Origin of the sequence: Pseudomonas sp. B1-22, from assembly GCF_050474425.1 — a bacterium.
In the GTDB taxonomy this organism is placed as follows: Bacteria; Pseudomonadota; Gammaproteobacteria; order Pseudomonadales; family Pseudomonadaceae; genus Pseudomonas.
The window spans coordinates 567146-622077 of record NZ_JBCHVH010000005.1 but is presented as its reverse complement, the minus strand read 5'-3'; the positions used below and the strand labels follow the sequence as shown (position 1 = coordinate 622077).

General features: G+C 65.5%; 53 protein-coding genes and 1 pseudogene (2 of these 54 running past the window's edge). 31 read left to right on the top strand and 23 right to left on the bottom strand.

Features of this window, described 5'->3' with window-relative positions:
- Positions 1-372 carry the 3' portion of a CynX/NimT family MFS transporter gene (locus ACQ5BL_RS21715; RefSeq protein ID WP_243809362.1) on the top strand. It extends 834 nt beyond the left edge of the window, so only the last 372 of its 1206 coding nucleotides appear in the window; the start codon falls outside the window, past its left edge; the stop codon is at positions 370-372.
- A 1131-nt stretch (positions 373-1503) separates the two neighbouring features.
- On the opposite strand, the gene ACQ5BL_RS21710 is transcribed toward ACQ5BL_RS21715, so the two are convergent.
- The 6 genes from ACQ5BL_RS21710 to ACQ5BL_RS21685 all read right to left on the bottom strand — a co-directional run bounded on the left by ACQ5BL_RS21710 (position 1504) and on the right by ACQ5BL_RS21685 (position 9363).
- Complete coding sequence (locus tag ACQ5BL_RS21710) at positions 1504-1671, bottom strand: hypothetical protein (RefSeq protein ID WP_178119515.1); 168 nt, start codon at positions 1669-1671, stop codon at positions 1504-1506.
- 130 nt (positions 1672-1801) lie between these two features.
- Positions 1802-2017, bottom strand: a complete 216-nt coding sequence (locus tag ACQ5BL_RS21705; protein WP_243807050.1) for a hypothetical protein — start codon at positions 2015-2017, stop codon at positions 1802-1804.
- A 231-nt stretch (positions 2018-2248) separates the two neighbouring features.
- Complete coding sequence (locus ACQ5BL_RS21700; RefSeq protein ID WP_207887103.1) at positions 2249-3646, bottom strand: efflux transporter outer membrane subunit; 1398 nt, start codon at positions 3644-3646, stop codon at positions 2249-2251.
- Positions 3643-6840 (bottom strand): efflux RND transporter permease subunit, encoded by a 3198-nt coding sequence (locus ACQ5BL_RS21695; protein ID WP_243807049.1) that lies wholly within the window; start codon positions 6838-6840, stop codon positions 3643-3645. Before ACQ5BL_RS21695 ends, ACQ5BL_RS21700 begins: the two co-directional genes overlap by 4 nt.
- Positions 6841-6948: 108 nt before the next feature.
- Positions 6949-8187: a multidrug efflux RND transporter periplasmic adaptor subunit MexE gene (gene mexE, locus ACQ5BL_RS21690; RefSeq protein ID WP_243807048.1), complete on the bottom strand. Its 1239-nt coding sequence runs from the start codon at positions 8185-8187 to the stop codon at positions 6949-6951.
- Positions 8188-8448: 261 nt separating this feature from the next.
- Positions 8449-9363, bottom strand: a complete 915-nt coding sequence (locus tag ACQ5BL_RS21685) for a LysR family transcriptional regulator (protein ID WP_243434774.1) — start codon at positions 9361-9363, stop codon at positions 8449-8451.
- A 314-nt stretch (positions 9364-9677) separates the two neighbouring features.
- On the opposite strand from ACQ5BL_RS21685, the gene ACQ5BL_RS21680 reads away from it, so the two are divergent.
- A complete protein-coding gene (locus ACQ5BL_RS21680) occupies positions 9678-10697 on the top strand; it encodes a zinc-dependent alcohol dehydrogenase family protein (protein ID WP_243807047.1) in 1020 nt (339 codons plus the stop codon).
- 620 nt (positions 10698-11317) lie between these two features.
- Here the strand turns inward: ACQ5BL_RS21680 and ACQ5BL_RS21675 are convergent.
- Entirely contained in the window at positions 11318-11665 is a 348-nt protein-coding gene (locus tag ACQ5BL_RS21675) for a GFA family protein (RefSeq protein ID WP_243807046.1), read from the bottom strand.
- Between the two features lie 101 nt (positions 11666-11766).
- Between ACQ5BL_RS21675 and ACQ5BL_RS21670 the strand changes: the two genes are divergently transcribed.
- Positions 11767-12045, top strand: coding sequence for a hypothetical protein (locus ACQ5BL_RS21670; protein WP_207887108.1), 279 nt, complete (start codon positions 11767-11769; stop codon positions 12043-12045).
- A 228-nt stretch (positions 12046-12273) separates the two neighbouring features.
- Positions 12274-12882 carry a flavin reductase family protein gene (locus ACQ5BL_RS21665; protein ID WP_243807045.1) on the top strand — a complete coding sequence of 203 codons (609 nt, stop codon included), beginning with the start codon at positions 12274-12276 and terminating at the stop codon, positions 12880-12882.
- 3 nt (positions 12883-12885) lie between these two features.
- On the opposite strand, the gene ACQ5BL_RS21660 is transcribed toward ACQ5BL_RS21665, so the two are convergent.
- Positions 12886-13260 (bottom strand): hypothetical protein, encoded by a 375-nt coding sequence (locus ACQ5BL_RS21660; protein ID WP_243807044.1) that lies wholly within the window; start codon positions 13258-13260, stop codon positions 12886-12888.
- 268 nt (positions 13261-13528) lie between these two features.
- On the opposite strand from ACQ5BL_RS21660, the pseudogene ACQ5BL_RS21655 reads away from it, so the two are divergent.
- Both ACQ5BL_RS21655 and ACQ5BL_RS21650 read left to right on the top strand, forming a co-directional pair.
- Positions 13529-14626: pseudogene (locus ACQ5BL_RS21655) on the top strand (HAMP domain-containing protein); the annotation flags it as partial.
- Entirely contained in the window at positions 14603-15484 is an 882-nt protein-coding gene (locus ACQ5BL_RS21650) for a methyl-accepting chemotaxis protein (protein ID WP_430293268.1), read from the top strand. The pseudogene ACQ5BL_RS21655 and the gene ACQ5BL_RS21650, both read left to right, overlap by 24 nt.
- Here the strand turns inward: ACQ5BL_RS21650 and ACQ5BL_RS21645 are convergent.
- On the bottom strand, positions 15452-17200 hold the full coding sequence (locus ACQ5BL_RS21645) for a SulP family inorganic anion transporter (RefSeq protein ID WP_243807042.1): 1749 nt from the start codon (positions 17198-17200) through the stop codon (positions 15452-15454). The two genes, ACQ5BL_RS21650 and ACQ5BL_RS21645, sit on opposite strands and share 33 nt — an antisense overlap.
- Positions 17201-17438: 238 nt before the next feature.
- A complete protein-coding gene (locus ACQ5BL_RS21640; protein WP_243807041.1) occupies positions 17439-18443 on the bottom strand; it encodes an NADP-dependent oxidoreductase in 1005 nt (334 codons plus the stop codon).
- A gap of 227 nt (positions 18444-18670) precedes the next feature.
- Between ACQ5BL_RS21640 and ACQ5BL_RS21635 the strand changes: the two genes are divergently transcribed.
- The 7 genes from ACQ5BL_RS21635 (at position 18671) to ACQ5BL_RS21605 (ending at position 27720) form a co-directional block, all read left to right on the top strand.
- Positions 18671-19432, top strand: coding sequence for an SDR family oxidoreductase (locus ACQ5BL_RS21635; protein WP_207887114.1), 762 nt, complete (start codon positions 18671-18673; stop codon positions 19430-19432).
- Between the two features lie 370 nt (positions 19433-19802).
- Positions 19803-20693 (top strand): bile acid:sodium symporter family protein, encoded by an 891-nt coding sequence (locus ACQ5BL_RS21630; RefSeq protein ID WP_243807040.1) that lies wholly within the window; start codon positions 19803-19805, stop codon positions 20691-20693.
- 423 nt (positions 20694-21116) lie between these two features.
- Positions 21117-21656, top strand: coding sequence for a fimbrial protein (locus ACQ5BL_RS21625; protein WP_243807039.1), 540 nt, complete (start codon positions 21117-21119; stop codon positions 21654-21656).
- A 91-nt stretch (positions 21657-21747) separates the two neighbouring features.
- A complete protein-coding gene (locus ACQ5BL_RS21620) occupies positions 21748-22497 on the top strand; it encodes a fimbrial biogenesis chaperone (RefSeq protein ID WP_243807038.1) in 750 nt (249 codons plus the stop codon).
- Between the two features lie 502 nt (positions 22498-22999).
- Positions 23000-25540, top strand: coding sequence for a fimbria/pilus outer membrane usher protein (locus ACQ5BL_RS21615; protein ID WP_243807037.1), 2541 nt, complete (start codon positions 23000-23002; stop codon positions 25538-25540).
- Between the two features lie 160 nt (positions 25541-25700).
- Positions 25701-26678, top strand: coding sequence for a fimbrial protein (locus ACQ5BL_RS21610; protein WP_243807036.1), 978 nt, complete (start codon positions 25701-25703; stop codon positions 26676-26678).
- Positions 26679-27420: 742 nt separating this feature from the next.
- Entirely contained in the window at positions 27421-27720 is a 300-nt protein-coding gene (locus tag ACQ5BL_RS21605; RefSeq protein ID WP_243807035.1) for a LasR-specific antiactivator QslA, read from the top strand.
- A gap of 306 nt (positions 27721-28026) precedes the next feature.
- On the opposite strand, the gene ACQ5BL_RS21600 is transcribed toward ACQ5BL_RS21605, so the two are convergent.
- Positions 28027-29226, bottom strand: coding sequence for a benzoate/H(+) symporter BenE family transporter (locus ACQ5BL_RS21600; RefSeq protein WP_243807034.1), 1200 nt, complete (start codon positions 29224-29226; stop codon positions 28027-28029).
- Between the two features lie 13 nt (positions 29227-29239).
- Positions 29240-29842, bottom strand: coding sequence for a LysE family translocator (locus ACQ5BL_RS21595; RefSeq protein ID WP_243807033.1), 603 nt, complete (start codon positions 29840-29842; stop codon positions 29240-29242).
- Between the two features lie 173 nt (positions 29843-30015).
- Here ACQ5BL_RS21595 and ACQ5BL_RS21590 point away from each other — a divergent pair, with 173 nt between their 5' ends.
- A complete protein-coding gene (locus tag ACQ5BL_RS21590; RefSeq protein WP_243807032.1) occupies positions 30016-30657 on the top strand; it encodes a hypothetical protein in 642 nt (213 codons plus the stop codon).
- On the opposite strand, the gene ACQ5BL_RS21585 is transcribed toward ACQ5BL_RS21590, so the two are convergent.
- Complete coding sequence (locus ACQ5BL_RS21585) at positions 30654-31097, bottom strand: MarR family winged helix-turn-helix transcriptional regulator (protein WP_207887120.1); 444 nt, start codon at positions 31095-31097, stop codon at positions 30654-30656. The two genes, ACQ5BL_RS21590 and ACQ5BL_RS21585, sit on opposite strands and share 4 nt — an antisense overlap.
- Positions 31098-31179: 82 nt before the next feature.
- Between ACQ5BL_RS21585 and ACQ5BL_RS21580 the strand changes: the two genes are divergently transcribed.
- The 4 genes from ACQ5BL_RS21580 to ACQ5BL_RS21565 all read left to right on the top strand — a co-directional run bounded on the left by ACQ5BL_RS21580 (position 31180) and on the right by ACQ5BL_RS21565 (position 34669).
- Positions 31180-32346, top strand: coding sequence for a PLP-dependent aminotransferase family protein (locus tag ACQ5BL_RS21580; RefSeq protein ID WP_243807031.1), 1167 nt, complete (start codon positions 31180-31182; stop codon positions 32344-32346).
- Between the two features lie 9 nt (positions 32347-32355).
- A complete protein-coding gene (locus tag ACQ5BL_RS21575; protein WP_243807030.1) occupies positions 32356-32958 on the top strand; it encodes a glutathione S-transferase family protein in 603 nt (200 codons plus the stop codon).
- Between the two features lie 301 nt (positions 32959-33259).
- The gene (locus ACQ5BL_RS21570; RefSeq protein WP_243807029.1) at positions 33260-33721 is read left to right on the top strand and encodes a bacteriohemerythrin; all 462 of its coding nucleotides are present in this window, start codon (positions 33260-33262) and stop codon (positions 33719-33721) included.
- 99 nt (positions 33722-33820) lie between these two features.
- Positions 33821-34669: a cache domain-containing protein gene (locus ACQ5BL_RS21565; protein ID WP_243807028.1), complete on the top strand. Its 849-nt coding sequence runs from the start codon at positions 33821-33823 to the stop codon at positions 34667-34669.
- A gap of 57 nt (positions 34670-34726) precedes the next feature.
- On the opposite strand, the gene folE is transcribed toward ACQ5BL_RS21565, so the two are convergent.
- From folE to ACQ5BL_RS21545, 4 genes are all read right to left on the bottom strand, one after another.
- A complete protein-coding gene (gene folE / locus ACQ5BL_RS21560; protein ID WP_024765420.1) occupies positions 34727-35272 on the bottom strand; it encodes a GTP cyclohydrolase I FolE in 546 nt (181 codons plus the stop codon).
- Between the two features lie 132 nt (positions 35273-35404).
- The gene (locus ACQ5BL_RS21555) at positions 35405-35962 is read right to left on the bottom strand and encodes a Smr/MutS family protein (RefSeq protein ID WP_207887125.1); all 558 of its coding nucleotides are present in this window, start codon (positions 35960-35962) and stop codon (positions 35405-35407) included.
- 78 nt (positions 35963-36040) lie between these two features.
- Positions 36041-36361: a hypothetical protein gene (locus ACQ5BL_RS21550; protein ID WP_207887126.1), complete on the bottom strand. Its 321-nt coding sequence runs from the start codon at positions 36359-36361 to the stop codon at positions 36041-36043.
- Positions 36362-36531: 170 nt separating this feature from the next.
- Entirely contained in the window at positions 36532-37128 is a 597-nt protein-coding gene (locus tag ACQ5BL_RS21545; protein ID WP_207887127.1) for a cysteine hydrolase family protein, read from the bottom strand.
- A 178-nt stretch (positions 37129-37306) separates the two neighbouring features.
- Here ACQ5BL_RS21545 and prmB point away from each other — a divergent pair, with 178 nt between their 5' ends.
- A complete protein-coding gene (gene prmB, locus ACQ5BL_RS21540; protein WP_207887128.1) occupies positions 37307-38221 on the top strand; it encodes a 50S ribosomal protein L3 N(5)-glutamine methyltransferase in 915 nt (304 codons plus the stop codon).
- Positions 38222-38347: 126 nt separating this feature from the next.
- On the opposite strand, the gene ACQ5BL_RS21535 is transcribed toward prmB, so the two are convergent.
- Both ACQ5BL_RS21535 and ACQ5BL_RS21530 read right to left on the bottom strand, forming a co-directional pair.
- Complete coding sequence (locus ACQ5BL_RS21535; RefSeq protein ID WP_243807020.1) at positions 38348-39133, bottom strand: hypothetical protein; 786 nt, start codon at positions 39131-39133, stop codon at positions 38348-38350.
- A 46-nt stretch (positions 39134-39179) separates the two neighbouring features.
- On the bottom strand, positions 39180-40211 hold the full coding sequence (locus ACQ5BL_RS21530; RefSeq protein ID WP_243807019.1) for an alpha/beta hydrolase: 1032 nt from the start codon (positions 40209-40211) through the stop codon (positions 39180-39182).
- 121 nt (positions 40212-40332) lie between these two features.
- Here ACQ5BL_RS21530 and aroC point away from each other — a divergent pair, with 121 nt between their 5' ends.
- The 6 genes from aroC (at position 40333) to ACQ5BL_RS21500 (ending at position 45089) form a co-directional block, all read left to right on the top strand.
- Positions 40333-41424, top strand: coding sequence for a chorismate synthase (gene aroC, locus ACQ5BL_RS21525; RefSeq protein ID WP_243807018.1), 1092 nt, complete (start codon positions 40333-40335; stop codon positions 41422-41424).
- 64 nt (positions 41425-41488) lie between these two features.
- A complete protein-coding gene (locus tag ACQ5BL_RS21520; RefSeq protein ID WP_243807017.1) occupies positions 41489-42700 on the top strand; it encodes an MFS transporter in 1212 nt (403 codons plus the stop codon).
- 75 nt (positions 42701-42775) lie between these two features.
- Positions 42776-43402 carry a methylthioribulose 1-phosphate dehydratase gene (locus tag ACQ5BL_RS21515; RefSeq protein WP_243807016.1) on the top strand — a complete coding sequence of 209 codons (627 nt, stop codon included), beginning with the start codon at positions 42776-42778 and terminating at the stop codon, positions 43400-43402.
- A gap of 28 nt (positions 43403-43430) precedes the next feature.
- Positions 43431-43976 carry a 1,2-dihydroxy-3-keto-5-methylthiopentene dioxygenase gene (locus ACQ5BL_RS21510; RefSeq protein ID WP_243807015.1) on the top strand — a complete coding sequence of 182 codons (546 nt, stop codon included), beginning with the start codon at positions 43431-43433 and terminating at the stop codon, positions 43974-43976.
- A gap of 167 nt (positions 43977-44143) precedes the next feature.
- Positions 44144-44827, top strand: a complete 684-nt coding sequence (mtnC, locus tag ACQ5BL_RS21505) for an acireductone synthase (protein ID WP_243807014.1) — start codon at positions 44144-44146, stop codon at positions 44825-44827.
- Positions 44828-44900: 73 nt separating this feature from the next.
- Positions 44901-45089, top strand: coding sequence for a PLD nuclease N-terminal domain-containing protein (locus tag ACQ5BL_RS21500; RefSeq protein WP_207887189.1), 189 nt, complete (start codon positions 44901-44903; stop codon positions 45087-45089).
- A 573-nt stretch (positions 45090-45662) separates the two neighbouring features.
- On the opposite strand, the gene ACQ5BL_RS21495 is transcribed toward ACQ5BL_RS21500, so the two are convergent.
- Positions 45663-46190: a dihydrofolate reductase family protein gene (locus tag ACQ5BL_RS21495; RefSeq protein ID WP_243807013.1), complete on the bottom strand. Its 528-nt coding sequence runs from the start codon at positions 46188-46190 to the stop codon at positions 45663-45665.
- Positions 46191-46257: 67 nt separating this feature from the next.
- Here ACQ5BL_RS21495 and ACQ5BL_RS21490 point away from each other — a divergent pair, with 67 nt between their 5' ends.
- On the top strand, positions 46258-46836 hold the full coding sequence (locus ACQ5BL_RS21490; protein ID WP_243807012.1) for a helix-turn-helix domain-containing protein: 579 nt from the start codon (positions 46258-46260) through the stop codon (positions 46834-46836).
- A 24-nt stretch (positions 46837-46860) separates the two neighbouring features.
- Complete coding sequence (locus ACQ5BL_RS21485) at positions 46861-47394, top strand: methylated-DNA--[protein]-cysteine S-methyltransferase (protein ID WP_243807011.1); 534 nt, start codon at positions 46861-46863, stop codon at positions 47392-47394.
- On the opposite strand, the gene ACQ5BL_RS21480 is transcribed toward ACQ5BL_RS21485, so the two are convergent.
- Together ACQ5BL_RS21480 and ACQ5BL_RS21475 are read right to left on the bottom strand one after the other, a co-directional pair.
- A complete protein-coding gene (locus ACQ5BL_RS21480) occupies positions 47391-47867 on the bottom strand; it encodes a methylated-DNA--[protein]-cysteine S-methyltransferase (protein ID WP_243807010.1) in 477 nt (158 codons plus the stop codon). The genes ACQ5BL_RS21485 and ACQ5BL_RS21480 overlap by 4 nt on opposite strands.
- A 2-nt stretch (positions 47868-47869) precedes the next feature.
- The gene (locus ACQ5BL_RS21475; RefSeq protein WP_243807009.1) at positions 47870-48775 is read right to left on the bottom strand and encodes a DNA-3-methyladenine glycosylase family protein; all 906 of its coding nucleotides are present in this window, start codon (positions 48773-48775) and stop codon (positions 47870-47872) included.
- Positions 48776-48957: 182 nt separating this feature from the next.
- Here ACQ5BL_RS21475 and speE point away from each other — a divergent pair, with 182 nt between their 5' ends.
- The 3 genes from speE to ACQ5BL_RS21460 all read left to right on the top strand — a co-directional run bounded on the left by speE (position 48958) and on the right by ACQ5BL_RS21460 (position 53327).
- Positions 48958-49818: a polyamine aminopropyltransferase gene (gene speE / locus ACQ5BL_RS21470; protein WP_243807008.1), complete on the top strand. Its 861-nt coding sequence runs from the start codon at positions 48958-48960 to the stop codon at positions 49816-49818.
- A gap of 327 nt (positions 49819-50145) precedes the next feature.
- The gene (locus tag ACQ5BL_RS21465; protein ID WP_243807007.1) at positions 50146-52221 is read left to right on the top strand and encodes an LTA synthase family protein; all 2076 of its coding nucleotides are present in this window, start codon (positions 50146-50148) and stop codon (positions 52219-52221) included.
- A 320-nt stretch (positions 52222-52541) separates the two neighbouring features.
- Complete coding sequence (locus ACQ5BL_RS21460; RefSeq protein ID WP_243807006.1) at positions 52542-53327, top strand: sulfite exporter TauE/SafE family protein; 786 nt, start codon at positions 52542-52544, stop codon at positions 53325-53327.
- Positions 53328-53336: 9 nt separating this feature from the next.
- Here the strand turns inward: ACQ5BL_RS21460 and ACQ5BL_RS21455 are convergent, their stop codons facing one another.
- Positions 53337-54353: an AraC family transcriptional regulator gene (locus ACQ5BL_RS21455; RefSeq protein ID WP_243807005.1), complete on the bottom strand. Its 1017-nt coding sequence runs from the start codon at positions 54351-54353 to the stop codon at positions 53337-53339.
- A 130-nt stretch (positions 54354-54483) separates the two neighbouring features.
- Here ACQ5BL_RS21455 and ACQ5BL_RS21450 point away from each other — a divergent pair, with 130 nt between their 5' ends.
- Positions 54484-54932: the 5' end (the start) of a flavin-containing monooxygenase gene (locus ACQ5BL_RS21450; RefSeq protein ID WP_243807004.1), read on the top strand. 1027 nt of this gene lie beyond the right edge of the window; only the first 449 of its 1476 coding nucleotides appear in the window; the start codon lies at positions 54484-54486; its stop codon lies off the right edge, out of view.

The window sequence follows — 54932 nt, the reverse complement described above, 5'->3', positions numbered from 1 at the left end:
CGTCGCGGCTGGCTGAGCCTGTGCCTGCTGGTCCAGCTCGCCGGCTTCGCCGGGCTGATCGCATCGCCCCTGCATCTCTCTGGCATCTGGGTGGCGCTGATCGGCTACGGGCTGGGTTCGTGCTTCGCCCTGAGCCTGACGCTGACCCTGGATCATCTGTCCGATCCCGGCGCGGCGGGGCGCCTGGCGGCCTTCGTGCAGGGCATCGGCTTCATCGTCACCGGGATCATTCCCTATGTGACCGGCTGGCTGCGTGACAGCACCGGCAGTTTCCAGGCTTCCTGGATTCTGTTGGCGGTGTCGGTGGTGGCGATGCTGGGGGTGACATTGCGCTTCTCGCCCAAGGGGTATGCGCGGGCGATGGGCAAGTAAGCGATCGGGTATTTCCCGGGGCGCCCGTTGGGCGCCATTCGCGGGCATGGCCCGCTCCTACAGGGAGCACCGCTTTCGTAGGAGGGATGGGGGCGCCTAGCCCCTATCCGCGAAATCCATCGCGGATGCATTCGTTTCAACAGGGGAATACCTGCGTATCGCGCCTACGTAGGAGCGGACTCCGTCCGCGATGCTTTCTCGTTTGGGTGTGTATGCGCCGCATCGGCGTGTACTGAGAGATTTTGTTTCGCCCCCTCGGGCGAGTTACTTTCTCAAACGACAGAAAGTAACCAAAGGTCTTTGCCCCATCATCCGGGTCCCGCTTCGCGGGACTTCCCTCGCTCCATCGAAGTTTCAGGGGCCCGCCGCGAAGGGCCATCCCTGGCCCATCGCGGCTCTCGCGGCATCCATGCCGCTCAACCCCTGAAACTCCGATTCCACTCGGCCTCCTGAAGGGGCGCTCCGGCGCGTGCGGATATCTCTCTGGAAATCGTTAAATCCAGAGCCAGAGCGGTGCGCGTGCTCCCGTAGGAGAGACGGGGGCGCCTAGCCCTTGTCCGCGAAGGCCCACCACTGCACCCACGTTGCAGGGTGAACACCTGTAGGGCGAATAACGCGCAGCGTTATCCGCCTTTTGTAGGAGCGAGCTTGCTCGCGAACCGCTTAACGCCGATGCGGCCGGGTAATTCTGTTCGCGAGCAAGCTCGCTCCTACGAAAAGCAATCCAGCATGAAGCAGCCAAAGTCCCAGGCGCGCGCAGAGTCCCGTCAGGAGGCCGAGTGGAGGTATTGCGCAGAGGGGCGAGCGGCATGGATGCCGCGAGAGGCTTGAAGGGCCATGGATGGCCCTTACGAGCCGACCCTCGGAGCGATACTGGAGCGAGGGGACCCCGGCGAAGCCGGGGCCGGATGTCGGGACGAGACTTTTGCCTACTTTGCGTCGTTTGGCAAAGTAGGTCGCCCGAGGGGGCGAAACAAAATCTCTCAGCACACGCCGATGCGGCGCATATACACCCAAACACCACAACGCCAGAGGCGTTATCCGCCTACAAAAAGCATCGCGGACGGAGTCCGCTCCTACGGTAGGGAACCGGAGCCAGGTCCACAGACCGCGGAGCGGAGCAGTCCCAGGCTACACCGAGGTAGCGAGATAGATCCGGTAGGTGATGACCGACAGCATGCTCAGCACGCCGATCCACATCAGCAGGACGCCAACGCCCCGTTCGCGGATGGTGAAGCCGATCCCCAGCATGAACATGCCAAAGACGATGATGGCGATGGTGACGAGGATAGAGTCCATGGCGTGTCCTTGTCGCAGTATTCCGATAAATGAAGTCTAGGCCAGCGGACACTCGAATTTGCATGATCCATGAGAGCCGGGCGGGCGGATGATAGCGGCCTGGAATCGATTGCCCAAGCCGTAATGTCGATCAGGCTGGCTTTGCCTCCCGGCGGACCAGCCGGTAAGCCTTCAGCGTCAGGTGCAGGCCGCAGGTGCGTCGTTCCAGATAGCCCAGGTGGATGAGCAGGTCACTCAGGCCGGGATGGATCGCTGCGCCACGGCGTACGCCGACAAGCACCTTGCGCAGCTCGGCGTCTGAGTGGGAGGACGAGCTTCCTCTGCCGCCTCTTCGTTCGTGGCTCATGGGGCCTGTCCCTGTTTCCATTTCCAATAGTCTGCGGCTAAGGGCAGCTCGGTGCATTTCCTATTGCTATCGGAAAATACTGATCAGCACATCAGCATCTGACAGATTCCAGAACCCCATCATGTTCTGTTTGTGGGAGCGGCGCGGAGCGCCCATAAAAAAGCCCCACGGTCAGGAGCGCAGACCGCAGGGCAGGAAGGGTCGAGGTCGACTCGACCAGGAGAGGAACGATCAGGCCGAGGGCTGCCAGCCGCCACCCAGCGCCTTGTAGATGGCGACGATGCCGCGATAGACATCCACTTCCGCCAGCGCCTGGGCATCTTCGGCGGCCAGCTGCTCGCGCTCGGCGTCCAGCAGGTTGAGAAAGTCCACGGTGCCTTCGCGGTACTGCTGGCCGGCCTGCTGCGCCGCATTGCGGCTGGCCTCGGACTGGCGCACCAGCGATACCAGGCGCTGCTGGCGCTTGCCGTAGTCGCTGAAGGCATTGGACGACTCCTCCAGTGCCAGCAGGACCTGCTGCTCATAGGTTGCCAGCGCGCCGTCGGCGTCGGCCTTGGAGGCGCGCAGGCGGGCGCGCACGCTGCCCAGGTCGAAGGCTGCCCAGGTGATGCTCGGCGCGACGCTCCAGGCATTGGCGGCGGACGAGCCGATCTGCGAACCACGGCCGGCGGTGAAACCGAGGAAGCCGCCAAGGCTGACTTTCGGGAACAGGTCGGCGGTGGCCACGCCCACGTCCGCGGTGGCGGAGGCCAGTCGGCGCTCGGCGGCGGCAACGTCTGGCCGACGGCGCAGCAACTCACCCGGATCGCCAATCGGCAGGGCCTTGGCGATGGCCGGCAGCTGCTTGGGCGACAGGTCCACGGTCAGCGCGTCCGGGCGCTGGCCGAGGAGGGTGGCGATGCGGTTCTTCTGCCTGACTTCTTCGGCCTGCAACTGCGGCACGCTGGCTTCGGTGGCGGCCAGGCGCGCTTCGGCGCGCTGCACGTCCAGCTCGTTGCCAACGCCCGCGTCGCGCAACTGGATGGTCAAGTCGCGGGATTCGCGCTGGTTCTCCAGGTTGCTTCGGGCGATGCCTTCGCGCAGCTGAGCACCACGAAGCTGGCCGTAGGCGTCGGCCAGCTCGGCGATCAGGCTGACCTGCAATTGCTGCAGGTCGGCCACGGTCGCCTCGCTCAAGGCATCAGTGGATTCCAGCTCGCGGCGCACGCGGCCGAACAGGTCGACTTCCCAGATCATGTCCAGGCCCAGGTCGTAACGTTCCTGGTTGACCCGGTCATCGGTCTGCCCGGGAATCTGGCCCTTGCCGATCTGCGCCGAGGCGCTGCTGGTGACGGTGGGGAAACGGTCGTTGGCCACGTCGTCACGGATTGCCCGCGAGGCCAGCACGCGGGCATAGGCCACGCGCAGCTCGCGGTTTTCCTTCAGCGCCTGGTCGACCAGCTGGCTCAGCACCGGGTCGTCGAACTGTTTCCACCAGGCGTCTTCGTAACGCGTGCGGTCGTAGTCCTTCACCTGGGCGTTGCTGTCCAGTCGAGCCGGCGCGGTGTCCGGCTTCTGGTAGTCGGGGCCGACCATGCAGGCGCTGAGGGCCAGCGCGAGCAGGGCGGGGGCAAAGAGTTTCACGTTCATGCAGTGTGGCCCTCGCTATTGGCCGGGTGGCTCAGACGCTGTTGTTTCTTCGCTTCGCGGGCTTCCATGAAGCGGCGGATCAGCACATAGAAGACCGGGGTCAGCAGCAGGCCGAAGAAGGTCACGCCGAGCATCCCGGAGAACACCGCGACACCCATGGCATGGCGCATTTCGGCGCCGGCGCCGGACGACAGCACCAGCGGCACCACGCCCATGATGAAGGCGATGGAGGTCATCAGGATCGGCCGCAGACGCAGGCGGCAGGCTTCCAGTACCGCGCTCAGGCGGTCCATGCCTTCATCCTGTTTGTCCTTGGCGAACTCGACGATCAGGATCGCGTTCTTGCACGCCAGGCCCACCAGTACGATCAGGCCGATCTGGGTGAAGATGTTGTTGTCGCCACCGGACAGGATCACCCCGGTGATGGCCGACAGCAGGGTCATCGGCACGATCAGGATCACCGCCAGCGGCAGGCCCCAGCTCTCGTACAGCGCGGCCAGCACCAGGAAGGCGAGGAGCACGCAGAGCGGGAAGACGAACACCGCGGTGTTGCCGGCGAGGATCTGCTGGTAGGTCAGGTCGGTCCACTCGTAGGTCATGCCATTGGGCAGTTCCTGCTTCAGCAGCTTCTCGATCGCCGCCTCCGCCTGGCCGGAGCTGTAGCCCGGAGCGGCGGCGCCGTTGATCTCGGCGGTGATGAAGCCGTTGTAGTGCATCACCCGGTCGGGACCGGCGGTGTCGCTGATCTTGATGAAGGTGGCGAGCGGGACCATCTCGCCCTGGTTGTTGCGCACCTTCAGCTGGCCGATCTGCTCGGGCTCCAGGCGGAATTTCTGGTCAGCCTGGACGTTGACCTGGTAGGTGCGGCCGAAGCGGTTGAAGTCGTTGGTGTACAGCGAGCCCAGGTAGACCTGCAGGGTGTCGAAGATGTCGCTGATCGCCACCCCGTGGGTCTTGGCCTTCTCGCGGTCGATGGCGGCATCCACCTGCGGCACGTTCACCTGATAGCTGGTGAACACCGACATCGGGTTCAGTTCCGGCAGCGCGCGGGCCTTGTTGAGGATGTTCTGGGTCTGGTTGTAGAGCTCCTCGTAACCCAGGTTGCCACGGTCCTCCACCTGCAGGCGGAAGCCGCCGATGGTGCCCAGCCCCTGTACCGGCGGCGGCGGGAAGATGGCGATGTAGGCGTCCTGGATATCCGCGAACTGTTTGTTCAGCTCGGCGGCGATCTCATTGGCGGACATGCCCGGACCCTTGCGCTGGTCGAAGTCCTTCAGCGGGGTGAAGACGATGCCGCTGTTGGGGCTGTTGGTGAAGCCGTTGATCGACAGGCCCGGGAAAGACACGGTGTGCTCGATTCCCGGGTGCTTGTTGGCGATGTCGGACATGCGCTTGATCACCGCCTCGGTGCGGTCCAGCGTGGCCGCGTCGGGCAACTGGGCGAAGGCCACCAGGTACTGCTTGTCCTGTTGCGGCACGAAGCCGCTCGGGGTGCTGGAGAAGCCCAGGTAGGTCAGGCCGATCAGCCCCGCGTAGAGGATCAGCGCAATGGAGCTGCCACGTAGCACGCGGGTGACGGTGCCGACGTAGCCGTGGCTGGCGCGGTCGAAGAAGCGGTTGAACGGACGGAACAGCCAGCTACCCAGCAGGGTGTCGAGCAGCACCGAGAAGCGGTCCTTCGGTTCGTGGTGCCCCTTGAGCAGCACGGCGGCCAATGCGGGGGACAGGGTCAGCGAGTTGAACGCGGAGATCACCGTGGAAATGGCGATGGTCAGCGCGAACTGCCGGTAGAACTGCCCGGTGAGGCCGGAGATGAAGGCGGTCGGCACGAACACGGCGCACAGCACCAGGGCGGTGGCGATGATCGGCCCGGTCACCTCGCGCATGGCGCGCTTGGTGGCCTCGATGGGCGTGAGCCCCAGCCCGATGTTCCGCTCGACGTTCTCCACCACCACGATGGCGTCGTCCACCACGATGCCGATGGCCAGCACCAGGCCGAACAGCGACAGCGCGTTGAGCGAGAAACCGAAGAAGTGCATCACCGCGAAGGTGCCGATCAGCGACACCGGCACGGCGGCCAGCGGAATGATCGAGGCGCGCCAGGTCTGCAGGAACAGCACGACCACCAGCACCACCAGGATCAGGGCTTCGAACAGGGTGTGCACCACCGCTTCGATGGAGCCGCGGACGAAGATGGTCGGGTCATAGACGATGGAGTAGTCCACGCCCTGGGGGAAGTTCTTCTTCAGCTCGGCCATCTTCTCGCGCACCTCGTTGGAGATGGCGATGGCGTTGGAGCCGGGACGCTGGAAGATCGGGATGGCGACTGCCGGCTGGTTGTCCAGCAGCGAGCGCAGGGCGTACTGGCTGGAGCCGAGCTCGACGCGGGCGATGTCCTTCAGGCGGGTGATCTCGCCGTCCGGGCCGCTGCGGATGATGATGTTCTCGAACTCTTCCTCGCTGACCAGGCGACCCTGGGTATTGATCGACAGCTGGAAGCTGGTGGCATTCGGCGCGGGCGGCGCGCCGAGGGAGCCGGCGGCGACCTGGCGGTTCTGCTCGCGAATGGCCGTAACCACGTCACTGGCGGTCAGGTTGCGCGAGGCGATCTTGTTCGGATCGAGCCACACGCGCAGGGAGTAGTCGCCCATGCCGAACAGTTGCACGTCGCCCACACCGTCCAGGCGCGCCAGCTCGTCCTTGATGTTGAGGATGGCGTAGTTGGACAGGTAGAGCATGTCGTAGCGGTTATCCGGCGAGGTCAGGTGCACGACCATGGTCAGGTCGGGCGAGGCCTTGTCGACGGTGATGCCGATGCGGGTGACTTCCTCCGGCAGCTTGGGCTCGGTGCGGGTCACGCGGTTCTGCACCTGCACCTGCGCGTTGTCCAGGTCGGTGCCCAGGGCGAAGGTGATGGTCAGGGTCATCTTGCCGTCGGCGGTGGACTGCGAGGACATGTAGAGCATGTTCTCGACGCCGGTGATGGCCTGCTCCAGCGGCGCGGCCACGGTCTCGCCGATCACCTTGGGGTTGGCGCCGGGGAAGTTGGCGCGCACCACCACGGTGGGCGGCACCACTTCGGGGTATTCGCTGATCGGCAGCTGGAACAGCGAGATGGCCCCGCCGATCAGGATGATCAGCGAAAGCACGGCGGCGAAGATCGGCCGCTGGATGAAGAATTGCGAAAAGTTCATGGCTGGTTCCTGTCGCGAACGCATCGTTCGCCAAACCCGGGACAAAGGTCACCCAAGGCCCTGGTGGGACAGGGCCTGGTACATCAGTTCATGGATTGCGGGTTGCGATCAGCCGCGCGGTGCGCTCGCCTTCGCGGAGGATTTCTCGGCGACCTTCGGCGCTTCGCTCTGGGCCAGGGCCTGGCGCTGGTGGGCAAGGGTGGCGAGGGTGGTCTGGCTGGCCATCTCGACGCTCTGCGCATCGACCTGGGCGCCGGGGCGGACCCGCTGCAGGCCGTTGACCACGATGCGGTCACCCTTGGCCAGGCCATTGCGGACGATGCGCAGGCCTTCCAGCTTCGGACCGAGCTCGATACTGCGGTATTGCACCTTGCTGTCCTTGTCCATCACCAGCACGAACTTCTTGCCCAGGTCAGTACCGACCGCCTCGTCCTTGATCAGCGCGGCGGGGTAGGTGCCGCTGCCGACCAGCTTGATGCGGGCATACAGACCGGGGGTGAACTGATTGCCGTCGTTGTCGAACACGGCGCGGCCACGGATGGTGCCGGTCTTGGGGTTCACCTGGTTGTCCAGGAAGTCCAGCTTGCCTTCATGGGGGAAGCCGTCCTCGCCGGTCAGGCCCAGGTACACCGGGCTGCTGCCACGGGCGTCGGGGCCGCCCTTGCGGGCCAGGTCGACGTATTTCAGGTAGACGCGCTCGTCGGCGTCGAAGTAGGCGTAGACCTTGTCGGTGGAGACCAGGGTGGTGAGCAGGGTCTGGCCGCTGTTCACCAGGTTGCCGGCGGTCACTTCGGCGCGGGAAACGCGGCCGTCGATGGGCGCGGTGATCTGGGTGAACGACAGGTTCAGGCGGGCGTTGTCCAGTTCCGCCTGGGTCGCCGCGACCACGGCTTTCGCCTCGGTGGCGGCGGCGCTGCGGGCGTCGGCCAACTCGGCGGAGATGGCGTTGGTGGCGCGCAGGCGCTCGCCACGGGCGGCTTCGTTGACGGTGCGGGTCTGGTTGGCGCGGGCCTGTTGCAGCTGGGCTTCCAGGCGATGCACCTCGGCCTCGAAGGGGCGCGGGTCGATCTGGAACAGCAGGTCGCCTTTCTTCACCAGCGTGCCTTCGCGGAAGGCCACGCGGTCGATGTAGCCGGAGACGCGCGGACGCAGCTCGACGGACTCCGGAGCCTCCAGGCGGCCGGTGAATTCGTCCCATTCGTTGATCGGTTGCTCGATGACTTCCGCCACGCTGACCTTGGGTGCGGGCATGTTCTGCGCCGCATCCTGGCCTTTGCCGCAGGCGCTGAGTACCAGCGCAGCGGCGAGCGCCAACGGAATACGCAAGGTTTTGAGATTTCGCTCCATGGAAAAGACTCCACCGTTCTAATTGGTTTTGGGACTTCTGATGGAGCGGAGTCTGCGTTCGGGGGCGCCCGGGAACTAATCGAACGAGCGAATTTTGATTATCACGTGGAGTGATAAATGCCTTTGCACTATGCGCACGAATAGATAGAAGAAGTGGGCACGGGATTTGCCCGGAGGGATCGTGGCTTCCGTTGTAGGAGCGGGCCATGCCCGCGATCGCGCGCATGGCGCGCTCCTACAGGTCGAATCTGAAGTTGCCGGTCAGAGACTGTCCGGATCACCCACGAACATGGTGATGCGCGAGCGCAGCCAGCGTTCGGCCGGGTCGTTGTCCTGGGCGCCGCGCCAGACCATCGACAGGTCGGCCAGGCGGGTGGGGAAGGGCGGCTCGTCTGCGCGCAGGCCGCCGCTGGCGGTCAGCGCCGCCGCAACGTACTCGGGCACCGTGGCGAGGATGTCGGTGCCGGCCAGCAACTGGGCGAGGCCGACGAACTGCGGCACCGCCAGCACCACCTGGCGCTTGCGGTCCATCTCGGCGAGGGTCTGGTCGACGAAGCCGTCCAGGTCGCCGGCATAGGACACCAGCGCATGCGGGCGCGCGCAATAATCGTCGAGGGTCAGGACGCCGGGGATCGAGTCTGCACGCAGCACCCTCCAGGTGCTGCGGCGCAGGGTCTTGCGCTTGGCGTTGGCCGGCAGCTCGTCGGTGTAGCTCACGCCTACGGAGATTTCCCCGGAGGCCAGCAGTTGCGGCATCAGCAGGTAGTTGGCGCGGCGTACCACCAGGGTGATGCCCGGCGCCTCGGAGCGCAGGCGGCGCAGCAGCGGCGGCAGCAGGCCGAACTCCACGTCATCGGACAGGCCGATACGGAACACCGCCTTGCTGGTGGCCGGATCGAAGTCGGCGGCGCGGCTCAGGGCGGTGGAGATGGAGTCCAGCGCCGGCGAGAGGTGGCCGAAGATTTCCTGCGCCCGCGCGGTGGGTTCCATGCTGCGCCCGGTGCGGACGAACAGCGGATCGTCGAACAGACTGCGCAGGCGCGCCAGGGCCGCGCTGATCGCCGGCTGGCCGAGGAACAGCTTCTCGGCGGCGCGAGTCACGCTGCGCTCATGCATCAGCGTCTCGAAAACGATCAACAGGTTGAGGTCAACCTTGCGGAGGTCGTTGCGGTTCATGGGAACTCCCTGACGATGGGGGAAAAGTGAAGCCCGACGCGACCTGCGTCAAGTCTGACAGATAAGTCCTTGATCAATTTCCTCTTTTTTACCGAGAATCGTACACCGCTCCGGTACTCCCGATCGAGCCGCAACAATGCCCGGCGTGTCCAGGCAAACACCCGTCGCAGAGCCTCTGGGCCGCGCCGGGCCTGCGTTGGCACCGGTGCCGAATCATCGCTGTTTATGTCCATTATCAACGGTGAACGGTGGTATCGCCCCCAAAGCCCGGATAGAGTCCGTGGCTATAGAGATATTAAAAGGCGAGGTATGTGATGTCCCGCATGATCCGTTTCCACCAGTTCGGTGACGCCTCGGTCCTGAAGATCGAGGAAATGCCGACCCCGCAACCGGGGCCGGGTGAAGTGCTGGTCCGTACCCAGGCACTGGGCGTCAGTTGGCGCGACGTGCTCTGGCGGCAGAACCTCGCCCCGGATCAGGCCAAGCTGCCGGCGGGCATCGGTTATGAACTCTCCGGCATCGTCGAAGCCGTGGGCGAAGGGGTCGATGACCTCGAACCCGGCACCCCGGTGGCCAGCTTCCCGGCCAACTCGCCGAACCAGTACCCGGCCTGGGGCGACCACGTCGTCCTGCCGCGCACGTCGCTGACGCGCTATCCCGAGGTGCTGACCCCGGTCGAAGCCGCCGTGCACTACACCGGCCTGCTGTATTCCTACTTCGCGCTGGTGGAACTGGCGCAGATCAAGCCCGGCCAGCGCGTGCTGATCACCGAGGCCGGCCACTGCCTGGCTCCGCAAGCCGTGCAGCTGGCCAAGGCGCTCGGCGCCCAGGTGATCGCCACCACCAGCCACGAGGACAGCCGTGCGTTCCTCAAGGCACTGGGTGCGGACAAGATCATCTATACCGAGGAACAGGACCTGGTGCTGGAAGTCGAGCGCTTCACCAAGGGTGAAGGCGTGGAGATCGTCCTCGACCAGTGCGCCGGCCCGCAGATGAAGCTGCTGGGTGATGTGGCTGCACAGCGCGGCAAGCTGATTCTCTACGGCATCAACGGCGGCAACGACGCAGCCTTCCCGGCCTGTGCGGCATTCAAGAAGCACCTGCAGTTCTACCGTCACTGTGTGCTGGACTTCACCGGGCAACCGGAGATCGGCCTGACCCGCAACGACGAAGCCGTGCAACGGGCGCTGACCGCGATCAACCAGATGACCGCCGACCAGCTGCTCAAGCCGAGCATCGACCGGGTGTTCGACTTCGCCCAGTACCGCGACGCGAACTACTACATGGAAACCTGCCCGGGCGGCGGCCGTGTGGTGATCAAGATGCCGGAGTGATCCGTCATCGCTGAGGTGAAAAAGCCACTCTTCGGAGTGGCTTTTTTGTGGCTGATGTTCCGGCCTGAGGGCCGACGGGCTTGCGCCCGTGATCGCGGATAAGATCCGCTTCTACGAGAGCCGCCTCGGCGCTAACCGGTAAACCGTAGGAGCGGACTCCGTCCGCGATGCTCTTTCTTTCCGTAGGGTGAATAACGCCTAAAGCGTTATCCGCCGATATTGGGGTTGGGTGTTTCTGCGCCGCTTCGGCGTGTGCTGAGAGATTTTGTTTCGCCCCCTCGGGCGAGTCCCTTTTGTCAAACGACACAAAAGGAACCAAAAGGTCTTGCCCCATCATCCGGCCCCGGCTTCGCCGGGGTTCCCTCGCTCCATCGAAGTTTCAGGGGCACGCGTCGACGGGCCATCCTTGGCCCGACGACGCTCTCGCGGCATCCATGCCGCTCAACCCCTGAAACTCCGATTCCACTCGGCCTCCTGAAGGGGCGCTCCGGCGCGTGCGGACATTTCTCTGGAAGTCTTCAAAAGCAAAACAAATGCAGGGGTCCGAGCTGGCTCTGCTTTCGTAGGAGCGGAGCTTCTCCGCGATAAGCGCCTGCAAGGCGCTCCTCATGTCCTGCCCGCTACACACTCTTGCCATCGTATTCCCGAACCTTCAGCCCACTCACATCCACGTCCGGCAGGCACCGCACATTGATAGCGGCAATCGGCGTACCGTCGGGCATCGCCCCATACGCCAGCGGCGCGCAGCCGCAGGTGGGGCAGAAGTGGTGCTTGATGCGGTGGGTATTGAAGGTATAGGTGCTCATGGCGCTTTCCGGCGTGGTCAGGCGCAGCTTGTCCCGCGGCACGAACCACAGCAGCGAGCCCCGCCGGCTGCAGATCGAACAGTTGCACTGGGTGACTTCGCCGATCTCGCCTTCGACGTCGAAGGCGATGCCGCCGCAGTGGCAGCTTCCGTGATACAGCATGATCATGCTCCTCGTGGAATGGACGAACAGGCAGTGTAGTCCGGCGCGAGCGGCCGGGGCCGTCTAAGCTGGAAGGCGCCTGCACAACCAAGGAGGTCGTCATGAAGGCTCTGTACGCTGTACTCGCCGCCAGCCTGCTGCTGGTCGGCTGCTCGGGCACCACGGTCAATCGCGAAAGCTGCGCCACCGAACTGAACGCGGCCTGGAAGGAGTTGGACCTGGCCAAGGCCGAGGGCTTTGCCGGCACCGTGAGTTACTCCAAGGCGTTCACCCTGATCACCGCCGCCAAGACCGAGCAACAGGTCGAGTCCTACGGTGGCTGCCTCGACAAGGCCAGCAAGGCGCGTTACTACATCAAGGAATCCCGCGCCGGACGATAGGTTCTGTACGGAAAGTGTCTGCGCATCGGTGATGCTTCGTTAAAAATCGGTTCGGACTGCTCATTAACGGCATGTTAACTCCGCATCCTCACCGATTTTTGCCTCGCCTGACCTTCGCTCGACAACTTTCGTACAGAACCCCGTCTCGGGTGCCTGGAGGCCCTGGCGCGGGCATAATCGCCGGGCGGACGGACACACCGATCCGTCCGGCAGTCAGGGGAACCTTGCATGCAACTCGACTTCACCACCCTTGCGCCCGCCGACGCCTACCGTTGGCTGGCTTCCACCGTCACTCCGCGTCCGATCGCCTGGGTTTCCACATTGTCCGCCGAGGGCAAGAGCAACCTCGCGCCGTTCAGTTTCTTCCAGGTCATCAGCGACGAGCCGCCGACCCTGATGGTCAACACCAGCGTGCGTGACGACGGCAGCGTGAAGGACACCCTGCGCAACGTTCGTGAAACCGGCGAACTGGTCATCCATCTGGTCAGCGCCGCCCAGGCCGAGGCGATGAACGCCACTGCCGCGTGGCTGCCCCACGGTGTCAGCGAGATCGAGCACGCCGGCATTGCCACGGTGCCCAGCGAGCGCGTGAAAGCGCCGCGCGTGGCCGCAGCGCCAGTGGCCTTCGAGTGCCAACTGGCCGAGATCATTCCCTATCCGGCGGACAATCCCAGCGCCTACCTGATCTTCGCCCGTGTCCTGCTGGCGCATGTCGACGACGAGGTGATGCGCGACGAGCGCCATGTCGATCCGGCGAAGCTGGACCTGGTGGGGCGTCTGGGCGGGACCCAGTACAGCTACACCCGCGACACCTTCAGCATGGTTCGCCCCAAGTAACGCTCAGGCGAATTCCAGCGCCAGGCCGAGGTGCCAGCGGTTCCCGCTGAGCCTCGCCGCATCCAGCCGTTCGCCCAGGGCGAACAGTTCGCGCAGCAGGGCGGGGCGGTTGGTGAATTCCAGCGCCGTGTCCTGGACCAGCCCGAGGATCGCCTGCGCCAGGCGCCGGCCCCTGTCGGCGTCGAACCAGCAGTCGAGCCGCTCACCCTTGTCGTCGTCGCACTCGAGTGGGCAGAGGAAGTGCGCGATCGGTGGAATCCTCCGCTGTTTCAGCAAGGGGTCGATCCGTTGCTGTTCGCGGTACAGCTCCGGCAGCTGCAGCTCGGCGGCGAATCCGGCAAGCGGACGCTGCAGGATGAGTCGATAGCAGGCCCTCATTCGCACACCCCGTTTCAAGTCAGAGGTGTGGGAATTTGCCCCTGGGCCCCAGTGCGACGCTGTCAGCGTCGTCTGCAGGTTGTGTCTGAAATCTCCTGTCAGTGTTCTGGATACGACCTGCACGTATCTCTCCGCAGCATCACGGTGCCATCACCGCCCCGGACTCTATCCAGCGTCCGACGGCGCTCCTAATGTTCCTCGGAAAAATGACGACAACGAACAGGAGACCTTCGCATCGAAGGATCGCCTGCACGCGGGGGGGGATGCCATGGTTGCGTTCGTGCAACGACGTCTGGCCGACATGGGAACGGCGAAAAAACTGGCCATCGGATTCGGCCTGGTGCTGTTGTTGACGGCGCTGGTGGCGGCGATCGGCGTCGCGTCGCTGCGTTCGATTTCGCAGCGCTTCGAACTGCTCAACGATCTGTCGGCGATCAACCGCTCGGTACTGGAGATGCGCCTGCGCGAAAAGGACTTCGTGCTCGATGGCGACCCCAAGGCCGCGGAGGACCTGCGCAAGCATGCCGCGCAACTGGGCGAGCGAGTGGCACGGCTCAAGGCGCTGCCCGAACAGGCGGCGACCATGACCCAGGTGGAGCAGGGCATCGCCGACTACCTGGCCGCCTTCGACCGCTTCGAGCAGTCCAGCAAGAGCCGGCGCCTGTCGCTGGACGCCGCGAGCTGGTCGGTGAGCGGCGCATCCAACAGCCTGGACATCCTGCAATCGAGCCTCGCCGACGACGGCGCCTACGAACTCAAGGAGTCCCAGGGGCAGAAAGGCGAGGAGCTGTTGCAGCAGGCCGGGCAGGTCAGCCAGCTGTCCCGCCTGGTGCTGCAGGGGCTCAACGAAGCTCGCTCGCGCCTGGAAGCCGGTGGCGAGGAGAAGCCCGCCGATGGACGCATCAAGTCCGCCGCCGAGGCGCTGGAGCTGTCCAGCAAATTGCAGGCGAGCATCACCGATCCGACCTATGTCTCGGTGCTCAAGGACGTGGTCACCAATATCAATGCCTTCGTCGAGAAGCTCGACGAATACACCGCCGCCCTGCAGCAGGAAAAACAGGTACACGCGCAGATGCGCGAACGCTCGGAGCAGGTCATGCAGCGGGTGGATGATGCCTACGCCGCGCAGCAATCGGCCATGCTCGCCGGGCTGCGTACCAACGCCGGGCTGATCCTCGGTTCGGCGGCGCTGGCGCTGCTGGTGGGGGCGCTGGCGGCGCTGCTGATCACCTGGATGATCGTGCGACCGCTGCGCCAGGTGATCGCCATGGCCAGCCGCATCGCCGAGGGCGACCTGAGCGCCAGCATCGAGGTGCGGCGCAAGGACGAGGTGGGGCAACTGATGCTGGCCGTGGCGAGCATGGCCGACAGCCTGCGCGGCATCGTCAGCCGCCTGCGTGATGGCGTCGGGCAGATCACCGCGTCGGCGCAGGCACTGTCCGGCGTCACCGAACGCACCCAGCTCGGGGTGAACACGCAGAAGGCCGAGACCGACCAGGTGGCCACCGCGATGAACCAGATGGCCGCCACCGTGCACGACGTGGCGCGTAACGCCGAAGAGGCCGCCAGCTCCGCCGAACAGGCCGACGGCAAGGTGGCCAGCGGGCAGGAAGTGGTGCGACAGACCCTCGGCCGCATCGAGCAGTTGGCCGAGGCGGTGCGTACCGCCACCCAGAGCATCGAGCAGCTCGGCCGCGAGAGCCAGAGCATCGGCAGCGTGCTGGACGTGATCAAGAGCGTTGCCGAGCAGACCAACCTGCTGGCCCTCAACGCCGCCATCGAGGCGGCGCGGGCAGGGGAGCAGGGGCGCGGTTTCGCCGTGGTCGCCGATGAAGTGCGCGCCCTGGCGCGGCGTACCCAGCAGTCCACGTCCGAGATCGAAAGCCTGATCACGTCCCTGCAGAGCGACGCCGCCACCTCGGTGCAGCGCATGCAGCGCAGCCACGCGCTGGTGGAAATGACTGTCGGCGATGCGGTGCAGACCGAGGCGGCGCTGGGCACCATCGCCTCGGCCGTGGCGGTGATCCACCAGATGAACCAGCAGATCGCCGCCGCCTCCGAGCAGCAGAGTGCGGTGGCCGAGGAGATCAGCCGCAGCGTCACCAGCATCCGCGGCATCGCCGACGAGTCGGCTCAGGCCATGGAGTCCACCGCGTCCTCCAGCGTCGAGCTGGCGCAGCTCAGCCGCGAGCTACAGGGCCTGGTCGGGCAGTTCCGGCTGTGATGCCTCGGCCGCCGCCCGCTCGGCGGCCTGCTCGCGTTTGCGCTGCTGGTGCCAGCGCCGGTAGGCCTTGACCCCGGCGCGCACCGAGCTGAACACCAGCGGCGGCTTCACCTCGCCCAAGGCGCCGGAGCGCTTGAGCATCGCCAGGGTTTCGCCGGTGACCCGCGCCAGGGACAGGTGCACGCCCTGGGCGTCGAGCGTCTGCTGCACTTCGCGCAGCGTCGTCAGGCCGCTGATGTCCAGGTTGAGAATGCCCTCTGCATTGAGCAGCACCGCGCGCGGGTGGGTGGACTGGGCGACGACTTCGAGGAGGCGCTGCTTGAAGTAGTCGGCATTGAAGAACAGCAGCGGCGCATCGAAGCGATAGATCACCAGGCCTGGCAGGGTGTGTGCGTTGGGGTACTGCTCCAGCTCCACCTGGCCGTCGATGCCGTGCACCCAGCCCATCACCGCGTCGTGCGGGCGGTAGGTGAGGTAGAGCAGGCGCAGCAGGGCGAGCATGATGGCGACGAAGATGCCCGGCAGCACGCCGACGCTCAGTACGCCGACCGTGGTCAGCACGCACAGGGCGAATTCGAACCGGCTCAGGTTCCAGAAACCGCGCAGGGCCTTGAAGTCGATCAGGCCCCAGCCCGCCATCAGCAGCACCGCGCCCAGCGCCGGCACCGGCACCCAGCCCAGCGGCTTGCTGAACAGCAGCAGGATCAGGCCGATCACCAGGGCGGCGACCACCCCGACCATCTGGCTCTTGCCGCCGACCATGTCGTTCACCGCGGTGCGCGAGTCGGCACCGCTGATCACGAAGCCCTGGGAAATCCCCGCGCCGATATTGGCCATGCCCAGCGCCATGAACTCGTGGTTGGCGTCGACGCTGTAGCCGTGGCGGGCGGCGAAGCTGCGTGCGGTGAGCATGGCACTGCAGAAACTGATGATGGTGATGCCCATGGCATCGCGGAACAGGCTGCCCATTTCCTCGATGGTGGTGTGCGGCAGGCTCAGCGTGGGCAGGCCCTGGGGGACCTCGCCGAGCAACTTGATGCCGTACTGGTCGAGCCCCAGCAGCGCCGCCGCCAGGGTGGCGAACAGCACGCCGACCAGGGCGCCGGGGATCTTCGGGTAGAAGCGCGGCAGGACGATCATCAGCAGCAGCGTGGCACTGCCCAGCGCCAGCGTCGGCAGGTGGGTGGATTCCAGGTTGCGCAGCAGCGCGATCAGGCCCCGGAGAAAGCCGCTGGTCTCGCTGTGGTAACCCAGCAGCTTGCCGAGCTGGCCGGCGATCAGGCTCAGGCCGATGCCGTTGAGGTAACCCACCAGGGTGGGCCGCGAAAGGAAGCTGGCGACGAAGCCGGCCCGAGCGAAACCGGCGGCGATGGATAGCGCGCCGACCATCACCGCGACGATCATCGACAGCTGCAACAGGCGTTGCGGATCGCCGGCCGCCAGCGGGGTGATGGCGGCGGCGACCATGGCGGCGGTGGCGGCGTCCGGGCCGACCATCAACTGCCGCGAACTGCCCACCAGGGCGTAGATCAGCATTGGCAGGATGCAGGCGTAGAGCCCGACCTGGGCGGGGAAGCCGATGATCTGCGCGTAGGCGATGGCGGTGGGGATCTGCACCGCGGCGACCGAAAGGCCGGCCTGGATATCGCGGGTCAGCCAGTCACGGCGGTAGTGCAACAGGCTGTTCAGACCGGGCAGCCATTGGGCGAGGGGCATTCGGGGGGATCTTCCTTGGAGTCGACCAAGGGAAATCCTAGCTGGAAAGGCCTGTTAGAGCTTGTCGGAAATCATCGAGTTAACGCGGGGGAAAGCGTGCAGAAGGCAAAGGGGTGTTCTGTGTAGGGGAGGGGCCCGCGAATCGTAGGAGCGGACTCTGTCCGCGATAGTTTCCGGCGCGATGCGGACCTATCGCGGACGGAGTCCGCTCCTACGAATATCGCCATGGCAGCGTTGGTCAGACCTTCAGCACCAGCTTGCCGAAGTTCTCCCCGCTGAACAGCTTCGCCAAGGTCTCGGGGAAGGTTTCCAGCCCTTCGACGATGTCTTCCCTGGACTTCAGCTTGCCCTCGGCGATCCAGCCGGCCATGTCCTTGAAGCCTTCCGGGAAGCGGCTGGCGTAGTCCATCACCACCATGCCCTCCATGCGCGCGCGGTTGACCAGCAGCGACAGGTAGTTGGCCGGGCCGCGCACGGCCTCCTTGTTGTTGTACTGGCTGATCGCGCCGCAGATCACCACCCGCGCCTTGGGTGCCAGGCGAGCCAGCACGGCATCGAGGATGTCGCCGCCGACGTTGTCGAAGAACACGTTCACGCCTTTCGGGCACTCGCGCTTGAGGCCAGCGTTGACATCCTCGGCCTTGTAGTCGATGGCGCCGTCGAAGCCCAGTTCGTCCACCAGGTAGCGGCACTTGTCCGCTCCACCAGCGATGCCCACCACGCGGCAGCCTTTGATTTTCGCGATCTGCCCGACCACGCTGCCCACCGCGCCGGCGGCGCCGGAGACCACCACGGTGTCGCCGGCCTTTGGCTGGCCGACGTCGAGGAAGCCGAAGTAGGCGGTCATGCCGGTCATGCCCAGCGCCGACAGGTACAGCGGCAGCGGCGCGCGCTGGCTGTCCACCTTGTAGAAGCCCTTGGGCTCGCCAAGGAAGTAGTCCTGTACGCCGAGGGCACCGTTCACCTCGTCACCGACCTTGAAGTCCGGGTGCTGCGAGGCGATCACCTTGCCCACGCCCAGGGCGCGCATCACATCGCCAATGGCCACCGGGGCGATGTAGGACTTGGCGTCGTTCATCCAGCCGCGCATGGCCGGGTCCAGCGACAGGTACTGGTTCTGCACCAGGATCTGCCCTGGGCCGGGCTCGCCGACTGGGGTTTCCACGTAAGCGAAGGTGTCGCGGGTGGCGGCGCCGACCGGGCGCTGGGCGAGCTGGAACTGGCGGTTGATCTGGGCGGTCATGGCAGTGAACTCGGTCAGGGGAAAGTCTTAGGTGATAGTCCGCGCGGCGGGTGGCGGCAAGTTTCGTCCGCCGGGGGAATATCCACCCATCGGCGACAGTGATCCTCGCTTGCAGCAACCATCATCGCGATGGATGCAATGACGTCGTCCCGCCTGATAGTGCTTCGCCTCTGCGGGCGGCTGACTAGACTGCGACGGTTCTCCCCATTTCGCATCGAGGTTCGCTCATGAGTCAGCTGCTTTCCGGCCAGGTCGCCCTGGTCACCGGCGCCGGCAACGGCATTGGCCGTGCCACCGCCCAGGCATTCGCCCAGGAGGGCGTGAAGGTCGTGGTTTCCGACGTCGACGCCAAGGGCGGTGAGGCCACCGTCGAGCTGATCCGCGCGGCGGGCGGCGAGGCGACCTTCATCCGCTGCGACGTGACCCGAGATGCCGAGGTCAAGGCACTGGTCGAGGGCACCGTGGCCGCCTACGGGCGCCTGGACTACGCCTTCAACAACGCCGGCATCGAGATCGAGAAGGGCCGGCTGGCCGAGGGCGAGGAAAGCGAGTTCGACGCCATCATGGGCGTCAACGTGAAGGGCGTCTGGCTGTGCATGAAGCACCAGATTCCGGTGATGCTCGCCCAGGGCGGCGGCGCCATCGTCAACACCGCCTCGGTGGCCGGCCTGGGCGCCGCGCCGAAGATGAGCATCTACGCCGCCTCCAAGCACGCGGTGATCGGCCTGACCAAGTCCGCCGCCATCGAGTACGCGAAGAAGAAGGTGCGCATCAATGCGGTATGCCCGGCGGTGATCGACACCGATATGTTCCGCCGCGCCTACGAGGCCGATCCGAAGAAGGCCGAGTTCGCCGCCGCCATGCACCCGGTGGGCCGGGTTGGCCGTGTCGAGGAGATCGCCTCCGCCGTGCTCTACCTGTGCAGCGACAACGCAGGCTTCACCACCGGCATTGCATTGCCGGTCGATGGCGGGGCGACGGCGATCTGATCGTGCGGGGGGCTCTGATGCTCAGCATTTCGTAGGGCGCATAACGCGCCGGCGTTATCCGCCGCGTACTTCATGGCGCATAACCTGTTCCAGGTTATGCGCCCTGCAATGCTGCCCCTCATCCTTGCACCACTACTGCCATGAGACGCGTACAGATGTGTATGCGTCTGGAGTTTCCTGTAGGAGCGGGCCATGCCCGCGATCGCGCGCATGGCGCGCTCCTACAGGGAGCCCTTCAGCATGACCCTGCTCCGTTCGTCACAAAACGCCGCATTCTGTTACAGAGAGGAATGGTTCTCGCCCTCAACGCCAGCTACAAACGCTGTAACGGCCGAAGGAATCGGCCGACATCAGTTGGAGAATAACGACAATGACCGACAGCCCCTTGCTGACACTCTTCTTGCCCATTTCCCTGGGCATCATCATGCTCGGCCTTGGTCTGTCCCTGACGATCGCCGATTTCGTCCGCGTCGTGCGCTATCCCAAACCGGTCATCATCGGGCTGGTCTGCCAGATCATCCTGCTGCCGCTGGCCTGCTTCCTCATCACCCTCGGCTTCGCCCTGGAAGCCGCGCTGGCCGTGGGCATGATGCTGCTCGCCGCGGCGCCCGGCGGTACCACCGCCAACCTCTACAGCCACCTGGCCCACGGTGACGTGGCGCTGAACATCACGCTGACCGCGGTGAACTCGGTGATTGCCATCCTCACCATGCCGCTGATCGTCAACCTGTCGCTGCTGTACTTCATGAATGACGGCCAGACCATCCCGCTGCAATTCGGCAAGGTAGTGCAGGTATTCATCATCGTCCTCGGCCCGGTGGCCATCGGCATGCTCATCCGCCGCCAACTGCCGAGCCTGGCGGCGGCGCTGCAGAAACCGGTGAAGATTCTTTCCGCGCTGTTGCTGCTGGTGATCATCGTTCTGGCGGTGGCCAAGGACTGGTCGACCTTCGTCGCGTACGCCCCGATCGTTGGCGCGGCAGCGCTGTGCTTCAACCTGCTCAGCCTCGCCGTCGGCTACTGGGTGCCGCGCCTGCTCAAGCTGCCCAAGCCACAGGCGGTGGCCATCGGCATGGAGATCGGCATCCACAACGGCACCCTGGCCATCGCCCTGGCGCTCAGCCCCATGCTGCTGAACAACAAGACCATGGCGATCCCGGCGGCGATCTACGGCGTGCTGATGTTCTTCACCGCCGCGGCCTTCGGCTGGTGGGTGAGCCGTGGCGTGGTCAGGACTGTGCCGGAAGAGGCGACGGCCTGAGGTTTCCCCCTCTTCCTCAGGGAGAGGGAGCAGTCCGAGCCGGCTGACGCCAAGGTTGCATCCTGCGCCGAACAGTACCCTCTCCCCCGGGGAGAGGGTTAGGGTGAGGGCCAACCCGAGCGCAGATATATCTTGTAGGAGCGGACTAGCGGACTCTGTCCGCGATGCGCCCAACGCCACAGCTTCCGGAGAATCCGCCGGCGGATAACGCTTCGGATTTATCGCCCTACATGTACTTCACTCAACTACCTCGGAAAAGCGCAGCTATTCGTGCATGAACAAGTGGGTCTTCAACAGGATTTTTCCTACGCAGTGACAGGGGAATTACGGTAGGGCGAGTGAGCGGGGGAACCCAGAATCTAGCCATCTCCTCCACCCACGACGGTGGTTGGGTTCCCCTGACTCATGTAGGAAACCTGGCAAATGAAAAAGTCCCTGATCTCCCTCGCTACCTTGGTTGCCCTGGTCGCTGTTGCCCATCAGGCCCAGGCTTCCGACGGCACCATCAACTTCAACGGCAAGGTGCAGGACGTTACCTGCACCATCAAGATCAACGGCGCCGGCACCGGCGATGGCACCGTCACCCTGCCGACCGTTTCCAAGACTTCCCTGGCCGGCGTCGGCACCACCGGTGGTGACACCCAGTTCACCATCGACCTCTCCGGTTGCACCGGCAGCGAAGTCAGCGGCAACCCCGGCGTGGCGGTCTTCTTCGAGCCTGGCGCCAACGTCACCTCCCAGGGCCGCCTGAAGAACACCGGCAGCGGCGCCCCGGAAGTGGACCTGGTGGTCTTCCGCAACGGCTCGGCCCTGCAACTGGGCGCTGCACCGGCTTCGGCATTCACTAATATCTCGGGTGCCGGCGCCAGCATGCCCTTCACCGTGAAGTACTACTCCAACTCGGCGACCCCGAGTGCGGGCGAAGTGAAGTCCAGCGTGACCTACTCCATCGTTTACCCCTAATAACGGCGCAATACCGGCAGTGCAGCGCGAGGGCGATCGCAACGATCGGCCCTCGCGTAGTCTGGATCGTCACGTTCAACACGAGGTGCACATGAAACGTACTCTGCTCGGTAGTCGTGCCTGGGGGCTGCTGATGGCGGCGTGCCTGATGATTGGCCAGGCGCAGGCCTCCATCGTGATTACCGGAACCCGCGTGGTGTACGACGCGGCCCAGCGGGAAGTGACGGTCAAGCTGAGCAACGACGGCCAGTCGCCCATGCTGGTGCAGTCTTGGATCGATGAAGGCAACGTCCAGGCGACGCCGGATACCTCCGCCGCGCCCTTCATGCTCACCCCGCCCATCGCGCGGATTGACCCAAGCAAGGGGCAGGCGCTGCGCGTCCGCTACACCGGGCAGAAGAGTCTGCCGCAAGACAAGGAATCCCTGTTCTGGCTCAACGTGTTGGAGGTTCCCCCGTCGTCGGCCGAAGGGCAGAACAAGCTGAAGATCGCCTTCCGCAGCCGCCTGAAACTCTTCTATCGCCCCGCGGGATTGCCGGGCAACCCCACGGTCGCAGCCGAGCAACTGCAATGGCGCCTGCAGCAGAAGGGTGCCGAGTGGGCACTGGAATGCCGCAATGACAGCCCGTACTACATCTCCCTGGGCAAGGTCAGCGTGAGTGGAGGCGGGCAGACCGTCAGCCCGACCCTCGACATCAACTCCAGCATGCTCGCCCCCGGCGAACGCAAGGTGCTGCCGCTCAAGAGTGCCGCCGCCCTCGCTTCGGGCGCCAAGGTGGATTACACGAGCATCAGCGACCTGGGCGCCATGATCGAGCATTCCCAGTCCCTCAGGCCCTGAACCTTCCCGCAGTCGCTCCTCCTCGGGCCAGTGCCAGCCACTGGCTCCGGACCTTCCCTCCACATCCCCCAAAAACACGTACCTAGGCTGCGCGGGCCGTCCTTCGTCCAGGTGGACAGCAGGGTAATGGTTAGGAGAATTCCTACATGTGTGTTGGGAAAGTACGGTAGGGCGATTCGTGCGTCAGGCGGAAACTGAACCCATCGCTTCCGCACTGGCCCGCCAGGCGGAGACCACTTCGAACCTGGGTTCAAGCCATGGAAAAGCTGCTGATCACCGTTCCTGAAGACGCCGTGTCACAGGCGTCATCCCGCCTCCGGGTACCGGGGCCGCGTCGACGGCCCACCGGGCACATCCGGGCCACGGCGCCCTGATCCGAGCGGCCAGCTCCGCTCAAACCGCTTCCGACAAGGCTCCGTCCAGACACCCGCCAACGCGCCGGGAGGAGCCCGTTTATGCCCGAGAACAAGGGGCGTCCGCTGGACACCCACGAGGCTCAATCATGAACAGCACATGTCATGTACCGTCACCCAAGCTCATGGCCTTCCCGCTCAAACCGCTGGCGCTGGCCGTTTGCCTGCTGAGCGGTCTTTGCTGCGGCCTGGCATTGGCGGGGCCGGATGACGGTGAAGTGGCCAACTTCGAGAGCGACATGCTCTGGGGGCAGGGTGCACGTTCGATGAACCTGTCGCGCTTTCGTGAGAGCAACCTGGTCGAGCCGGGCGTCTACAACCTGGCCGTGCAGCTCAACGGAACGCCGCTCGGCTCCCAGGACATCCGTTTCGTCGCCGGCGACCAGCCCGGCCATGGCAAAGCCTGCTTCTCGCGCCTCCAACTGGAGCAGTTCGGCGTCAAGCTCGACCAACTGCCGCAGGACAAACTGACCGGCAACTGCCTCGACCTTGCCAGCCTCATCGAGGGCGCCAGCGCCAGCGTCGATGTCGGCGAGCAGCGGCTGGACCTGAGCATTCCCCAGGCCATGCTGCGCCGCAACCCGCGCGGCTACGTCAGCCCCGAGCGCTGGGACCGTGGCGTCAACGCTGGCTTCCTGGACTACAACCTCAACGGTTACCAGAGCACCAGCCAGGGTAGCGATCAGCGGACCGCCTATGCCAGCCTCAACGGCGGCCTCAACCTGGGCGACTGGCGTCTGCGCCAGCGCTCGTCGCTCAACTGGGGGCAGGACGGCAAAAACCTGCAGAACCTTGCCACCTTCGCCCAGCGCGACGTCGACTCGCTCCGTTCCCAGCTCACCCTGGGCGACGCCTATACCGATGGCGACCTGTTCGACTCGGTCCCCCTGCGCGGCATACGCCTGAACAGCGACGAGCGCATGCTGCCCGACTCCCAACGCGGCTACGCGCCGGTGGTTCGCGGCATCGCCGCCACCAACGCCCGCGTCACCATTCGCCAGAACGGCTACATCATCCACGAGGAAACCGTTGCCCCTGGCGCCTTCGAGATCAGCGACCTCAATCCTACCAGCGACAACGGCGATCTCGACGTCACCGTGACCGAAGCCAGCGGCCAGGAAAGTCATTTCACCGTGCCGTTCTCCTCGGTGGCCCGCTCCCTGCGCCCCGGCATCTCGCGCTATACCGCAAGCGTCGGCCAGGTGCGGGACCTCTCCTATGGTTACAGCCCCTACGTCGCCCAGGCCACCTACCAGCGCGGCGTCACCAACAGCGTCACCGCCTACACCGGCAGCTCGCTTTCCGACGGCTACACCTCCCTGTTGCTCGGCGGCGTACTCAATACCGAATACGGCGCTTTCGGCGCGGACCTGACCCAGGCCACCACCGACCTGGAGAGCCAGCAGTACAGCGGCCGTTCGCTGCGCGTCAGCTACAACAAGCTTCTCCAGAGCACCGGCACCAACTTCACCGTGGCCTCGTACCGCTATTCCACCGATGGCTATTTCGGCCTCAACGATGCCCTGAACGCCCGCGACCAGCTCCAGCAGTTCGGTAACGAAAAGGGTGGCGCCGATGCCATTCGCCGTGCCCGTAGCCGCAGCGAAATCAACGTCAGCCAGAACATCGGGCGGGGCTACCTGTTCGTCAGCGGTTCGGTACAGAACTACTGGAACGACACGGGCTCCGACACCCAGTTCCAGTCCGGCTACAACCACAGCTGGAACTGGGGCAGCACCTCCGTCAGCGCCTCCCGGACCCAGGACGCCTTCGGTGGCTCCGAGAACCAGGTTTTGCTCAGCGTCTCCCTGCCCATCGGCACCACCGGTAGCAATCGCCCATACCTCACCAGTAGCGTCAGCCGCAGCAGCAGCGGTGCCAGCAACCTGCAGAGCACCCTGAGCGGCACCGCCGGCCAGGACGGCCAGATCAACTACGGCATCACCAGCGCCTACGACAATCCGGCCGATGGCCAGGGCGCCGCCAGTCTCGGTGGCAACGCCCAGTACCGCGACTCCTACGGCATCCTCAACGGCTCCGTGAGCCAGGGCCGTGACTACCGCCAGCTATCCGCCGGGATCGCCGGCTCCGTGGTTGCCCACCCCAAGGGCATCACCTTCGGCCAGACCCTGGGCGACAGCATCGCCGTCATCGACGCCCCCGGCGCTGCCGGTGCCCAGGTCAGCAGCGCCAGCAACGTCAAGCTCGATGGCCAGGGCCAGGCCGTGGTGCCGTACCTGACGGCCTACCGGGTGAATACCCTGGAGCTGGATCCCAAGGGCTTGTCCGACGATGTCGAACTCAAGAGCACCACGCAGGATGTGGTCCCTCGCAGCGGCTCGGTCATGCTGGTCAAGTTCGAATCGGTCACCGGCCACGCGCTGCTGGTCCAGAGCCGCCAGGCCGATGGCAGCCCGCTGCCGTTCGGGGCCAGTGTTTATAACGAGAAGGGACAGGAAGTCGGTGTGGTCGGGCAGGGCGGCAAGATATTTGCCCGCGTCGAAAGCGATCACGGCAAATTGAGCGTTGCCCTGAGTGCAGAGCAACGCTGCCAGATCACTTACAACGTGCCGTCCCGCAAAACTGCCAGCGCCGGACTGGAAACCCTGGATGCGCCCTGTGCCCTCTGAGGTGAGGAGGAAGAAAGTGCGCGCTTGCGGTTCGGCGGGCGCTCCCAGCGTTGGCTGGTGAGGAGAATGGGTGGCTGCGCTTTCCGGTGTCTATGGTAGACGGGAGGGTTTGACGATGAGGGGACTTCCAGTGTTTTCACCCATGATGAGGGGGAGCCGCATGTGGCGTTGTTGTTCGTTGCGTTTGATCGCGCAGGCGCTCTGTCTGTTCCTTGTCCTGCCGGGTGCGGCGCAAGCGCTCTGTACGCGGAGTGCCGTACTGGGTTCGTTCGCCTTGTCGATGGGGAGCGCGATCACGGTGCCGGTCGACGCTCCCGTTGGGACGATCCTGCGCAGCACGACATTCAGGGTGCCGGGCGTTAATGCAGGAGCGCAGTACGCCACGTGTGACGGTGGCGGAGGAAACATCTATTGGGCGTACAAGGCAGGGCCTGTCGTTACCAATCGAATGGTATTCACCTCCTCCAGCGGTATCGGCTATCACGCGACACTGACCGACTTCGGTCCGCTGGATGCGCGGCAGGTTAAGGGGGCCAATGCCAAACCCACCTTCGCGGCCGATCAGTATGTGACCGTGGACCTGGTCAAGACTGGTCCGATCTCTCCGGGTACCTACCGTTTTCAGAACAATGGCGTGGTTGGAATTTTCTTCGTGGGTGACGCTTCGCTGGAGTATTTCAGGGTGACGGGGAGTGATTTTACGGTCCAGAGTACATCGTGCCTGGTGAACACCAAATCGGTGGACGTCGATATGGGTACTGTCACTCCCACGGAGTTGCCCAGCGTGAACAGTGTTTCATCAAGGGTGAGCAACTTCTTGCTGGACCTCAGTTGCCAGTCAGGATCGAACGTCTATGTGACGTTCACTGACAACCAGAACCCCACCAACTCATCGGATCGTCTGGGGCTGGCGAGCGGCTCCAGTGCTGCCGGCGTGGCCATCCAGATTCTCAAGGACGGCACGCCTGTCCGCTTTGGGCCGGATGCCAGCGCGCCCGGAACCTTGAACCAGATACCGCTGGGTGCCGCGCCGGACGGGAAGCTCACGGTGCCGTTGGCGGCCCGTTACATTCGCACCGGCACCCTGGTGCCGGGGAGCGTACACGGCGTTGCTACTTTCACCTTCAGTTATCAGTAGCAAGGATGAATGACCTGTTGCGCTATCCGCGGCAACGGCGATGGCGGATAGCCCGATCCGGGTTATGCGCCCTGCAAGGCGTACCGCACTTTGCGGGATTCCTGTAGGAGCGGGCCATGCCCGCGAACCGCCCAGCGCTGGCGGATGACGGTGGGTATCGCTACGCCCCACCCATCCTACGCAAATGCGACAGGATACTGGGGAAGTGTCCTGCACAAGCATCGGAAGAGCCTGTAGCATCGCGCATTGCTGCGCCTGCAAGGCCGCCGGTAAGGTTTCCGGGTCGCGACGGTTGTCGTGACCTGGGCGTGGAAACCCGGTGTTGTCTTACGTAGGCGCGGTAGCGCCATGGCAGTTCGGCTGGCGCTTTTTTGTGCCCGTCGATTGCTGTCTATGGCGGGCCGTGCGAGGCGGGCTTCGGCCCGGCCGGGTCCTACGTAGCCGGTATTTCCACCCTTGCACGGTCCCGCCACCCTTCCGTGGAAAGATAGGTGCGTGGGTTCCTCAATCACTACGTAGGAATTCAATGCAGATGCGCTACCGCGCTTTTACCCCCGGGCTCCGCCCGCGAACCTCCCTCGACATCCTTCTACTCGGCAGTCCTGCTCGCCGGCCCCCAGCGGCGCTCGCGCCCGCCTGAGGTATGCGGCAGATCGCCGGGCGCCGTTTGCCCGGCGATCGTTTGGCATTCCGGTCATTCAGTGGCCGCGCCGGTCGGGCGTGGCAGACAAGGAGTCCGTCAATGGATCGTAATTCACCCGAAACTTCCCAGGCCTTCTGGGCCAACGTGCCGTCCGCTGACGGCCAGCCCGGCGTGAGCCTGGACTGGCCGGAAGACTGCCAGGGCGCCATGGACGACGCCGTTCAGCGTGTCGAACGCTGGTTCTGCGAACACCATAAGTCCAGCCTGTGGATCGCTCTGTTCATCGGACGCGACAAGCAGGAGGGAGGCTGCCAGCGGGTCGCCTATGAAACGGCTTTCCTCTGGCGGTTGCAGCAGCGCTTGATGGCCAGCACTGCCGGAATCGCCCCGGAGGCTTGACCGCAGGCCTGTGGCTTCAGCACTGCTGGCTTATCGCGGACGAAGTCCGCTCCTACGGGGCGAGTCGTACGGGGGCAATGGAGTCGCAGCGCAGTGCGGTGTATCTGCGTACGACCGCCCCACGTTGCCGATCCATGTCCGCGAAGGCTCCCCGTTGCACCCGCGTTGCAGGATAAACACCTGTAGGAGCGAGGGGGACGCCATCGTTCTTGCTCGCGAACCCGCCCAACTCCAGAGTCGCCGGGAGGCTCTGTTCGCGAGCAAGCTCGCTCCTACGAAGAGCACGCCGCCGGGCGACGCGCCCGGTCAGGGCGCGCGGCGCCAGTTCAGCACCAGTTGGGTCAGCAGCCCCGCAACCAGCCCCCAGAAGGCCGAACCCACGGAGAACAGGGTGAAGCCCGAGGCGGTGACCAGGAAGGTGACCATCGCCGCTTCGCGCTGGCGGGCGTCGGCCATGGCGTTGGTCAGGCCGTTGGTGATCGAGCCGAGCAGGGCCAGTGCCGCGATGGACAGCACCAGCGCCTTGGGCAACGCGGTAAACAGCGCCGCCAGGGTGGCGCCGAAGATGCCGGCGACGCCGTAGAACAGCCCGCACCAGAGCGCGGCGGTATAGCGCTTGTGCGGATTCTCGTGGGCTTCCGGGCCGGTGCAGATGGCCGCGCTGATGGCCGCCAGGTTGATGCCGTGGGAGCCGAAGGGGGCGAGCAGCAACGAGGCGATGCCGGTCACCGAAATCAACGGCGAGGCGGGCACCTGGTAGCCGTCGGCGCGCAGCACGGCCAGCCCCGGCATGTTCTGCGAGGCCATCGCCACGATGAACAGCGGGATGCCAATGCTGATGGTGGCGGCCAGCGAGAAGCTCGGCATGGTCCATACCGGTCGGGCGATTTCCAGCTGGAAGTGGCTGAAGTCGAGCAGCCCGAGGAAGCCGGCGAGGGCGACGCCCACCAGCAGCGCAGCGAATACCGCGTAGCGTGGCGACAGGCGCTTGGCCACCAGGTAGCTGAGGAACATCGCCACCACCAGCAGGGTTTGCTGTTCGGCGGCATGGAGGATTTCCACGCAGATGCGGAACAGCACGCCGGCCAGCAGGGCGGCGGCCAGCGCGCCGGGCACCTGGCGCATCAGGCGGTCGAAGCTGCCGGTGACACCGCACAGGGTGATCAACCCGGCGCAGACGATGAAGGCGCCGATGGCTTCGCCATAGGGCACGCCGGGCAGGCTGCTGATCAGCAGTGCGGCGCCGGGGGTGGACCAGGCGATGACGATGGGCGTGCGGTAACGCAGGGTCAGGCCGATGGTGGTCAGCGCCATGCCGATGGACAGCGCCCAGATCCACGAGGAAATCTGCGCGGTGGTCAGCCCCGCTGCCTGGCCGGCCTGGAACATCAGCACCAGCGAGCTGGTGTAGCCGGTGAGCATGGCGACGAACCCGGCGACGATGGCGGCGGGGGAGGAGTCTGCCAGCGGGCGCAGCGGCGCGGAGGCGGGAGTGGTGTCAGTCATGCACGAACTTCCATCAGGTGCGGGTGAACAGAGGGTAGAGCGAAGCGACCAGCAGCGCCGCCATGCCGACGTTGAACAGGCGAAGTCGCAGCGGGTCTTCCAGCCAGCGCCGCAGCAGGCTGCCGAGCACCGTCCAGACGCCCACGCTGGGCAGGTTGACCACGGCGAACAGGGTGGCGATCAGCACCACGTTGCCGATCCAGCTGTTGGCTGGCAGGTAGGTGGCGATGGCGCCCACGGCCATCACCCAGGCCTTGGGGTTGACCCACTGGAAGGCGGCAGCCTGGAGGAATGTCATCGGCCTGGCGCTGTGCTCGCCCTTGGCCTCGGGCGCGCCGGAGCGGGCGATCTTCCACGCCAGGTACAGCAGGTAGGCGCCGCCAGCGTAGCGCAGCGCGGTATAGGTGGCCGGGAAACGCTCGAACAGCTGGTGCAGGCCCAGGCCGACGGCGACCACCAGCAGCAGGAAGCCGATGCTGATGCCGAGCATGTGCGGAATGGTGCGGCGCACGCCGAAGTTCACGCCCGAGGCCAGCAACATCATGTTGTTGGGGCCGGGGGTGATGGAGGTGACGAAGGCGAACAGCACGAAGGCGCCGAGGAGTTCGATGGGCATGGCTCAGTACCGGTCTTGTTCTTCTGTGGGATGACTGTGCTTGCAGACTACTGCCGGTGGTGGGGGCTGTCCCGTAACAGCCAGTGGCCGAGTGGGCCGTACAGTCGCGCTGGGCAAGCACCGCCCCGGCGAAGTATGTTGCTTCTGCAACCTCAGCCTGGAGCCAATGTCCCTTGGACGAGAACCCTTACGCCGCGCCGAAGGTGGAGCTGGTGGACGCGCGTGCGCCGGAGCCTTTCCTGCATGGGCGCTGGAGCGCCGGCGGTTTGCGGCTGCTCGCGGGGTTGAGCCTGGCCATGCTGCTGACCGAGCTGGCCCTGCTCGGGCTGTCGGTCGTCAATCGCCTGCCCGGTGCCTCGGCCGTCGTCCAGTTGGAGGTGTGGATGAGTGTGCTGAGCGTATTGCTCGGCTGCTTCCTGACCTGGCGCTGCACCCGCTTCCTCGAGGATCGCTTCGCTGCTCGTGGCTTGCGCTGGCCAATGGCGATCTCGATCACCATGGCGGTGCTGATGCAGGTCCACAGCATGGTGTTCGACGTCGAGTTCAACGAGGTGCACAGTGCCGCGACGCTGGCGTTCCTGCTGATGTTCCTGCCCAGTGGCATCGCCCAGCTGTGGTACGGCATCCGCGTGCTGAAGATCCCGCTGCCATACCCCACGGTGAAGGTGATGGGCTGGTTCGACGTGATGGTCGGCGGGTGCCTGGCGACGGTCATCCTGTTCGTGCCCGGCACCCTGCTGGCGATGGCCAGCACCGTCCCGCTGGCGCTGATGTTCCTGCGGGGTGCGCGGGAGCTGGAGAGCGCGTCGGGTTAATCGTGCTCCTGCGGGTGGGCGATGGCCTGGTTCACCGCCATCCAGCCTTTCACCGCATCCTCGCCGGCCTCGCTGAAGGCGCGCTGCAGCAGGCGGTCCTGCTCGCGGCGCAGGGCCTTTTCCAGTTTGCTGCCTTCGGCGGTCAGCTCCAGCAGGCGCTTGCGCTTGTCGCTGTCGGCCGCTTCGCTGCGGATCAGGCTCATTTCCAGCAGTTGCCGCAGCGGGGTGTTCAGCGCCTGCTTGGTCACGCCCAGGGCGGCCAGCAACTGGCTGACGCTCAGGCCCGGATTGCGCGCGATGAAGAACAGGATGCGGTGGTGGACGCGGCTCAGCCCACGGCGGGCGAGCATCTCGTCGGGCTTCGCGGTGAAGGCTCGGTAGCTGTAGAAGAAGGCTTCGATGGCCTGGAGTTGAAGTTCGCTTTTTATTAGGTCAGGCATATTGACGTATCCGTCGTGGGCGTCGTAGCTTCGGTCAAGCAGTTTGACTTATTTTTCCGTGCTCCCGCTACCGGTGACCCCCATGGCCTTCTCCGAACGCATTGCCCGTCTGAAAAGCTCCCTGATCCGTGAAATCCTGGCTGCGGCGCAGCGTCCGGAAGTGATGTCCTTCGCCGGCGGCCTGCCCGCCGAGCCGATGCTGCCGAAGGTCGAATGGGCCGAGATGCCCAGGAGCATGGGCCAGTACGGCATGAGCGAGGGCGAGCCGGCGCTGCGCGAGGCGATTGCCGCCGAGGCGCGCGCCCTGGGCGTGCCCTGCGAGGCGAGCCAGGTGCTGATCGTCAGCGGTTCGCAGCAGACCCTGGACCTGGCCAGCAAGCTGTTCATCGATCCGGGCACCGAAGTGCTGCTCGAAGCGCCGACCTACCTGGCCGCGCTGCAGGCCTTCCAGCTGTTCGGGGCAAACTGCCTGACCGTGCCGCTGGGCGCCGAAGGTCCGGACGTCGCGGCCCTGCGCCAGCGCCTGGAGACCAGCAAGCCGTCCTTCGCTTACCTGATCCCGACCTTCCAGAATCCGTCCGGCGTGCGCTACAGCGAGCAGCGCCGCGATGAGGTCGCCGCCCTGCTCGACGAGTTCGGCGTGCCCCTGATCGAGGACGAACCCTACCGCGAGCTGGTGTTCGACGATGGCGCCGCGACCCCGCTGGTCAGTCGCCTGAAGAAGGCCAGCTGGATCTACACCGGCACCGTCTCCAAGACGCTGCTGCCGGGCCTGCGCGTCGGCTTCCTGATCGCCACCCCGGACCTGTTCCCGCACCTGCTGCGCCTGAAGCAGTCCGCCGACCTGCACACCAACCGCGTCGGCCAGTGGCAGGCGCTGCAGTGGTTCGGCACCGAGGCCTATCGTGGCCACCTGGCCGAGCTGCGCGACTTCTACCGCATCCGCTGCGACGCCATGCAGGCGCAGCTGGAGGAGCATTTCGCCGAGCTGGCCGAGTGGAACGTGCCGCAGGGCGGCCTGTTCTTCTGGCTGAAGCTCAAGCAGCCGCTGGATACCCGCACGCTGCTCGACGCGGCCCTGGCGCAGAACGTAGCCTTCATGCCCGGCGAACCCTTCTTCACCCAGCCGGATGCCAACCCCGGCTACCTGCGGCTGAACTTCAGCCACGTGGCGCCGGAGCGTGCGGGCGAGGGCCTGCGCCGCCTGGCCGCGGTGATCCGCGACGCGCAAGCGGCCAAGGCCAACTAAGGAGTGAGCATGTACACCGTCTACGGCGATCGACTCTCCGGCAACTGCTACAAGGTCAAGCTGGCCCTGCACCTGCTCGGCCTGCCTTACCAGTGGCGCGACATCGATATCCTCAAGGGCGAGACCCAGACCCCCGAATTCCTGGCGAAGAACCCCAACGGCAAGGTGCCGGTGCTGGAGCTGGAAGACGGCACCTGCTTGTGGGAATCCAACGCCATCCTCAATTTCCTCGCCGACGGCAGCGAGCTGCTGCCCAGCGAACCGCGCCTGCGCACCCAGGTGCTGCAATGGCAGTTCTTCGAGCAGTACAGCCACGAGCCCTACGTGGCGGTGGCGCGCTTCATCGAGCTCTACCTCGGCCTGCCCGAGGAGCGCCGCGAGGAGTACCTCGCCTGCCACAAGGGCGGCTACAAGGCGCTGAAGGTGATGGAGAAGCAACTGGAGCAGACACCGTACCTGGTGGGCGACAGCTACTCCATTGCCGACATCACCCTGTACGCCTACACCCACGTGGCGCACCAGGGCAGTTTCGATCTGTCGGACTTCCCGGCGATCAACGCGTGGCTGGCGCGGGTGGCCGACCATCCCCGGCATGTGACCATGCAGGGCTGAGCGTTCCGCTCCTGAAAACGCCGCTTCCCGTGAAGCGGCGTTTTTGTTCATGTCGACATGCCCCCTGTAGGAGCGCCCCATGGGCGCGATCACGGGCATGGCCCGCTCCTACAGGGATGGGCTTCATGCGACTTTCGTCTAAAAAGCGCCAAATATCATGGCCTTAGGATAATTTCACTTGACCCGCATCATGATGGCTTCGCTTCGCCCTCTCTAACCTTGCCCGGCTGCATGCGGTCGATCTGATGTGGCCGGGTGCGAGTGGCAGGCAGTGTCGTGGCCCGGCGGGTGAGGGGGAAAGATGGCCTATCTGGTCTGGCAGGACGATCTCGATACCGGGATTCAGGTAATCGATACGCAGCACAAGCGCATCGTCGAAATGATCAACCAGCTGCACGACGCACAGGCCCAGCACGACCGGGCGCTGCTGGGCAGCGTGATCGAGGAGCTGGTCGACTACACCCTGTCGCATTTCGCCTTCGAGGAGACCCTGCTGGAGGATTCCGGCTACCTGTTCACCCGCGCCCACAAGAAGGTGCACGAGCTGTTCATCAAGCGGGTCTCCGATTACCGCATGCGCTTCGAGTCCGGCGAGGATGTGGCCGATGAACTCAAGGGGCTGCTGGGCCGCTGGCTGTTCAACCACATCCGCAGCGACGACGCCAACTACGTGGAGTCGGTGAAGTCCAGCATGCAGGAACTGACCCGCGACCAGAGCCAGGGAGGCTGGCTGTCGCGTTCGATGAAGCGCTTCTTCGGCTGAATCATCAGGGATATCGGCCTATTCGCGACGCGAACCCCCAAAGGCTATCTATGCTCAGTGCTACATAACGACGAGATAGGCCATTGGGGGTTCATCGGTATGAAAACGCTGTTGAAATCGCTTTTGCTGGTTTCCCTGTTGACGTCTTCCTTCTCCCTGTTCGCCGCCCAGGCCTCCGCGCCGAGCGAGGCCAAGCGCGCCCAGGCCTTGCTGGCCAAGGCGGTGAACTACTACAAGAAGGAAGGAGACAAGGCCTTTGCGGCGTTCAGCCGCCAGGGCGAGTTCGTCGATGGTGATCTCTACGTCTTCGTGGTGGACAGCAAGGGCACCATGCTCGCCAGCGGCGGGCCCTCGGTGGTGCTGATCGGCCGCGACGTATCGACGACGCTCGATCCCGCCCTGCGCGAACAGTTCGCCAAAACGCTCGCCCAGCCGGCGACCGGCAAGGTGCAGCAGGCGGACTACCGCTGGAAGAACTGGGCCGATGGCCGCGTCGAGCGCAAGCATGTGTACTACGAGCGGGTGGGTGACCGTTTCATCGCCACCGGCTACTACCTGCCGCGCGCCACACCGGAGCGGGCAGTGGCGATGCTGGACAAGGCGGTGAAAGCCATCGAGGCTGATCCGGATGGCACATTCCGCAAGATCAACGCGCTCGATAGCAACTTCATCGAGGACGATCTCTACGTGTTCGCCGTCGATCTCGATACTTCGAAGTTCGTCGCCCACGGCTTCAACAGCCGTATGGTCGGCACCGACTTCGCCTCGCTGAAGGATCCGGGCGGCAACCCCGTCGGCCCCGCCATGCTGGATCTGGCGAAGGTCAAGGGGGAGGGGGAATTCGAATACCAGTGGCGCAACCCGGTGACCACCCAGGTGGAGCACAAGCACGCCTTCCTGCGCAAGGTCGGTCACTACATGGTTGCGGTGGGTTACTACACGCGCTGATCGACTGGCACAAAAAAACCGGCCCGAGGGCCGGTTTTTTCATGGCGGCGGTTCGCCTCAGCGGATCAGGCTGAGGAACTCGCTGCGGGTAGCGGCGTTCTCGCGGAACTCGCCGAGCATCACCGAGGTGACCATCGAGGAGTTCTGCTTCTCAACGCCGCGCATCATCATGCACATGTGCTTGGCCTCGATCACCACGGCCACGCCCAGCGCGCCGGTGACCTGCTGCACGGCCTCGGCGATCTGCCGCGACATGTTTTCCTGGATCTGCAGGCGACGGGCGTACATGTCGACGATGCGCGCGACCTTGGACAGGCCCAGCACCTTGCCGTTGGGGATGTAGGCGACGTGGGCCTTGCCGATGAAGGGCAGCAGGTGGTGCTCGCACAGCGAGTAGAGCTCGATGTCCTTGACCAGCACCATTTCGCTGTTGTCGGAGCTGAACAGGGCGCCGTTGACGATCTCCTCCAGCGTCTGCTGGTAGCCACGGCAGAGGTACTGCATGGCTTTGGCGGCACGCTTGGGCGTGTCGACCAGACCTTCGCGGGTGACGTCCTCACCGAGCTGGCTGAGGATCGCGGAGTAGTTTTGTTCCAGGGACATGGATCTACCTGTGGCAATGACAAATATGAGAACCGTGGCGCAGGGTAGGGCGCGCGGCCTTGGCTGGCAAGGGTGGAGTGCCGGTTGGCGCGTTATGCCTGCCCGGCTGGCGCCCATCGCTGTCCGGCCGGATTACTCGTCGCGGCCTTCGAGCATGGTGCGCCGCAGCATGACGTAGATGGCGCCGGTGCCGCCGTGGCGCGGCAGGCAGGAGGCGAAGCCGAGCACCTGCGGGTGCTGGCGCAGCCAGGTGTTCACGTGGCTCTTCATCATCGGGCTCTTGCCGTCGATGCGCGCGGCCTTGCCATGGGTGACGCGGACGCAGCGGACCTCGAAGCGGGTGGCTTCGGCGATGAAGTCCCAGAGGGTTTCGCGGGCCTTTTCGATCTTCATGCCGTGCAGGTCGAGGCTGCCTTCGAAGCCGATCTGGCCGGCCTTGAGCTTGCGCATCTGGCCTTCCTGGACGCCGTCGCGGGCCCAGTAGAGTTCGTCCTCGGGGCCGACATCGATGACGAACTGGTCGGAGAGGCCGTCCACCCGGATGTTCTCGACGCGCACGGTCGCGTTCTGCCGCAGCTCCTTGAGCTGCTTGCGGTCGGCCTTGGGCTTGCCGGTATCGGCCTGGTCCACGGTGATGCGCTTGACGCCGCGCATCTCGCGGGCGAATTGGGAAAAGTCGTCGTCTTGCATGCGCACCTCCTCGAAGAGCCGCGCAGTGTAGCGGATCGGGTCCGTCCTACGGAAATTCGCGCGCCGCTGCGCGGGTGCTCAGTCGCGCTTCTTCATCAGCCGTGGCGACAGGCTCAGGCCCTCGCGGCCCCGAGCCCGGCGGCGGGCGGCGCGCCAGAACATCACGCCCAGCCACAGGCCGAGCAGGCCGATGACCAGCAGGACGGCGCCGGCGCCCGGTTCGATGTGCAGCACGCCCACGGCGGGCTGGCGACGCAACAGCGCGGCGACCCCGGCCATCGTCGAAAGAATGCCGAGGGTGGCGATCACCGCGGCCAGGGCGGCGGCGAAGCGCCAGCGCCAGCGTCCCGGTCGCTTGGGACGCAGGGAGCGCGAATTGAAACTATCGGACAACTTCATCCCGACTTCCTCATCTGCTGAACGAGGCTATGACCGGTCAGGGTTGGAGGGGTTCCAACCCCGGGTGCGGGAAGCGCGGCGGGCCCGGCTTCCGCCGGGCCACGGGCTCTGCGCCTTAGCTGAGCCTAACCGCTGAGCGTTGTGGCTGCCGCCCGTCGGGACGGACGGTGTCAGACCAGTGCCTGGGCCTGCGACACCACCGCCGCGAAGTTGTCGCCCAGGGCGGCGATCTCAGCGCGATGCAGGTCGCGGGCGGCCAGCACGCCGCCTTCCGGGGTGGGGATGTCGCGAGTGGCGCAGGCGGCGTCCACCAGGGTGCAGCGGTAACCGTAGTCCTTGGCGGCACGCACGGTGGTGCTGATGCTCGAATGGGTCATGAAACCGCAGACGATCACGTCGAGACGGCCGTTGGCCTGCAGACGGTCATGCAGATCGGTGCCGGCGAAGGCGTTCGGCAGGCGCTTGTCCACCACCACTTCGCCCGGCAGCGGGGCGAGCTCGGGGAGGAACTGGCCACGCGGGCCTTGCGGGTCGAGCACGCCGCCACGCACGCCCAGGTGATGCACATGGACGATCGGGGTGCCCATGGCCCGGGCCGTCTCCAGCAGCAGGCGGATCTGCGCCACCGCCGCATCCAGGTCCGGCAGGGCCAGTACGCCGCTGCGGTACTCTTCCTGGGCATCGATGATCAACAGGGTGCTCTGGCGCAGCGCGGCCGGCGGATACCCGCGTCCACTGATCTGCAGCATGCTGAGCGGATGGGACATGTCTCAACTCCTGAATTTCCACGTGCCACCATTGTGGGCTGTAACGCGCCCCCTGTGAATCTTTGCGAACTCGCTCCAAAGTGGTATTGGCAAGAACAACGATAGCTGGTCGGGGCGCGCCAGCGGGTCGCTGTTCCGGTAGAATGCGCCCCTTTTTGCGAGCTGCGAGGACTGCGCCGTGACAGAATCCCGTTTGCTGACCCTGCGTGACCACATCCGCTGGGCGGTCAGCCGTTTCCACGCCGAGGAGCTGTTCTTCGGGCATGGCACCGACAACGCCTGGGACGAGGCCCGTCAACTCGTGCTGGGCGCGCTGCATCTGCCATGGGAAGTGGCCGATGCCTACCTGGATTGCCGCCTGGAGGACGAGGAACGCGAGTACCTGATGCACCTGCTGCGCCGGCGCATCGAAGAGCGCGTACCCACCGCCTACCTGCTGGGCGAGGCCTGGTTCTGCGGGTTGCCGTTCGTGATCGACGAGCGCGTGCTGGTGCCGCGCTCACCCATCGCCGAACTGATCGAGCGCCGCTTCGAGCCCTGGCTGGCGGATGATCCGGCGCGCATCCTCGACCTCTGCACCGGTTCGGGCTGCATCGGCATCGCCTGCGCCAGCGCCTTCCCCGATGCCGAGGTGGTGCTGGGCGACCTGTCCTTCGATGCCCTGGAAGTGGCGAACATCAATATCGAGCGCCACGAGCTGGGTGAGCGCGTCTACACCGTGCAGGGCGACGGCTTCTCCGGCCTGCCGGGGCAGCGCTTCGACCTGATCGTGTCCAACCCGCCCTATGTCGATGCCGAAGACTTCGCCGACATGCCGGCCGAATACCACCACGAGCCGGCGCTGGGCCTGGCCTGCGGCGACGATGGCCTGGACCTGGTACGGCGCATGCTGGCCGAGGCGGCGGACCACCTGACCGAGCGCGGCAGCCTGATCGTCGAGGTGGGCAACAGCCAGGTGCATGTGGCGGCGCTCTATCCGGAGGTGGACTTCACCTGGCTTGAGTTCGAGTACGGCGGGCATGGAGTGTTCCTGTTGTCGGCGCAGCAGTGCCGGGAGCATCAGGCGCTATTCAAGTCCCGCGTCAAAGCCTGAGTCCGAGCGGGCTTCAGCCAATCGCGGACGAAGTCCGCTCCTATGCGAGGGTGAGCTTTGGGTAGGAGCGGACTTCGTCCGCGATTGTTCGCCGGCCCCTCCGGCAGGTCGGCAGGGCGTTACGCCTCAATGCGTGGCAATCCAGATCAACAGCCCCGCCTGGAACACCGCGAACACCGTCAGGCAGCCGATGGTGAAGCGCAGGCTGGTGTCGTCGCGGCGGAAGGTTTCGATGCGCTGCTCCAGGCGACGGATTTCATTGGCCTGGGTGGCGAGGTTCTGGTCGGCCTGTTCGAGCATCGCGGCGGCATCCAGCAGCGGCAGGATCTGCACCTTCTCCTTGTGCCAATCGTCGTACAGCTCGCTGACCCGGCCGGCGTGATAGCGCGCCTTGAGCAGTCGCGAATCCTCGTAGATCACGTCGAAGCCCTGGGCGCGGAGGAAGTGGTCGCGGCGCTGACGGGCCTCTTCGTTCATGGCGTCCTTCATCGCCAGCGCACCACCCTCGACCCGGTAGTGCGCCCATTTCTTCTTTGCCCAGGCCACGCCCTGGGCCAGCAGGAAGCGGCCCAGGCCCCGGTTCATCGGTTCGGTGGCGAAGCCTGAGTCGGCGCCGAAGCGGATTTCCTTGTTGCGGTGGTCCGCCCAGACCTCCAGCAGGTTCACTTCCTTGCGCAGCACCTGGCCGGGCACCTGCACGGTCAGGCGCAGCAGGCTCTGCTCGGCGTTGTGGCGTTCGACCCGTCCGAGCTGGACGAAACGCAGCGGGCGCGCGCCGGTAGTGCGGTCGGTAGGCAGCGGCGCCAGGCGCAGCAGGCGGTAGTGCTCCGGGCCCAGTTCCGCCCACGGATGATGGCGGGCAGCGCTCTGGGCGGCACTTTCGTCGACGGAAGTGGATTCGGCTTGGCTCATGGGGCGATCCTCGAGCCCGGAGGGCGTGGCCGGGCTGTACCGAGAGTTATCGACGGATCGCGGCGTTTCTTGAGACGTCCGCTCCAGATGATGCGAGGGTGGCGTCGGGGAGGGTGCGGGTGGTCTTCACGAAGGCGACGATGCGCTGCACCAGTTCCCGCGCCAAGGGCAGGTTGGGGTTGTTGTAGGAGGCCAGTTGCTGTGGGCCGCTGGCCGGGACGATGCGCAGGATGTGGTTCATGCCGTCGATCAGGTACAGCTGGCTGTCGGGCTTTGCCTGCTTGAGCGCCAGGGCGTCTTCCTCGCCGACCTGGATGTCGTGGCGGCCCTGGAGGATCAGCGTCGGCATCTTCAGCGCGGCGAAGGCGCGGGCCGGGTCCTGGCGGAACAGCGAAATCAGGTAGGGCTGCACGCTGGGGCGGAACAGCGCGAGCAACGGCTGCGGCACCCGCGGTTGCAATTGGCCGGCGTTGAGACCGTCGATCAGCTGGCTGGCCTGGGCCAGCAGAAGCGGCGGCAGACGGCCCTGCAACTGCTCGCGCAGCACCTCGCCGATGGGGCGGGAACTGCCGGAAATCGACACCAGTTCGTCGGCATGGGACGCCGGGGCGGCCAGGCTGGCGATCAACGCGCCTTCGCTGTGGCCGATCAGTACCTGGCGGCCGAAACGCGGGTCGCGCGCCAGCCTGTCGCTCCAGGCGACCACGTCGGCGACGTAGCCTTCGACGCTGAGTTCTTCCTCCCGTGGCGCTGCCGGCAAGCTGCGGGCCACGCCGCGCTTGTCGTAGCGCACGCTGGCGATGCCGTTTTCCGCCAGCGCCTCGGCCAGCTTGCGCAGGTAGGCGTTCTGGCCGCCCTCGGGGTTGTTGCCGTCGCGGTCGGTGGGGCCGGAGCCGGCGATCAGCAGGGCGAGCGGCGGCGGGGTGGCGCTCTGCGGCAACAGCAGGGTGCCGCGCAGTACGCCGTGGCCGGTGTCCAGGTCATAGGGGCGCTGCAGGATGCTGCTGGGTGTGGCGTGGACGGTCGAACCGAGGAGGCCGGCGAACAGGCAGAGACAGAGGAGGGCGAGACGGCGCATCGAAGACTTCAGGCGGGGGTGATGGCGCTTTGACTCTCCCTGTCGCGGAAGGTTCGCAGGGCGGATTGACGCAGGTATACTGCTCGGCCTTTTCGATCCCCTGTCTTCCGCGGAGCCTCGCATGTCCGGCAACACCTACGGCAAGCTGTTCACCGTCACCACCGCTGGCGAAAGCCACGGCCCGGCGCTGGTCGCCATCGTCGACGGCTGCCCGCCCGGCCTGGAGATTTCCCTGGAAGACCTGCAGCGCGACCTGGACCGCCGCAAGCCCGGCACCAGCCGCCACACCACCCAGCGCCAGGAAGCCGACGAGGTGGAAATCCTCTCCGGCGTGTTCGAGGGCAAGACCACCGGCACCCCGATCGGCCTGCTGATCCGCAATACCGACCAGAAGTCCAAGGACTACTCGGCGATCAAGGACCTGTTCCGCCCGGCCCACGCCGACTACACCTACCACCACAAGTACGGCATCCGCGACTACCGTGGCGGCGGTCGTTCCTCGGCGCGCGAGACCGCCATGCGCGTGGCCGCCGGCGCCATCGCCAAGAAGGTGCTGGCGGGCATGGGCATCAGCGTGCGCGGCTACATGAGCCAGCTCGGCCCGATCGAAATCCCCTTCAAGACCTGGGACAGCGTCGAAGACAACGCCTTCTTCAGTCCCGACCCGGACAAGGTGCCGGAGCTGGAGGCCTACATGGACCAGCTGCGCCGTGACCAGGATTCGGTCGGCGCGAAGATCACCGTGGTCGCCGAAGGCGTACCGCCGGGCCTGGGCGAGCCGATCTTCGACCGCCTGGACGCCGAACTGGCCCACGCGCTGATGAGCATCAACGCGGTGAAGGGCGTGGAAATCGGCGCCGGCTTCGCCAGCGTCGCCCAGCGCGGCACCGAGCACCGCGACGAGCTGACCCCGGAAGGCTTCCTGTCCAACAATGCCGGCGGCATTCTTGGCGGCATTTCCAGCGGCCAGCCGATCATCGCCCACCTGGCGCTCAAGCCGACCTCCAGCATCACCACTCCCGGCCGTTCCATCGACGTCGACGGCAACCCGGTGGACGTGATCACCAAGGGCCGCCACGACCCGTGCGTGGGCATCCGCGCCACCCCCATCGCCGAGGCGATGATGGCCATCGTGCTGCTCGACCACCTGCTGCGTCACCGCGCGCAGAACGCCGACGTGAAGGTCAATACGCCGATTCTCGGCCAGCTTTGAGCCACAAGCTGCAAGCCTCAAGCCGGAGCTCCGGCTTTTGCTTGCAGCTTTAAGCTTGCCGCTTATGGCTGCTCTTCCGTACTGGCGTCTGTCCAGTTTCTACTTCTTCTACTTCTGCCTGCTGGGCGGGACGGCGCCGTTCCTCGCGCTGTATTTCCATCACCTGGGCTTCTCCAGCGCGCGCATCGGTGAGCTGGTCGCCATTCCCATGCTGATGCGCTGCGTGGCGCCGAACCTGTGGGGCTGGCTGGGTGATCGCAGCGGCCAGCGGCTGGCCATCGTGCGCTTCGGCGCGGTGTGCACGGCGGTGTGTTTCGCCGGCATCTTCCTCGGCCACAGCTACGCCTGGCTGGCACTGGTGATGGCCGGGCATGCGTTCTTCTGGCATGCGGTGCTGCCGCAGTTCGAAGTGATCACCCTGGCGCACCTGAGCGGGCGCACCGAAAGCTACAGCCGCATCCGCCTGTGGGGCTCCATCGGCTTCATCTGCACCGTGGTCGGCCTGGGCTGGCTGTTCGAGCGCGCCAGCCTGGATACCTACCCGCTGGCGCTCCTGGCGATCATGCTCGGCATCATTGGCGCGAGTTGCTGGGTGCCGAATGCTCAACCCCCGGCGCGCCACGACGAGGCCAGCGCCGGCGGTTTTCTCCAGCAACTGCTCAAGCCCGGTGTGCTCGCCTTCTATCTATGCGTGTGCCTGATGCAGTTGTCCCATGGCCCGTACTACACCTTCCTGACCCTGCACCTGGAAGCGCTCGGTTACGCGCGCGGGCTGATCGGCCAGCTCTGGGCGCTCGGCGTGGTGGCCGAGGTGCTGCTGTTCCTGGTCATGCCGCGCCTGCTCCAGCGCTTTTCCCTGCGCCAGGTGCTGGCGGCGAGTTTCCTGCTGGCGGCCTTGCGCTGGCTGCTGCTGGGCACGCTGGCCGGGCATCTGCCGGTGCTGCTGTTCGCCCAGTTGTTGCACGCCGCCACCTTCGGCAGCTTCCACGCCGCCGCTATTCATTTCGTCCAGCGCAGCTTCCAGGCGCGCCAGCAGGGACAAGGCCAGGCGCTCTATGCCGCACTGGCCGGCACCGGCGGCGCGCTCGGCGCGCTTTACTCCGGCTACAGCTGGGGTAGCCTTGGCCCGGCCTGGACTTTCGCCATTGCGAGCGTGGCCGCGCTGGCCGCCGCCTTCATCATCTGGACCCGTCTGAAAGCCTGTTCAGGATCTCGCGAGCTAGAGCAGAGCAAGGCAAAAACAGGCGAGAAAGCGCAGTTTACAGTTGGTAAATGAGCATTTTGAGCTTGTTTTTAACGCAGCTCTGCCGACGCGCAGCAGATCGTTAACAGGCTTTGAACGAGGACCCGCATGAACGACACCCGCGAACAATTGACCCTGCAGATCATCGAAGCCGGGCGCTTCCTCTATGGCCGCGGCTGGTCGCCGGCCACCAGCAGCAACTACTCGGCGCGCCTGGCCGCCGACCGCGCGCTGCTCACCGTTTCCGGCAAGCACAAGGGCCAGTTGGGCGTCGATGACGTGCTGGAAACCGATCTCGCCGGCAACAGCCTGGAGCCGGGCAAGAAGCCTTCGGCGGAAACCCTGCTGCATACTCAGCTCTACGCCTGGCGCCCGGAGATCGGCGCGGTGCTGCACACCCATTCGGTCAACGCCACCGTGTTGTCGCGCCTGACCGTCGGCGACCGCCTGGAGCTGGAAGACTACGAACTGCAGAAGGCCTTCGCCGGCGTCACCACCCATGAAGGCCGCGTGACGGTGCCGATCTTCGACAACGACCAGGACATCGCCCGCCTGGCCGCCAAGGTGCAGCCCTGGCTGGATGCCCATCCGGACTGCCCCGGTTACCTGATCCGCGGCCACGGCCTGTACACTTGGGGGCCACGCATGGCCGATGCCCTGCGCCAGATCGAAGCCTTCGAATTCCTCTTCGAATGCGAACTGAAAGTATTGAGCCTTCGCGGCGGCACGCGCTGAGCGAATCCGACGACCTGAGGAAGCGACCATGAGCAGCCTGACCGTCTACCACGAGTCCAATCCCGAGCAGCCCCTGAAGCTGCTGACCCATGCCGAGGATATCGCCTCGACCCTGAATGAAGTTGGCGTGCGCTTCCAGCGCTGGGCGGCCAACGCGCCCATCGCCCCCGGCGCCAGCCAGGAAGAGGTGATCGCCGCCTACCAGCATGAGATTCGCCGGCTGCAGGACGAGGAGGGCTACGTCACCGTGGACGTGGTCAGCCTGAATGCCGATCACCCGCAGAAGGACGAACTTCGCGCCAAGTTCCTCGACGAACACCGCCATGGCGAGGACGAAGTACGCTTCTTCGTCGCCGGGCGCGGCCTGTTCACCCTGCACATCGAGGATCATGTCTACGCCGTGCTGTGCGAGAAGAACGACCTGATCTCGGTGCCCGCCGGCACCCGCCACTGGTTCGACATGGGTGAGCGGCCGCACTTCGTGGCCATCCGCCTGTTCAACAATGCCGAGGGTTGGGTCGCCAAGTTCACCGGCGACGAGATCGCCAAGCGGTTTCCGTTGCTGGAAGACTGAAGCGCAGTAGCCACTGCTTTGCAGGGAGTTCGTTGCTTTTCGTAGGGCCGAGGGGGACGCCTAGTCCTTGCTCGCGAACGACCCCCGCTACGGAATCTGTTCGCGAGCAAGCTCGCTCCTACAGCCACATCCCCCGCCTGTACTAGGGGCGGACCCTTGGAGTTTCCATGCCCATCAAAGCCATCCTCACCGACATCGAAGGCACCACCAGCGCGGTCAGCTTCGTCTTCGACGTGCTCTTCCCCTATGCCGCCGCGCATCTGCCGGACTTCGTCCGCGAGCACGCCAGCGAGCCCTCCGTGGCCGAGCAACTGGCCGCCGTGCGCGTCGACAGCGGCGAGGCGAGCGCCGACACCGAGCGCTGCATCGAAATCCTCCTGGGCTGGATCGCCGAAGACCGCAAGGCCACGCCGCTCAAGGCGTTGCAGGGCATGGTCTGGGAGCAGGGCTACCGCGCCGGCCAGCTCAAGGGCCACGTCTACCCGGACGCCGTGGACGCGCTGCGCCGCTGGCACGCCGAGGGCTACCAGCTGTACGTCTATTCCTCCGGCTCGATCCAGGCGCAGAAGCTGATCTTCGGCTGCTCCGAAGCGGGCGACCTGACGCCGCTGTTCTCCGGCTACTTCGACACCACCAGCGGGCCCAAGCGCGAGGCCGAGTCCTACCGCCGCATCGCCGCCGCCATCGGCCTGCCGGGCGAGGAAATCCTCTTCCTCTCCGACGTGGTGCAGGAACTGGATGCCGCGCAGCAGGCGGGCATGCAGACCACCGGCCTGGCCCGCGAGGGTGGTGTGCTGGAAGGCCATGAAACGGTCGCGAGTTTCGCGCTGATCGACCCTGCGCGAGCCTGAACCGGCTCTCGCGCTGCGGGGGCGCGGGACGCTATCATATTCGGACCAACTTTCTCATAGAGGGATCTTGAATATGGGCTTCCTGCGCGACCTGATCGCCCTGGTCATCTTCGTCGTGGACATCTGGGCCATTCTCAATGTGGCGCGAAGCAATGCTGAGATTCCGAAGAAGATCATCTGGATTCTGGTGGTCGCCGTGCTGCCGGTGCTGGGGTTGATCGTCTGGGCGTTCGCCGGGCCACGGAGTCAGGCGCGGAGCTGAGTTTCACTTGTTTGTCCGGGCACGCGGACATGCAAATGCCGCGCTCCCCGTAGGAGCGGACTTCGTCCGCGATGCTCTTGCTCTTGGTAGGGCGAATAACGTCTAAGGCGTTATCCGCCGTTTTGGGGTTGGGTGTTTTCTGCGCCGCTTCGGCGTGTGCTGATCGCTTTTGTTTCGCCCCCTCGGGCGAGTTACTTTCTCAAACGCCAGAAAGTAACCAAAGGTCTTTGCCCCATCATCCGGCCCCGGCTTCGCCGGGGTTCCCTCGCTCCATCGAAGTTTCAGGGGCCCGCGTCGACGGGCCATCCATGGCCCAACGACGCTCTCGCGGCATCCATGCCGCTCAACCCCTGAAACTCCGATTCCACTCGGCCTCCTGAAGGGGCGCTCGGAGTGCGCGGATGTTTCACTGGAAGTCTTCAGAGCAAAACCCAAAGCCGGAGATATGGGCTCTTCGTAGGAGCGAGCTTGCTCGCGAACCGCACGGCACGGCATTCCCCGTAGGAGAGACGGGGGCGCCTAGCCCTTGTCCGCGAAATCCCTCCACCCACTCCGTAACAACCGGCTACCCCCTCAACCAAACCGATAATGCAACCGCACGCACCCGGGCTCGATGGTCTTCGCCGAGACCAGCGTCGGCGACACCCGCAACCCCGTGGCAGGGAAGAGCGGCACGCCGCCGCCGATGATCTCCGGCATCACATAGATTTCCAGCTCATCCAGTGCCCCGCGCTCCAGGAAGGCCATCTGCAACTGACCGCCGCCGAGCATCCACACGTCCCCGTCCTCCAGCGCTCGCAACTCCGCCACCAGCGCGTCGATATCGCTGCGGGTTTCCAGGGGGCCTTTCGGGTTCTCGATGGGACGTGAGGTCACTACCAGCACCCGCTGTTCCCCATAGGCCCAGGGGCTGGGGTCGGCTTCGAGAAAGTCATAGGTACCGCGCCCCATGACCAGAGTGCGGATGCGTTGGATGAACAGGTCGTAGTGGTGCTCGCCCAGTTCCAGCTTGTCGTGCTTGAACAACCAGTCCAGCCCGTGCTCCGGGGTGGCAATGTAGCCGTCGAGACTGCTGGCGATGTAGCCGAGAATCCTGGCCATGATGAATCTCCTCCGATAAGATTCGCCCAAATATATAAATGAATGTTCATTTATAAAAGAGGCTTGCATGGCACGAACCAAGACAGTCAGCGACGAAGCGATACTCGACGCCGCCATGGCGCTGATGGTGCGCGAAGGCCCGGAGGCGGTGACATTCGCTGCCGTGGGACGCGAAGTCGGGCTGTCCGCCGCGACTCTGGTGCAGCGCCACGCCACCAAGGCCGAGTTCCTGCGTGCGGTGTTGCTGCGGGCGTGGGACCAGCTCGATGCGCAGACCGCTCAGCTCGACGAGACTGCGGAGCTGAGCCCGGAAGGCGCGGTGCAGATGCTGGTGGCGATGTTCCCGGTGGGCGAGGGCGAGACCGATTACGCGGAAGGCCTGCTGATCCTGCGCGAGGACATGCGCGATCCGCTGCTGCGCGAGCGCGGCGCGCAGTGGGGCGCGGCGTTGGCCAAGGCGCTGGGGCGGCGATTGAGCGATGATCCGCACAGGCAGCCGATACTCGGCCGGCTGATGGCCAGCCAGTGGCAGGGCGCGCAGTTGTGGTGGGCCTTCGAGCGCAAGGGCGACCCCGCCAGCGCCATCGGCGCCGAGTTGCGCCGTTGGTGCGAGGTCATGCTGGCCGGCGAAAGGCTTGCGGGATAGGGCGCGGCGGCGGAGACTCGACCGATGCATTACTGCCTGATCGAAACAGACCTCGGCTGGTTCGGGCTCGCCTGGAGCCCGCAGGGGATCGTGCGCACCTATCTGCCGGGTGACTCCGTGCACTCCCTGCGCGAACGCTTCGACAAACTCGGAACCGAGACCGCCCACTGGCCGGCGTTCATCGACGAAGCGCGCCAGTTGATCCTGGGCTACGCGCGGGGCGAAGCGGTGTCCTTCGAAAACCTGCCGCTGGACCTGTCGGCGGTGAGTGATTTCCACCGCCGCGTCTATGACGACATTCTTCAACTCGGTCGCGGTGATACCACGACCTACGGCGAGATCGCCCGCCGCCTGGGCGACGTCGGCCTGGCCCGCGCGGTGGGGCAGGCGATGGGCAGCAATCCGATTCCGTTGATCATTCCGTGCCACCGCGTGCTGGCCAGCGGCGGCAGGACCGGTGGCTTCTCCGCGCCGGGCGGCAGCACTTCGAAGCTGCGCATGCTCGCGCTGGAAGGCTTCGAGGATCCGCAGTCGGCGCAGACCGCCTTCGACTTCTAGCCCTTCTCGATGGCGCCCTCCAGGCGCAGCAGCAGTTCCTTGCGCGGCAGGCCGCCGGCGTAACCGGTAAGGCTGCCGTTGCTGCCGATCACCCGGTGGCAGGGCACGATGATGCTGATGGGATTGGCGCCGTTGGCCGCGCCCACCGCGCGGATTGCCTTGGGCCGGCCGATGCGTCGCGCCAGTTCCGCGTAGACGGTGGTATAGCCGTAGGGAATCTCCAGCAGCGCCTGCCAGACCTGGCGCTGGAACTCGGTGCCGCCGGTGTTCAGGCGAACCTCGAAGCGCTGGCGCTTACCGGCGAAGTACTGGTCAAGCTGTCGGGCCACCTCGTCCAGCAGCGGGCTGCCTTGTTGCCAGTCCGACTCGGGGTAGTGGCGGGTTTCCAGGTCCATATAGAGCATTCGCAGGCCGCTTTCGTCGCCGGCCAGCAGCAGGCGGCCGGTGGGGCTGTCGTGGTAGCGGTAGTGCATGGTCATCCTCCGGTGCGGCCACCCTGGGAGTAGGCGTGCCACAGATAGACGGCGGCGTAGGCGCGCCATGGCCGCCAGGCTTCGGCGCGACGCTGCAGGTCGCGCGCGGTGATGCCCTCGGCGCCCCAGACCGGCGACTTGAGCAGGCCCAGGTCGGCGGTGGGGAAGGCGTCCGGATCGCCGAAGGCGCGCAGGGCGACGTACTCGGCGGTCCAGGGGCCGATGCCGGGGAGGGCGCAGAGGCGCTTCACCAGGTCCTCGGCGCCATCCTCCACGTGCAGCGCCAGGGTGCCGCTGGCGCAGGCGGCGGCGAAGCGTTGCAGGGTTTCCACCCGCTTGCCAGGCATGCCGATACCAGCGAGGTCGGCATCGGCCAGGGCTTGGGGCGTGGGGAACAGTCGGCTCGGCTGGCCCTCGGTTTCACCGGGCAGTGGTTCGCCCAGGCGTTGCACCAGCCGGCCGACAATGGTCACCGCGGCTTTCACCGTGACCTGTTGGCCGACGATGGCGCGCACCGCCTGTTCGAACGGATCGAACGCGGTGGGCAGGCGCAGTCCTGGCGCCTGCAGGATGAGCGGGCCGAGCAGCGGGTCGCTGCCCAGGTGTTCGGCGATATGGCCGGGGTCGCTGTCCAGGTCGAACATCTTGCGCACCCGCGCCGCCAGCGCTTCTGCGTGTTGCGGGGCGAGATGGATTTCCAGCTCGAGCTCGGCGCTATCTTCCAGCGGACGCACGCTGAACCAGCCGCTCTCATCGCCGATGCGCACGCTGCGGGCGTAGCGGTCGGCCGACAGGCATTCGACGCCGGCCAGGCTGCGCAGTGCGAAGTGGCCGTGGAACTGCTGCCAGTCCCACGGCGCGCGATAGGGCAGGCGGATGATCCGGGGTGTCGGGGATGCGTTTTTCATGCAGCGACCTTACCTGTTGTGGCTTCGGCTGTCGTCCCGGCGCTGACTTTCAAACTGCCCGGCTGTGAGCCTGGCCGACAACGGGGTTCGACCTGTCATCGTCGGCCACGTAGAATGCGCGCCTCTTTCGGGGCGGCCCGGCCGTCCCCTCCTATTGTCTTGTCCCGACGGGAGCCCACCCCATGCACGATTACCAGGAAACCCTCTACGACGGCTATGGCCAGCGTTTCAGCGTCGACAGGATGCTCCACGAGGTGCGCACCGAACACCAGCACCTGGTGATCTTCGAGAATGCCCGCATGGGCCGGGTTATGGCGCTGGACGGCGTGATCCAGACCACCGAGGCCGACGAGTTCATCTACCACGAGATGCTCACCCACGTGCCGATCCTCGCCCACGGCGCGGCCAAGCGCGTGCTGATCATCGGCGGCGGCGACGGCGGCATGCTGCGCGAGGTGTCCAAGCACGCCAGCGTCGAGCACATCACCATGGTCGAGATCGACGGCACCGTGGTCGACATGTGCAAGGAATTCCTGCCGAACCACTCCCAGGGCGCCTTCGACGATCCGCGCCTGAACCTGGTGATCGACGACGGCATGCGCTTCGTCGCCACCACCACGGAGAAGTTCGACGTGATCATCTCCGACTCCACCGACCCCATCGGTCCGGGCGAGGTGCTGTTCTCGGAAAACTTCTACCAGGCCTGCCACCGCTGCCTGAACGAGGGCGGCGTGCTGGTGACCCAGAACGGCACGCCCTTCATGCAACTGGACACGGTGCGCAATACCGCCGGCCGCATGAACGGTCTGTTCGCCGACTGGCACTTCTACCAGGCGGCCGTGCCGACCTACATCGGCGGCTCGATGACCTTCGCCTGGGGCTCGACCAACCCGGCGCTGCGTAAGGTCGACGCGGCCACCCTGGCCCAGCGCTTCTCCGCCAGCGGTATCCAGACCCGCTACTACAACCCGGCCATCCACCAGGGCGCCTTCGCCCTGCCGCAGTACGTGCTGCAGGCCATCGGCAAGCCGGCCAACGACTGACAGCCGCTTCGCCATCGCCCGCGTGCTGCCCGGCGCCGCTTCCCGACTCGGGGAGCGGCGCCGATCCGGTGACCAACGGTCAGTCATGACAGTTTCTTCACCCGCCGTGCGGCACTGTGTCCGCCGTCTGGCGGTCGTAGCCCTGTCGCCTGGTGCTCGTATCATTCCGAAACGATTGTCCGCATCGGCTTAATGTCGGCTGCAGCGGTGCCGAATAGAATGCGCGGCCACTGCTTTTACGCTGTAATGCCGCAGTTTTCGCGCTCACGCAGGGCCCCGCACGGGCGGCGCTCCTTCGAACCCACACGTTCACAACGGAACCTAGAAATGGGCCAACCAGAAGTCCTGACCAATCGCCAGAACGGTGCGAGCCTCACGCGGCCCACCGTCTCCAGCCATCTGGCGTTCACTGCGCTCAGCGTTCTTGCGCTGATGGCGATGTTCTCCCTGCTGCGTCTTGCGCTGTTCATCTACAACCGCGAGCTGGTGGGCAGCACGCCGGCCTCCACCTTCGTCGAGGCCTTCATCACCGGCATGCGTTTCGACATTCGCGTGGTGGTCTACATCATCGCGCCGGTGGTCTTCGCTACCGCCAGCGCCCGTGCCATGGGCTGGCGCTGGCTGTGGAAGGCCTGGCTGACCGCAACCGCGAGTCTGACGCTGTTCCTCGGCGTGCTGGAGATGGACTTCTACCGCGAATTCCACCAGCGCCTGAACAGCCTGGTGTTCCAGTACATGGCCGAAGATCCCAAGACGGTCATGAGCATGATCTGGTACGGCTATCCGGTGGTCCGCTACCTGCTGGCCTGGGCCTTCGCCACCTGGCTGCTGTACATGCTGTTCCGTGGCATCGACCGCGCGACCCGTCCGAGCGCCTCCGGCCCGGCGATTGCCGCCTGGTACGTTCGCGCCGTGGTCATGCTGGCGGTCGTGGCAGTCTGCGTCGTCGCCGCCCGTGGCACCCTGCGCCAGGGCCCGCCGCTGCGCTGGGGCGATGCCTTCACCACCGACTCGATGTTCGCCAACCAGCTGGGCCTGAACGGTACCCTGACCCTGATCAAGGCCGCCGAAAGCCGCTTCTCCGAGGATCGCGACAATATCTGGAAGGCCACGCTGCCCGATGAGCAGGCCCGCGAGACCGTGCGCAAGATGCTGGTAATGCCGTCCGACAAGCTGGTCGATGCCGACGAAGCGGCGGTCCGCCGCGACTACACCCCGCCGGCCGACGGCACCCTGCCGATCAAGAACGTGGTGGTGATCCTGCTGGAAAGCTTCGCCGGCCACTTCGTCGGCGCGCTGGGCGGGGAGGGCAACATCACGCCGTACTTCGACAAGCTCTCGAAGGAAGGCCTGCTGTTCACCCAGTTCTTCTCCAACGGCACCCACACCCACCAGGGCATGTTCGCCACCATGGCGTGCTTCCCGAACCTGCCGGGCTTCGAATACCTGATGCAGACGCCCGAGGGTGGCCACAAGTTCTCCGGCCTGCCGCAACTGCTGTCGGCGCGCAAGTTCGAGGACGTCTACGTCTACAACGGCGACTTCGCCTGGGACAACCAGTCCGGCTTCTTCGCCAACCAGGGCATGACCTCCTTCATCGGCCGCAACGACTACGTGAACCCGGTGTTCTCCGACCCGACCTGGGGCGTGTCCGACCAGGACATGTTCGCCCGCGGCAACGAGGAACTGGACAAGCTCGATGCAACCGGCAAGCCGTTCTATGCCCTGCTGCAGAGCCTGTCGAACCACGTGCCCTACGCACTGCCGAAGGACCTGCCGGTGGAGCGCGTGACCGGCCACGGCAGCCTCGACGAGCACCTGACCGCCATGCGCTATTCCGACTGGGCGCTGGGACAGTTCTTCGAGAAGGCCAAGAAGTCGCCGTACTACAAGGACACCCTGTTCATCGTGGTGGGTGACCACGGCTTCGGCGCGCCCGAGCAGCTGACTGAAATGGACCTGTTCCGCTTCAACGTGCCCTTCCTGATGATCGCTCCGGGCATCCAGGAGAAGTTCGGCGCCACCCGCGACACCGTCGGCACCCAGATCGACATCGTGCCGACCATCATGGGCCGCCTGGGCGGCGAGACCCGCCACCAGTGCTGGGGCCGTGACCTGCTGAATCTGCCCGAAGGCGACAAGGGCATCGGCGTGATCAAGCCCTCCGGCAGCGAGCAGGTGGTGGCGATCATCAACGGCAACCGCATCCTGATCAAACCCAAGGAAGGCGACATCCGCGTCTACGATTACAAGGTCGGCAAGGACTTCGGCGTGACCCGTGTGGAAAACGCGCCGGACCAGGAAGACCTACGCGTGCGCCTGGAGTCCTTCATCCAGACCGCGACCAAGAGCCTGCTGGACAACACCGCCGGTGTAGTGGACGGCAAGCCTGACGCGAAGTGATTGCCGGGTAAGCGCAAAAGGGGCCTTCGGGCCCCTTTTTCTTTGGGGCCGGGTGCGAGTGCGGAAAGCGCTCCGATTCCCCCGTAGGAGCGGACTTCGTCCGCGATCAGCTTCCGCGTGGGGCCATCGCGGACGGAGTCCGCTCCTACAGTCAAGCCCCGGGCGGCGTTCCAGACGGCGCGGCGCGGAAAAGCACAACCGGGCTTCAGGTGAAAACAAGTTATAAAGTAAGACCACATCGGTCTAATGCATTATAAGAAAAGTCGCTATCCTGCCGCCCACACCACGAGGTGATCAGTTTCGCCAGTCAGGACGCGTAGATGGAAGTTGGCAATATCGGTTTCGTGATCGCGGGTCTTGTCGTTGGCTTTATCGTTGGTATGACCGGCGTCGGCGGCGGTTCGCTGATGACCCCCATCCTCCTCTGGTTCGGTATCAATCCTGCCGCCGCGGTAGGCACCGACCTGCTGTACGCCGCCATCACCAAGTCCGGCGGTGTCCTGGTTCATCGCAAGAACGACAACATCGACTGGCGCATCACCGGCTGGCTCGCCCTCGGCAGCGTGCCGGCGGCGGCGCTGACCCTGCTGTTCCTGCACAATCTGCACGCCGATACGGCGGCGATGAACAGCATCATCAAGCATGCCCTGGGCGTCGTCCTGCTGCTCACTGCGCTGGCCGTACTGTTCAAGAAGCAGGCGCTGGCCTTCGCCCAGCGCCACGCCGGCGACAGCTTCCACTTCAGCGGCCCGAAGCTGAATTCCCTGACCGTCGTCACCGGCGCCGTCCTCGGTGCCATGGTCGCGCTGACCTCCATCGGCGCTGGCGCGCTGGGTACCGTGGCGCTGTTCGTGCTCTATCCCTTCCTCGCCACCCGCCGTCTGGTAGGCACCGAGATCGCCCACGCCGTACCGCTCACCCTGGTCGCCGGCCTCGGCCACGCCAGCATGGGCAACATGGACTGGGGCCTGCTCGGCTACCTGCTGATCGGCTCGCTGCCGGGCATCTACATCGGCAGCCACCTGGCCGGCCGTGTTCCGGACGGCGTGCTGCGTCCCTGCCTGGCGGTGATGCTGGCCTCGATCGGCTACAAACTCGTTTTCTGATCCTGGTGCTCAGCCCCGGCGGAAACGCCCCGGCGACACGCCTTTCCAGCGGCGGAAGGCATGAATGAAGTTCGACACTTCCCCATAGCCGAGCCGCTCGGCGATCTCCTCCAGACGAATCACGCCCGTGGCCAGCAACTCCTCGGCCAGGGCCTGGCGCACCTCGTCCACCAGCGCGCGGAAGCTGCTGCCTTCGGCGTCCAGGCGGCGGCGCAGGGTGCGCGAGGTCATGTGCATTGCCGAGGCCATCTGCTCCATGTCCGGCAGCCGTCCGGGCGTGGCCAGCAGGCGGTCGCGGATCTGCCCGGACAGCCCGGTGCGTACCTGGCGCCGGGCGAGCAGGGCGCGGCACTGTTCCTCGCAGCGCAACGCCACTTCCGGGTTGGCGCCGGGCAGCGGCAGTTCGAGGATGCGGCTGTCGAAGATGATGCGGTTCTCCGCCTGGCCGAACAGCGGCCGGACACCCAGTTCGTCGATGTAGGGCTGCACGTCGCCGGGCGCTTCGCGGCGGAAGCTGACGTGACGCACCGGTGCCGGCTGGTTGGTCAGGTCGCGCTGGATGCGCAGCACGCCGCCGCCGTCGCGCTCGATCAGGAAGTCGCGCAGGTCCTCCGGGATGGCGTCGTCGTCCAGCACCAGGTGCGCCTCGCCGTCGTGCTCCTCCAGGCGCATGCGGTGGAAGGCGTAGGTCAGGTCGAGGTAGCGCAGCCCCAGGCGCGCGGCGCTGAGGAAGGTGGCGCTGCTGAGCAGGGCGAAGCCCCAGATGCCATAGGTGTTGAGGTGGTAGCGCAGCCCTGCTTCGAGGCCGATCCCGGGGATATGCCCCAGGTGCCGGGTCAGATTGCGTACCAGGCGTAGCTCCTGCTCGGCGTCCACTTCCGCGCCGGGATCGGCGAGCACGCCGATGTCCAGGCCGGTATCGCCCAGGCATTGTTCCAGGTTCAAGCCATGGTCCAGGCCGAACTGCGTCAGCAGTTGCACGCTGACGGCGCTGCGGCGCGGCGACCAGTGTGGAGTGGCAGGCATCGCAATCCTCGTCGGACAATCTGACCGAAAGTCACAATTTTATGTCCGACTATGCCATAACCCGGGGACGAATGAAGCCCTAGGATGTTCCCATCCGCCATCGGGCGGGAACACCACCGGGAGCACAACAATGACAAACACTTCCCCCGGGTCGGCTGCCGTGCGCGTGCTGATCATTGGCGCGGGCTTCGCCGGCCTGGGCCTGGCAATCCGTCTGAAGCAGGAAGGCATCGACGACTTCCTGATCCTCGAAAAAGCCGGCGACGTCGGCGGTTGCTGGCGCGAGAACCGCTATCCCGGCGCCGCCTGCGACGTGCCTTCGCACCTGTATTCCTTCTCCTTCGAGCCCAAGGCCGACTGGTCGCGCAAGTTCGCCCCGCAGGCGGAAATTCTCGACTACGCCCGGCACTGCGCGGACAAGTACGGCCTGCGCGAACGCATCCGCTTCCACTGCGAAGTCAGCGCGGCGAGCTTCGACGAGGCGGCCGGGGAGTGGCGGGTGACCTGCGCCAATGGCGAGGTGCTGCGCGCCCAGTCGCTGGTCTGTGCCCTCGGCCAACTGAGCCGGCCACTGATTCC

Excerpts from the sequence above, each read along its gene's own strand:
- ACQ5BL_RS21545 (WP_207887127.1), bottom strand. The coding sequence starts at position 37,128 with ATGTCCCATCCGCTCAGCATGCTGCAGATCAGTGGACGCGGGTATCCG.
- ACQ5BL_RS21500 (WP_207887189.1), top strand. The coding sequence starts at position 44,901 with ATGGGCTTCCTGCGCGACCTGATCGCCCTGGTCATCTTCGTCGTGGAC.
- ACQ5BL_RS21550 (WP_207887126.1), bottom strand. The coding sequence starts at position 36,361 with ATGAAGTTGTCCGATAGTTTCAATTCGCGCTCCCTGCGTCCCAAGCGA.
- ACQ5BL_RS21700 (WP_207887103.1), bottom strand. The coding sequence starts at position 3,646 with ATGAACGTGAAACTCTTTGCCCCCGCCCTGCTCGCGCTGGCCCTCAGC.
- ACQ5BL_RS21510 (WP_243807015.1), top strand. The coding sequence starts at position 43,431 with ATGAGCAGCCTGACCGTCTACCACGAGTCCAATCCCGAGCAGCCCCTG.
- ACQ5BL_RS21670 (WP_207887108.1), top strand. The coding sequence starts at position 11,767 with ATGAAGGCTCTGTACGCTGTACTCGCCGCCAGCCTGCTGCTGGTCGGC.
- ACQ5BL_RS21580 (WP_243807031.1), top strand. The coding sequence starts at position 31,180 with ATGGCCTTCTCCGAACGCATTGCCCGTCTGAAAAGCTCCCTGATCCGT.
- ACQ5BL_RS21555 (WP_207887125.1), bottom strand. The coding sequence starts at position 35,962 with ATGCAAGACGACGACTTTTCCCAATTCGCCCGCGAGATGCGCGGCGTC.
- ACQ5BL_RS21595 (WP_243807033.1), bottom strand. The coding sequence starts at position 29,842 with ATGCCCATCGAACTCCTCGGCGCCTTCGTGCTGTTCGCCTTCGTCACC.
- ACQ5BL_RS21675 (WP_243807046.1), bottom strand. The coding sequence starts at position 11,665 with ATGCTGTATCACGGAAGCTGCCACTGCGGCGGCATCGCCTTCGACGTC.
- speE (WP_243807008.1), top strand. The coding sequence starts at position 48,958 with ATGCACGATTACCAGGAAACCCTCTACGACGGCTATGGCCAGCGTTTC.
- ACQ5BL_RS21695 (WP_243807049.1), bottom strand. The coding sequence starts at position 6,840 with ATGAACTTTTCGCAATTCTTCATCCAGCGGCCGATCTTCGCCGCCGTG.
- ACQ5BL_RS21640 (WP_243807041.1), bottom strand. The coding sequence starts at position 18,443 with ATGACCGCCCAGATCAACCGCCAGTTCCAGCTCGCCCAGCGCCCGGTC.
- ACQ5BL_RS21610 (WP_243807036.1), top strand. The coding sequence starts at position 25,701 with ATGTGGCGTTGTTGTTCGTTGCGTTTGATCGCGCAGGCGCTCTGTCTG.
- ACQ5BL_RS21635 (WP_207887114.1), top strand. The coding sequence starts at position 18,671 with ATGAGTCAGCTGCTTTCCGGCCAGGTCGCCCTGGTCACCGGCGCCGGC.
- ACQ5BL_RS21680 (WP_243807047.1), top strand. The coding sequence starts at position 9,678 with ATGTCCCGCATGATCCGTTTCCACCAGTTCGGTGACGCCTCGGTCCTG.
- ACQ5BL_RS21665 (WP_243807045.1), top strand. The coding sequence starts at position 12,274 with ATGCAACTCGACTTCACCACCCTTGCGCCCGCCGACGCCTACCGTTGG.
- ACQ5BL_RS21565 (WP_243807028.1), top strand. The coding sequence starts at position 33,821 with ATGAAAACGCTGTTGAAATCGCTTTTGCTGGTTTCCCTGTTGACGTCT.
- ACQ5BL_RS21625 (WP_243807039.1), top strand. The coding sequence starts at position 21,117 with ATGAAAAAGTCCCTGATCTCCCTCGCTACCTTGGTTGCCCTGGTCGCT.
- ACQ5BL_RS21575 (WP_243807030.1), top strand. The coding sequence starts at position 32,356 with ATGTACACCGTCTACGGCGATCGACTCTCCGGCAACTGCTACAAGGTC.
- ACQ5BL_RS21495 (WP_243807013.1), bottom strand. The coding sequence starts at position 46,190 with ATGGCCAGGATTCTCGGCTACATCGCCAGCAGTCTCGACGGCTACATT.
- ACQ5BL_RS21465 (WP_243807007.1), top strand. The coding sequence starts at position 50,146 with ATGGGCCAACCAGAAGTCCTGACCAATCGCCAGAACGGTGCGAGCCTC.
- ACQ5BL_RS21615 (WP_243807037.1), top strand. The coding sequence starts at position 23,000 with ATGAACAGCACATGTCATGTACCGTCACCCAAGCTCATGGCCTTCCCG.
- mexE (WP_243807048.1), bottom strand. The coding sequence starts at position 8,187 with ATGGAGCGAAATCTCAAAACCTTGCGTATTCCGTTGGCGCTCGCCGCT.
- ACQ5BL_RS21480 (WP_243807010.1), bottom strand. The coding sequence starts at position 47,867 with ATGCACTACCGCTACCACGACAGCCCCACCGGCCGCCTGCTGCTGGCC.
- ACQ5BL_RS21600 (WP_243807034.1), bottom strand. The coding sequence starts at position 29,226 with ATGACTGACACCACTCCCGCCTCCGCGCCGCTGCGCCCGCTGGCAGAC.
- ACQ5BL_RS21490 (WP_243807012.1), top strand. The coding sequence starts at position 46,258 with ATGGCACGAACCAAGACAGTCAGCGACGAAGCGATACTCGACGCCGCC.
- ACQ5BL_RS21620 (WP_243807038.1), top strand. The coding sequence starts at position 21,748 with ATGAAACGTACTCTGCTCGGTAGTCGTGCCTGGGGGCTGCTGATGGCG.
- ACQ5BL_RS21475 (WP_243807009.1), bottom strand. The coding sequence starts at position 48,775 with ATGAAAAACGCATCCCCGACACCCCGGATCATCCGCCTGCCCTATCGC.
- ACQ5BL_RS21570 (WP_243807029.1), top strand. The coding sequence starts at position 33,260 with ATGGCCTATCTGGTCTGGCAGGACGATCTCGATACCGGGATTCAGGTA.
- mtnC (WP_243807014.1), top strand. The coding sequence starts at position 44,144 with ATGCCCATCAAAGCCATCCTCACCGACATCGAAGGCACCACCAGCGCG.
- ACQ5BL_RS21710 (WP_178119515.1), bottom strand. The coding sequence starts at position 1,671 with ATGGACTCTATCCTCGTCACCATCGCCATCATCGTCTTTGGCATGTTC.
- ACQ5BL_RS21660 (WP_243807044.1), bottom strand. The coding sequence starts at position 13,260 with ATGAGGGCCTGCTATCGACTCATCCTGCAGCGTCCGCTTGCCGGATTC.
- ACQ5BL_RS21485 (WP_243807011.1), top strand. The coding sequence starts at position 46,861 with ATGCATTACTGCCTGATCGAAACAGACCTCGGCTGGTTCGGGCTCGCC.
- ACQ5BL_RS21455 (WP_243807005.1), bottom strand. The coding sequence starts at position 54,353 with ATGCCTGCCACTCCACACTGGTCGCCGCGCCGCAGCGCCGTCAGCGTG.
- ACQ5BL_RS21705 (WP_243807050.1), bottom strand. The coding sequence starts at position 2,017 with ATGAGCCACGAACGAAGAGGCGGCAGAGGAAGCTCGTCCTCCCACTCA.
- ACQ5BL_RS21650 (WP_430293268.1), top strand. The coding sequence starts at position 14,603 with ATGCTGGCCGTGGCGAGCATGGCCGACAGCCTGCGCGGCATCGTCAGC.
- ACQ5BL_RS21535 (WP_243807020.1), bottom strand. The coding sequence starts at position 39,133 with ATGAGCCAAGCCGAATCCACTTCCGTCGACGAAAGTGCCGCCCAGAGC.
- ACQ5BL_RS21530 (WP_243807019.1), bottom strand. The coding sequence starts at position 40,211 with ATGCGCCGTCTCGCCCTCCTCTGTCTCTGCCTGTTCGCCGGCCTCCTC.
- ACQ5BL_RS21585 (WP_207887120.1), bottom strand. The coding sequence starts at position 31,097 with ATGCCTGACCTAATAAAAAGCGAACTTCAACTCCAGGCCATCGAAGCC.
- ACQ5BL_RS21630 (WP_243807040.1), top strand. The coding sequence starts at position 19,803 with ATGACCGACAGCCCCTTGCTGACACTCTTCTTGCCCATTTCCCTGGGC.
- ACQ5BL_RS21515 (WP_243807016.1), top strand. The coding sequence starts at position 42,776 with ATGAACGACACCCGCGAACAATTGACCCTGCAGATCATCGAAGCCGGG.
- ACQ5BL_RS21605 (WP_243807035.1), top strand. The coding sequence starts at position 27,421 with ATGGATCGTAATTCACCCGAAACTTCCCAGGCCTTCTGGGCCAACGTG.
- aroC (WP_243807018.1), top strand. The coding sequence starts at position 40,333 with ATGTCCGGCAACACCTACGGCAAGCTGTTCACCGTCACCACCGCTGGC.
- ACQ5BL_RS21645 (WP_243807042.1), bottom strand. The coding sequence starts at position 17,200 with ATGCCCCTCGCCCAATGGCTGCCCGGTCTGAACAGCCTGTTGCACTAC.
- ACQ5BL_RS21520 (WP_243807017.1), top strand. The coding sequence starts at position 41,489 with ATGGCTGCTCTTCCGTACTGGCGTCTGTCCAGTTTCTACTTCTTCTAC.
- folE (WP_024765420.1), bottom strand. The coding sequence starts at position 35,272 with ATGTCCCTGGAACAAAACTACTCCGCGATCCTCAGCCAGCTCGGTGAG.
- ACQ5BL_RS21460 (WP_243807006.1), top strand. The coding sequence starts at position 52,542 with ATGGAAGTTGGCAATATCGGTTTCGTGATCGCGGGTCTTGTCGTTGGC.
- ACQ5BL_RS21685 (WP_243434774.1), bottom strand. The coding sequence starts at position 9,363 with ATGAACCGCAACGACCTCCGCAAGGTTGACCTCAACCTGTTGATCGTT.